Below are 41,712 nucleotides of genomic sequence, written 5' to 3' on the forward strand. Positions count from 1 at the left end.
GGGGGGGGGGGGGGGGGGGGGGGGGGGGGGGGGGGGGGGGGGGGGGGGGGTCGGGGCGGGGGGGGGGGGGGGGGGGGGGGGCGGCCGGCCCCCCCCGCTTTTCAATACAGCCCTCTTCCTCTACCTCTAAAGCACACCCGCACCGCGCAAGCGCTGCAGCTCACCAGCATCCAGTCCCAGCACTTCTGCCAATACCACCTCGGTATGCTCACCCAACAGTGGCGGCGCCCGCCGATACTCCACCGGCGTCTCCGACAACCTGATCGGACTGGCCACCTGTGGCACGCTACCCGCCAACGGATGCGGAATGCTCACCGCCAGCCCTCGAGCCAGCACCTGAGGGTCCTGGAACATCTGCGCCAGATCATTGATAGGCCCACAAGGCACCCCCGCGGCTTCCAGCTGGCTCACCCACTCGGCCGTGGTCTTGAACACCGTGGCCTGGCGAATCAATGGAATCAGCTCGGCCCGGTTGGCCACACGCAGCTTATTAGTAACAAAGCGCGGGTCGTCCGCCCACTGCGGCTGCCCGGCCACCTCAGCAAACTTGCGGAACTGGCTATCGTTGCCCACGGTAAGGATGAAGTCGCCATCCGCCGTCGGGAAGTCCTGGTACGGCACGATATTAGGATGGGCATTACCCAGCCGACGAGGCGCCACCCCCGTGGTCAGGTAGTTCATGGCCTGGTTAGCCAGGCAAGCCACCTGCACATCGAGCAAGGCCATATCGACGTGCTGGCCCACGCCTGTCTGATCCCGATGGGCGAGGGCAGCCAGCATGGCCACCGTGGAATAAAGGCCGGTAAGGATGTCGGTAAGCGCCACACCCACCTTCACCGGCCCCGCGCCATCTTCACCCTCCGGGCGACCGGTCAGGCTCATCAGCCCGCCCAGCCCCTGGATCATGAAATCGTAGCCAGCGCGCTTGGCATAGGGCCCGGTTTGGCCAAAGCCGGTAATGGAGCAATAGATAAGCCGTGGATTGGCCGCCTTCAGGCTCTGGTAGTCCAGGCCATAAGCGGCCAACCCACCCACCTTGAAGTTCTCGATGACGATATCGCACTTCGCCGCCAGCTCGCGCACCAGGCGCTGCCCTTCGGGCTGGGTGAAATCGATGGTCACCGAGCGCTTGTTGCGGTTGGCCGACAGGTAATAAGCCGCCTCGCTGGTGTTTTCACCCTCGACATCCTTAAGGAAGGGCGGCCCCCATGAGCGCGTATCGTCACCACTGCCAGGGCGCTCGACCTTGATAACGTCAGCCCCCAGGTCAGCGAGGATCTGGCCAGACCACGGGCCAGCCAGCACGCGCGAAAGGTCCAGCACCCGCAGATGTGATAGCGCGCCCATGAGCTGGCCCCTTATTAGTAGAAAGCCTGGATACCGGTTTGCGCACGCCCCAGGATCAGCGCATGCACGTCATGAGTACCTTCATAGGTGTTGACCACCTCGAGGTTGACCAGGTGGCGGGCCACGCCAAACTCGTCGGAAATACCGTTGCCGCCCAGCATGTCACGCGCCATGCGAGCGATATCCAGCGCCTTGCCGCAGGAGTTGCGCTTCATGATCGAGGTGATCTCCACCGCAGCCGTGCCTTCGTCTTTCATGCGCCCCAGGCGCAGGCACCCCTGCAGTGCCAAGGTGATTTCGGTTTGCATGTCGGCCAGCTTTTTCTGGATCAGCTGGTTGGCAGCCAGCGGGCGCCCGAACTGCTGACGGTCCAGGGTGTACTGGCGAGCGGTGTGCCAGCAGGCTTCGGCAGCGCCCAGTGCCCCCCAGGAGATGCCATAACGGGCCGAATTCAGGCAAGTGAACGGCCCCTTCAGGCCCCGCACGTCCGGGAAAATGTTCTCTTCCGGCACAAACACGTTGTCCATGACGATTTCGCCGGTGATCGAGGCGCGCAGGCCGACCTTGCCATGAATCGCCGGTGCACTCAGGCCCTGCCAGCCTTTCTCCAGGACAAAGCCACGGATATCACCGGCATCATCCTTGGCCCAAACCACGAACACATCGGCGATCGGGCTATTGGTGATCCACATCTTGCTGCCGCTCAGGCGATAGCCGCCATCAACCTTCTTGGCACGGGTAATCATCGAGCCCGGGTCGGAGCCATGGTTAGGCTCGGTCAGGCCGAAACAACCGATCCACTCGCCACTCGCCAGCTTGGGCAGGTACTTCTGCTTTTGCGCTTCGGTGCCGAATTCATTGATCGGCACCATCACCAGCGATGACTGCACGCTCATCATCGACCGGTAGCCCGAGTCGATGCGCTCCACCTCGCGAGCAATCAGGCCATAGCACACGTAGTTCAAGCCGCTGCCGCCGTATTGCTCGGGAATGGTTGCCCCCAGCAGGCCGACGTCGCCCATCTCGCGGAAGATCGCCGGGTCGGTCTGCTCGTGACGGAAGGCCTCGAGCACACGCGGGGCCAGCTTGTCCTGGGCGAACTGATAAGCGCTGTCACGCACCATGCGCTCTTCTTCAGTGAGCTGCTGATCCAGCAGCAGCGGGTCGATCCAGTTGAAGCTTGCTTTACCGGCCATGAGCGAAATCCTCGAAATAGGGGGCAGTTTCTTGTGCCTTTGAGCCTAGGCCTGATCGGCCGCGGGTACAAACGAGGATTGCGCACCAATTAGTGATAATTTGTCACTCCGTAAATTGGCGAATCGCCATATTGACAGCCTTACAAGTGAGGTTGACGTACATGCGCCGCAAGATCCCCAGTACCGCTGCCCTGGTTTGCTTTGAGGCGGCAGCGCGCAACGAGAGCTTTACCAAGGCTGCCCAGGAACTTGCCCTGACCCAGGGCGCCGTCTGTCGCCAGATCGGTGGCCTGGAGGCCTTCCTCAATGTGGAACTGTTCCGTCGCTCCCGCCGCGGCGTGAAGCTGACCGAGGCAGGCCTCTCATATAGCCGCCAGGTCGCCGCACAACTGGACGCGGTGGAGCGCGACACTTTGTCGGTAATGCGCCAGCAGGGCGCCAATGTGATCGAACTGGCGGTGGTGCCGACGTTCGGCACCCAATGGCTGCTACCTCGGCTCAAGAACTTCCAGCAGCACCATCCAGACGTCACGGTCAACCTCACCAACCGCACCCGGCCATTCCTGTTTGCCGATACCACCTTCGATGCCGCCATCTATTTTGGCGACGCCGACTGGTCCGGCACCCAGTCCCACCGGCTCATGGGAGAAAACCCGGTGCCCGTCTGCAGCCCGACACTGCTGGGCGGGCAGGGCACGCTTGAGGCCCAGCGCATCGCCCTGCTACCCCTGCTGCAGCAAAGCACGCGCCCTTACGCCTGGCGACAGTGGTTCGGCAGCATGGGCATGAATGTGGATCGCGACATGACAGGCCCGCGTTATGAACTATTCTCGATGCTCGCCCAGGCGGCCATGCACGAGATGGGCATAGCGCTGATACCGCCATTCCTGATCCAGCGCGAGTTGCAGGAGGGAAGGTTGGTAGTCGCTAACAGATACGCCCTGACAAGCGACAAGGCCTACTATCTGATGATTCCCGAGCGCAAGGTGGAGTCTGCTTCGCTGCGCGCCTTCCGCGACTGGCTGATAAGCCAGGCCCAGGCGTACACGGCAAAACCATAAACAAGTGCGACAAATTGACTCCGTAGTCAATTATTTTAAACACCTACAGATATAAGTATTTGTCGCATACAGGCAAACTGTTCCGCAAGCACCAAAATACCCTTTAACCCTGCTGACTGCGCGGCTTTGAGGGGTATTTTGCGACATTCAGCAAGTTGTGAGCGAATTGACCGCAATTATTTTTATTTTTTCTCCTAATCTGCCAATAGCCCATGTTTGACGGGCTACAGCCTTATAGCTGCGACAAGCGGTCACAGGGTGACTTGTAGTTTTAACTTGGTTTCGCTCCAGAACTGGTTGAAGGCCCCTGGGTTCGTCTGCAAAATGCTTCGCCCGCCCGGGATACGGCGGGTTGGCGCTCCACAGCCGCCCCAGCGCACCATCCGAAGTGTGCTGGCTTTTACAAAGACAAAAGGTCACCGCAGGAGAAATAGTCGTGCACATTGGTGTTCCTCTCGAGACGCAGACCGGTGAGACAAGGGTCGCTGCGACCCCGGAAACCATCAAGAAACTGATTGGCCAGGGCCATCAGGTCACCGTCCAACGGGGGGCAGGGCTTAACGCCGCCATTCCGGACAGTGCCTATGAAGCCGTGGGCGCTTCCCTGGGAAGCGCAGCCGATGCCTACGGCGCTCAATTGGTCCTCAAGGTGGTCGCTCCCAACGACCAGGAACTGGCGCTGATCAACAGCGGCAGCCTTCTGGTAGGCATGCTCAACCCGTTCAACAGCGAACTGATCGGCAAGATGGCCGAACGCGGCATCACCGCCTTCGCCCTGGAAGCCGCGCCGCGCACCTCACGGGCGCAAAGCCTCGACGTGCTGTCGTCGCAGGCCAATATCGCCGGCTACAAGGCCGTGTTGCTGGCCGCCCATCACTACCCACGCTTCATGCCCATGCTGATGACCGCCGCCGGTACCGTTAAGGCCGCGCGCGTGTTGATCCTGGGTGCAGGCGTTGCTGGCCTGCAGGCGATTGCCACGGCCAAGCGCCTGGGCGCGGTGATCGAGGCGTCCGATGTACGCCCGGCGGTGAAGGAGCAGATCGAGTCGCTGGGCGCCAAGTTCATCGACGTGCCCTACGAGACCGACGAAGAGCGCGAATGCGCCGAAGGCGTCGGCGGCTATGCACGTCCAATGCCGGCCAGCTGGATGCAGCGTCAGGCCCAGGCCGTGCACGAGCGCGCCAAGCAAGCGGATATCGTCATCACCACCGCGCTGATTCCCGGCCGCAAGGCGCCGACCCTGCTCAGCGCCGAAACCGTGGCGCAGATGAAGCCCGGCTCGGTGGTCATCGACCTCGCGGCCGCCCAGGGCGGCAACTGCCCGCTGACTGTTGCAGATCAGGTGGTGCAGGCGAACGGTGTGACCATCGTTGGCCCTACCAACCTGCCGGCCCAGGTGGGCGCTGATGCCTCTGCCCTGTATGCACGCAACCTGCTGGACTTCATGAAGCTGCTGTTCGACAAGGACGGCGCGCTGGTCATCAACCTCGAAGACGACATCGTCGCGGCCTGCCTGATGTGCCGCGATGGCCAGGTCGTCCGCAAGAACGGCTAAGGAGCACGACAATGGAAGACATGCTGATTTCCCACGGCATCTACAACCTGATCATCTTCGTGCTGGCCATCTATGTGGGCTACCACGTGGTGTGGAACGTCACCCCCGCGCTGCACACCCCACTGATGGCGGTCACCAACGCCATCTCGGCGATCGTCATCGTCGGTGCCATGCTGGCGGCAGCCCTGACCGTGACCCCGGCCGGCAAGCTGATGGGCACCCTGGCGGTGGCCCTGGCCGCGGTCAACGTGTTCGGTGGCTTCCTGGTCACCCGTCGCATGCTTGAGATGTTCAAGAAGAAAACCAAGAACGAGGCGCAGAAGTAAGCATGAGCATGAATCTGGTAACGCTCCTCTACCTCGTCGCCTCGGTGTGCTTCATCCAGGCGCTCAAAGGCCTGTCACACCCGACCACCTCGCGGCGCGGCAACCTGTTCGGCATGATCGGCATGGGCCTGGCGATCCTCACCACGGTTGGCCTCATCTATAAGCTGGGCGCTGAGCTTGCTACGGCTGGCATTGGCTACGTGATCGTCGGCTTGCTGGTCGGCGGTACCGCCGGTTCGATCATGGCCAAGCGCGTAGAGATGACCAAGATGCCTGAGCTGGTCGCCTTCATGCACAGCATGATCGGCCTGGCTGCAGTATTCATCGCCATCGCCGCCGTGCTCGAGCCGCAGTCGATGGGCATCGTTGCCGCCATCAGCGACCCGATCCCCACCGGTAACCGCCTGGAACTGTTCCTTGGCGCAGCCATTGGTGCCATCACCTTCTCCGGTTCGGTAATCGCCTTTGGCAAACTGTCGGGCAAGTACAAGTTCCGCCTGTTCCAGGGCGCACCGGTACAGTTCGCCGGCCAGCACAAGCTGAACCTGATCCTCGGCCTGACCACCATCGCCCTGGGCCTGCTGTTCACTTTCACTGGCCACTACAGTGCCTTCACCCTGATGCTGGTTCTGGCCTTCATCATGGGCGTGCTGATCATTATTCCGATCGGCGGCGCTGACATGCCGGTGGTGGTATCAATGCTCAACAGCTATTCGGGCTGGGCAGCGGCTGGCATCGGCTTCTCGCTGAACAACTCGATGCTGATCATCGCAGGCTCCCTGGTCGGCTCCTCCGGTGCCATCCTCTCGTACATCATGTGCAAGGCGATGAACCGTTCGTTCTTCAACGTGATCCTCGGCGGTTTCGGCGGCGATACCGATGCCGGTGCCGCGCAAGGTTCGCAAGAGCAGCGCCCGGTGAAGTCCGGCTCGGCCGACGATGCCACCTTCCTGCTGAGCAACGCCGACAGCGTGATCATCGTCCCGGGCTACGGCCTGGCGGTGGCCCGCGCCCAGCACGCGCTCAAGGAGCTGACCGAGAAGCTGACCCACAACGGTGTGACCGTGAAGTACGCGATCCACCCGGTGGCGGGGCGTATGCCCGGGCACATGAACGTGCTGCTGGCTGAGGCCGAAGTGCCGTACGACCAGGTGTTCGAGATGGAAGACATCAACGCCGAGTTCGGCCAGGCCGACGTGGTGCTGGTGCTGGGCGCCAACGACGTGGTCAACCCGGCGGCGAAAAACGATCCCAAGTCGCCTATCGCCGGCATGCCGATCCTCGAGGCGTTCAAGGCCAAGACCATCATCGTCAACAAGCGCTCGATGGCCAGCGGCTATGCCGGCCTGGACAATGAGTTGTTCTACCTCGACAAGACCATGATGGTATTCGGTGACGCCAAGAAGGTCATCGAAGACATGGTCAAGGCGGTGGAGTAAACCGTCGCTGCAAACCAGCTGATATAAAGGAAGCCCCGGTCAGAATCTGCCGGGGCTTTTCTTTTATTGATCCGGATCAACGGCTCTGCTTCGTAGCTTCTCATACGACCATGGTCGTGGGACGGCAAAGGGCGAAGTCTCTAGACTGCGCTGCAGTAGTTTCAGTAGCCCGAGATAACAATCCATGTACCGTGATCGTATCCGCTTGTCCTCCCTGCACAGCAAGGTAATGAGTGCGGCTGATGCCGCTGGTCTGATCGAGGACGGCATGACCGTCGGCATGAGCGGTTTCACCCGCGCCGGCGAAGCCAAGGCCGTACCGCATGCACTGGCCGAACGTGCCAAGCAGTCGCCACTGAAAATCAGCCTGATGACCGGCGCCAGCCTGGGCAACGACCTGGACAAGCAACTGACCGAGGCCGGCGTGCTGGCTCGCCGCATGCCGTTCCAGGTCGACAGCACCCTGCGCAAGGCCATCAACGACGGCCAGGTGATGTTCATCGACCAGCACCTGTCGGAAACCGTCGAGCAACTGCGCAACCAGCAGCTGAAGCTGCCGGACATCGCGGTTATCGAAGCCGTGGCCATCACCGAGCAGGGCCATATCGTGCCAACCACTTCGGTAGGCAACTCGGCCAGCTTCGCGATCTTCGCCAAGCAGGTGATTGTCGAGATCAACCTCTCGCACAACACCAACCTCGAAGGCCTGCACGACATCTATATCCCAACCTATCGCCCGACCCGCACGCCTATCCCGCTGGTCAAGGTCGACGACCGTATCGGCAGCACCGCCATCCCTATCGACCCGGCCAAGATCGTCGGTATCGTCATCAGCGACCAGCCGGACTCGCCGTCCACTGTACTGCCGCCGGATGACGAAACCCAGGGCATCGCCGACCACCTGATCAACTTCCTGAAGAAAGAAGTCGACGCTGGCCGCATGACCAACAAGCTCGGCCCGCTGCAAGCCGGCATTGGCAGCATTGCCAACGCGGTGATGTGCGGCCTGATCGAGTCGCCGTTCGAAGACCTGACCATGTACTCCGAAGTGCTGCAGGACTCCACCTTCGATCTGATCGACGCGGGCAAGCTGAGCTTTGCCTCGGGCAGCTCGATTACCCTGTCGACGCGCCGCAATGCCGACGTGTTCGGCAACCTGGAGCGCTACAAGGACAAGCTGGTACTGCGCCCACAGGAAATCTCCAACCACCCGGAAGTGGTACGCCGCTTAGGCATCATCGGTATCAACACCGCGCTGGAGTTCGATATCTACGGCAACGTCAACTCCACTCACGTGTGCGGCACCCGGATGATGAACGGTATCGGTGGCTCGGGTGACTTTGCCCGTAACGCCCACCTGGCCGTGTTCGTGACCAAGTCGATTGCCAAAGGCGGGGCGATTTCCAGCGTGGTGCCGATGGTCAGCCATGTCGACCATACCGAGCACGACGTGGACATCCTGGTCACCGAGCAAGGCCTGGCCGACCTGCGTGGCCTGGCGCCGCGCGAGCGGGCACGGGCGATCATCGACAACTGTGTGCACCCGGACTATCGCGCTGCGCTGAACGACTACTTCGATCGTGCCTGCCAGCGTGGCGGCCACACCCCGCACATTCTGCGTGAAGCGCTGAGCTGGCACGAAAACCTGGAAGAAACCGGGCGCATGCTGGCTGTCTGATCCAGCTGTGGTACGGAACGGCGGCCCTGCTTCTGCTGTTCCGGCCTCTTCGCGGGTGAACCCGCTCCTACAAGGCGTGCATAGATTCATAAGGTTGTGCAAATCCCCTGTAGGTGCGGGTTTACCCGCGAAGAGGCCATCTGCAAAACACCTCACCATCAAATATTAACTAAACTGTACTACTGTACCGGTTTATCAACCCCTTCCACCCCTAGCAATTCTCTTCTCGCCACCAAAACGCACCAATAAAGTGCAGACCAGTACAGTTACGCCTATTTCGAGTGCAACAGTAGGGTTACACAGTTAACTGAGCCATCGTCTTTCACTAGAACTGTATCTACTGTTATGGACAGCAGAGGAGGATCATTGGCATCAGTTAAATCACTACCTAATCCCGCCATAAGCGGAAGGATGAAGCATCATGGAACGTACCCTCAGTTCCGGTCTGGTTTTTGAAAGCAACGCCCAGCAATCCAACGCCTCGATGCCGCTGCGCGCACTGTCGACTCTGCTGCTGTGGCAGCGCCGCATGGCCAGCCGCCGTCAACTGGCTCGCCTGGACGCCCGCCTGCTGGCCGACGCCGGTATCAGCGAGTCGCAGCGTTACGAAGAGCTGAGCAAGCCTTTCTGGCGCTAAGCACCGGCTTGCCGGCTTCGGCCGGCACCGCGAATTCCTAAAACCCGTCGCAGGTAACTGCGACGGGTTTTTTATTGTCAGGCCGCATGCTAGAGCCTTTCGAGGGCATGCCGGTACAATTTACAAATTTGCATATTTATACCAGTACAGTTTGCCGGTGCGTTTTTCATTAACATCCAGAAACACCCACGCGTGATACGCTTCGCTTGGCAGTCTGGTAGAAACCACTGTTAAAAGTACCGCGACCAGCAATGCGAGCGTCCGATAAGCAGAACCACCCGACCCTAGTCCAGGAGTCCACGATCATGTCCCGTAAATATCTGATTGGCGCCGCTCTGATGCTGAGCCTGGCCGGCACCGCAAACGCCACCAGTTTTGTTGTCACCACTGACGCTGTAGTGGGTGCGGTAGCCGCGTCCACCGATGCCACCTCCGATGTGTCCTCTTCGTTCCGTGACGACAAGATCGTCCAGGCCGCCCGCGACGACGCCGCCAGCTTCGTGGGTAGCCAAGGCGATATCCGTGGCGCCAAGCTGGAAAGCGCGTTCCTGCACATTCGCTCGCAGATGCCGGCCCTGCAGGCCAGCGACGCGCAACTGGCCCAGGCCATCCTCGCGCTCTGAGCCCGGGTAAGCCCTGCAGCTGTGCTGGTCGCCACCGGCACAGCAGTACCCGCCATTGCCATCCAAGCCTTCAGTTGTTTTAGAGCCCATGCGTTATCTGTTGCCGCTGCTGTTTTCCGCCGCTGGCATGGCCAGCGCCCATGCCATGGACACCACCACGCAAGGCCTGGTCATCTCCGGCTATGCGACCAGCCAGGTCACCACTGCGCCTTTCGATCGCAAACTGGTCCGCCAGGCGCGCGACGATGCCGCCGCATTCGTTGCCACCGATGGCTTGATCCGCGGTGCGCGGCTGGAAGCCGCCCTGGAATCATTACGCCACAATTGCGCGCGGCAGGCCGTCGGCGACCTGGAACTGGCGCAGGCAATTCTCGTCCAATAACTACACCTGACTCCCTGTATTTTTCGGAGATGCTCCATGCGTAAACCGCTGATTGCCGCTACCCTCGGCATGCTGCTGCTGGCCGACCTGGCCCAGGCACATACTCTGGTGGCCACCAGCAACATCATCGTGCGGGCCTTTGGCCGTTCGATCGACTTCACCTCGGACACCACAACGTCGATCCGCGACTCCAAAGTGGTACGCGAAGCCCACGACGACGCCGCCAGCTTCGTCGCCAGCAAGGGTGACATCCGCGGCGCCCAGCTTGAGGCTGCCTTCAACACCCTGCGCGAGCGCGTACCGGAAGCACGCGGCGCCAGCGACCAGGTACTGGCCGAAGCCATCCTCGCACTGTGAAGCGCATACGCGCCTGGCTGTTCGGCGGCGCCCTGGCGCTGCTCGGCACGCCCGCCCTGGCCGACCTGCAGCTTGAGCTGCAGGCATCCGGCCTCGACCTACAACAGACCCAAGCCAGCCAGGCCCTGCTCGACGAGGCCATGGCCAAGCTGCCCCCACGCTTCAAGCAACAGCTCGACCGCCGTGTGCAGGTCAGCTGGAGCGACAACATGCCGGCCGACGCTTACGGCCAGGCATCGCTGGTCTCCACGCTTGAGCTCAACCGCCGCCTGCTGCCCGGCCTTACCGATGGCAGTGCCGCCCGCGAACGTACTAACCGCCCCCACGGCACGGTGCGGGAAGAGCTGCTGGCCACCGTGCTGCACGAACTCAGCCATATCTATGACCGTGCCCGACTATGGCCAAGCGCCGAGAAATCCCTGATTGCCCGCTGCAAGCGCCAGCAAGGCACGCTGGGCAAGGTCGGCCTGCCAGAAGAATGCCGTGGCCAGGCCGAGCGCCGCTTTACCCTCAGCGACGACCCGCGCCTGCTCGACCTCGCAGGCTGGCCACAATACGTGGGCCGGCGTGGCGAGCGCGAGCAGCACAACGGCCAGTTCGTACGCAGCCCCGACAGCTATGAACTGAGTAGCCCCAAGGAATACATCGCGGTCAACATGGAGTACTTCCTCCTCGACCCGAGCTACGGCTGCCGCCGCCCCGCGCTTAACCAGTACCTGCGCGAACACTTCGGCTGGGCACCGCAACAGGACACCTGCGCCAAGGGCCTGCCGTTCATCAACGCCGGCAGCGACTTCGCCCGCCAGCCATTAGGCGAAATCGACCCTGAGCGGGTCTATGAAGTGGACTACCTGCTGGCCGAAGCCAACCAGAACCTGGTCAGCCGCTGGGGCCACAGCATGCTGCGCCTGGTCATCTGCAAACCGGGCCGCCCACGCGGGCCGGACTGCCGGCTGGACCTCGACCAGAGCCTGGTGCTGTCGTATCGCGCCTTCGTCAACGACGTACAGTTGTCCAGCTGGGACGGCCTGGTCGGCGTCTACCCGTCGCGCCTGTTCGTGCTGCCGCTGGGCCAGGTGATCGACGAATACACCAAGACCGAGCTGCGCAGCCTGGCCTCGGTACCGTTGAAGCTGAACCGCGACGAAATCGAGAGCCTGGTGCGCCAGGCTGCCGAGATGCACTGGAGCTACGACGGCAACTATTGGTTCCTGTCCAACAACTGCGCGGTGGAGTCGTTGAAGCTGCTGCGCAGCGGCACCGCCAACCCACAGCTGAACGACCTCGACAGCATCATGCCCAACGGCTTGCTGGCCGTGCTCAAAGGCAGGGGCCTAGCCGACACCAGCGTGCTCGACAACCCGCGCGAGGCGCTACGCCTGGGTTACCGTTTCGACTCCTACCGTGACCGCTACCAGGCCATGTTCGAAGTACTGCGCAAGCAATTGCCGATCAAGCAGGCACAAGTGGAAGACTGGCTGGCCCTGGATGCCGAACAACGCCGCCTGTGGTTTGCCAAGGCCGACCTGCGCACCAGCGCTGCCTTGCTGTTGCTTGAGCAAGCCAGCTTGCGCCGGCAACTGCTGCTGGCCCAGGACGAGGTCAAGCAGCGTTACCTGAATGCCGCCGCGCTGAAGGATGGCAGCATCAACAAGGCCGACGCCACCCTCAAGCAGATGCTCGCCAACAGCGGCTTCCTCAGCCGCCCGGCCGAACTGCTCGATGCCAAGGGCTACGGGTTGCCGCAGCCGGAAGAGCGTAAGCACCTGGAGCAGGAGAGCAAAGAGCGACAGGCACAGCTGCTGCGCTTGAGCACCAGCCTGGACAAAGAGGTGAGGGCGCTGCTGGACCCTTCGCGGGCCAGGGAGATTGCCGCGGTCGAGGCCAATGTGAAGCAGATCGGTGAACATTTGCGGGCATTGCACAAGGCTGCGGGTGGTTTGCAGTTGTGATGTTTGCAGGGCTGGCCTCTTCGCGGGTGAACCCGCTCCTACACAGGAATGCGCAGGGGTTGTGATGTTTGCAGGCCAGGCCTCTTCGCGGGTAAACCCGCTCCTACACAGGAATGCGCAGGCAGTGTAGGAGCGGGTTCACCCGCGAAGAGGCCCGTACAGGCAGCACAACGCCTACAGGCTTTCCTCCACCTCCGAAGGCAAATGCTCATCGAGGTGCAGCCAAGGTAACCGGCTACCCACCCAGATATGCCGGTTGGCCCGCACCCGCTCCGGGTGATCGAAGGTGGCGACCGTCACATCGATGGTTTCAGGGCTGTGCGTGGTGTCCAGCGCCACATGCGCCCCGCACTGCCCACAGAAGTAGCGGCTGCAACTGGCCGGCGCCACATAGCAGTCCGGCTCACCCGCCAGCCACTGAAAACCGGCGCGGGGCAGGGTAAGCCAGGTGACCACCAGCCCGCCGCTAACCCGCCGGCATATCGAACAATGGCAGTGGGCGATGTCAGTCAGGTCGCCCTCCAGCCGATAACGCAAGGCGCCACAATGGCAGCCACCCTCTGTCACATCCTGCATCACCTACCTCTCGTCGCCTTTGCTTCAGCGAAAGCTGGCTGAAAGCTTGCCCTCATAGGATAGCGCCCACTACCGGCACAAGACCGGTCAGCCAGGGCACCCGGTAAATACCGCGCCCGGCCCAATCAACAACAACAATGGTGATTCTGATGTATTCCTGTGCCCGCCTTTCTGCAGTCCCCCTCCGCATGCTCCCCGCGCAGCGCCCAACGCGCTGATCCGCCCGAATCGACATTCCTTTCGTAGCGCCACGCCTGGAGTATTGCCATGCTGACCTTCCTCGGCTTTGCCATGGTCATCACCTTCATGTACCTGATCATGACCAAGCGCCTGTCGGCCTTGATCGCGCTGATCCTGGTACCGATCCTGTTCGCCCTGTTCGGCGGCTTTTCCGCCAAGATCGGCCCGATGATGCTCGAGGGCATCAGCAAGCTCGCGCCTACCGGCGTAATGCTGATGTTCGCCATTCTCTACTTCGCCCTGATGATCGACTCCGGCCTTTTCGACCCGGCCGTGCGCAAGATCCTCAAACTGGTCAAGGGCGACCCGCTGAAAGTTTCGGTCGGTACCGCCGTGTTGGCCCTGGTGGTCTCGCTCGACGGTGACGGCGCCACCACCTACATGATCTGCTGCGCCGCCATGCTGCCCATGTACAGCCGCCTGGGCATGAGCCCGCGGATCATGGCCGGCCTGATCATCCTCGCCGGCGGGGTAATGAACATGACGCCGTGGGGTGGCCCGACCGCCCGTGCCGCCAGCGCCCTGCATGTAGACCCCTCGGACATCTTCGTGCCGATGATTCCAGCCATGCTGTTCGGCGTACTGGCAATCCTGGCCATTGCCTACCTGTACGGCAAGCGCGAACGCGCCCGCCTGGGTGAACTGCACCTGCCGACCGACGACATCGACCACAGCGAAATCACAGTTTCGCAGTTCCCTGAAGCGCGCCGGCCCAAGCTGCTGTACTTCAACGGCGCGCTGACCGCAGCACTGATGGTCGCCCTGATCGCCGGTGTACTGCCGTTGCCGGTGCTGTTCATGATCGCCTTCAGCATCGCCATGATCGTCAACTACCCGTGCCTGCAGCAGCAGAAGGACCGCATTGCCGCCCACGCTGGCAGTGTGCTGGCCGTGACCGGGCTGATCTTCGCCGCCGGTATCTTCACCGGCATCCTGTCGGGTACCGGTATGGTTGATGCCATGTCCAAGAGCTTGCTGGCGGTCATCCCCGAAGCGCTGGGCCCATACCTGGCGGTGATCACTGCCATCGTGAGCATGCCGTTTACTTTCTTCATGTCCAACGACGCGTTCTACTACGGCGTGTTGCCAGTACTGGCCGAGGCCGCCAGCCACTACGGCATCACCCCGGTTGAGATGGCCCGTGCATCGATCGTCGGCCAGCCGGTACACCTGCTCAGCCCGCTGGTGCCTTCCACTTACCTGCTGGTGGCTCTGGCCGGTATCGAATTCGGCGATCATCAGCGCTTCACCCTCAAGTGGGCAGTGCTGGTGTGCCTGTGCATAATGTTCGCCGCGCTGCTGATGGGCATTTTCCCGCTGTTCAGTAGTCTTTAATAAATACGAATTACCCTACCGCGATGCGCCTCTGTTCAGGGGCGCGTCGCCTTTACCGTTTGAAGGAAATAACATGGAATGGCTGACCAGCCCGGAAATCTGGGTTGCCTTTTTTACCCTTACCGCGCTTGAGATCGTCCTCGGGATCGACAACATCATCATGATCTCGATCCTGGTCAGCCGCATGCCCAAGCACATGCAGCCACGCACCCGGATCTTCGGCCTGGCCCTGGCCATGGTCACCCGCATCATGCTGCTGCTGTCCATTACCTGGGTCATGCGCCTTACCGCTGACCTGTTCGTAGTGTTCGGCCAAGGTATTTCCGGGCGTGACCTGATCCTGTTCTTCGGTGGCCTGTTCCTGCTGTGGAAAAGCTCGCAAGAGATCTACCACGGCCTGGAAGGCGAGGACGAGAACGCCGACGAGCCGAAAGGCGCAGGCGGCAAGTTCTTCTACACCATCATCCAGATTGCCATCATCGACATCGTGTTCTCGCTGGACTCGGTGATCACCGCCGTAGGCATGGTTTCCCACGTACCGGTGATGATCGCCGCTATCGTCGTCGCCGTGCTGGTGATGATGCTGTGCGCCGGCGCGATCAGTAACTTCATCGACAAGCACCCGTCGCTGAAGATGCTCGCGCTGTCGTTCCTGATCGTGGTCGGGACCGTGCTGATCGCCGAAGCGTTCGATGTGCATGTGCCGAAGGGCTACGTGTACTTCGCCATGGCCTTCTCGCTGGCGGTGGAGGCCATCAACATTCGCATGCGCACTGCCTTGGCCCGCAAGGAAGGCAAAGAGCATGACCCGGTGAAACTGCGCAAGGACATTCCGGGTCAGTAAGATCAGGAAGTGCAGGACAGCAAGGGCCCTTCGGGGCCCTTTTTCATGCCCGCATGCCAACGCGCGTCCTCTGTGGGAGCGGGTTCACCCGCGAATAGGCCCGCACAGGCAACATTCATCTCCCATGTGTTTCAAATAAATGACCACCATGCGAAGCTGGCAACAGCAGCGCAAAACAACTAAAGCTTTGAGTGAGCACTGAAAATTATTCAAACGCTCACGTTTCTTCCTTTGGCCCGCTGGGCCTGTGCAACAGGGGGCCTTCGCCATGCTGACCCTGCTCAACCTGCTCTCGGCCGTGACGCTTCTGGTCTGGGGCACACATATCGTGCGTACCGGCATCCTTCGGGTATTCGGTTCCGACCTGCGGCGCATCATCAGCCAGAACATGAACAAGCGCCCGCTGGCGTTCATTGCCGGCATCCTTGTAACGGCCATGGTGCAAAGCAGCAACGCCACCGCCATGCTGGTCACCTCGTTCGTCGGCCAGGGCCTGATGGCCATGACCCCGGCCCTGGCGATCATGCTCGGTGCCGACGTGGGTACCGCGTTGATGGCCCGGGTACTGACCTTCGACCTGTCCTGGCTGTCGCCGCTGTTGATCTTCCTCGGCGTGATCTTCTTCCTCTCCCGCAAGCAAACCCGTGCCGGCCAGCTGGGCCGGGTAGGCATCGGGCTGGGCTTGATCATCCTGGCACTGGAGCTGATCGTGCAGGCTGCTGCGCCGATTACCCATGCGCAAGGGGTGAAAGTGCTGTTCGCCTCGCTGACCGGCGACATCATGCTCGATGCCCTGGTCGGGGCCATGTTCGCCATGATTTCCTATTCCAGCCTGGCCGCCGTGCTGCTCACCGCAACCCTGGCCGGGGCCGAAGTGATCAGCTTGCCGGTGGCCATCGGCCTGGTGGTCGGCGCCAACATCGGCAGCGGCCTGCTGGCCTTCATCAGCACCAGCATGCAGAACGCCGCCGGGCGCCGGGTGGCCTTGGGCAGCCTGCTTTACAAGCTGATCGGCCTGGTGCTGATCATTCCTGTGCTGCACCCGTTGGTAGCGTGGATGGACTCGCTGAGCTTCAGCCCGCAGGAACTGGTCATCGGCTTCCACTTGCTCTACAACACGCTGCGCTGCCTGATCATGCTGCCCACGGTCAAACCGATGGGCCGGCTGTGCAACGTCCTGCTGCCCGAGCGGGAAATCGGCAATGGCCAGGTGCGAGCGCGCCACCTCGATGCCTCGGCACTGGAAACCCCCAGCCTGGCCCTGGCCAACGCGGCCCGTGAAACCCTGCGCCTCGGAGACATCGTCGACAGCTTGCTCGAAGCCATGCTCGGTGCCCTGCGCGGCACCCAGACCGCCTTGCCGCAGCAGGTCCGCGCCTTGGGCGAGGACGCCGATGCCTTGTACAGTGCGATCAAGCTGTACCTGGCGCAGATGTCGCGCGAGGACCTCAGCGAGCAGGACAACCGCCGCTGGGCCGAAATCATCGAGCTGGCCATCAACCTCAAGCTCGCCTGCGACCTGGTCGAACGCATGCTGCGCAAGGTCCAGCAACAGAAAACCAGCCAGCGCCGGGAGTTTTCCCAGGTGGGCCTGGAGGAGCTGACCGGCCTGCAGGAGCAATTGCTGGCCAACCTGCGCCTGGGGCTGTCGGTGTTCCTCAGTGCCGACCCGGAAAGCGCCCGCTTGCTGTTGCGGGAAAAACGCCGGTTCCGCGCCCAGGAACGGCGCCTGGCCCACGCCCATGTCAGCCGCCTGCAACGCAAGGTCGTGCAAAGTATCGAGACCAGTTCGCTACACTTGGAACTGATTGCCGACATGAAGCGGTTGAACTCTTTGTTCTGTAGCAGTGCCTATGTGGTACTGGGCGGCTCGGACACCGGCGGGCTGATGCTCGACAGTGTGCCGGATGAAGCCCGCCAGCCGTGATTACGCCTAGCTGAGGATCCTTGCTCGCCCATGCGTTGCCTGATGTTCGTTTGCCTGCTGATCTGCAGCCTGCCCACCTTCGCCCTCGACCGCTCGCGGGTGGAAGGTTACCTGTTGCCCAATGGTCTGCAGGTAATCCTGAAAAACGGCTACGAGCGTGACCATGTAGCCATTCGCCTGGTGGTCGGGGTGGGTCTGGACGACTTCGATTGCGAGCAGAAAGAACTGCCGCACCTGCTCGAGCACTTGCTGTTCAGCGGTATCGACGAAACGGGCGAGGGCGGCCTGGAAGAACGCCTGCAAGCGCTTGGCGGCGAGTGGAACGCCTACACCAGCAGCGCGGATACCACCTTCGTCATCGAGGCCCCGGCGCGCAACCAGCGCAAGGTGCTCGACCTGCTGCTGGCGGTGGTGCGCGACACCCGCATCGACGCCAAGGCGCTGGCCACCGCCAAGCGCATCATCGAACGCGAGGATGGCGGCCATTATGGCCACCTGCAGCGCTGGCTCGACCGCCAGGACATCGGCCACCCGGCCAGCGACCAGCTCGCAACCGAACTGGGCCTGAAGTGCCCGGAACGTTCCAATATCGACGACATGACGCTGGAGCAGGTGCAGGCACTGCGTGACCACTGGTACGCGGCCAACAACATGAGCCTGATCATGGTCGGCGGCCTCGACCGCCTGCTGCCGGCCTATCTGGAACGCACCTTTGGCGAGTTGCCGGCCACTGAGCCGGGAGAGCGGCGCAACCTCGAGAGCATTACCCAGCAAGCCGAGCAACGCCGCGACCTGACCCGCGGCTGGCTGGGCGACGGCGTCAAACTGCACTGGCTGTTCATCGAGCCGGTGCTGGACAACGACCACCAGGCCACCCTGGACCTGCTGTCGCGCTACCTTGACTGGGCGCTGTACGACCAGCTACGCCTGCGCAACGGCTTGTCCTATGGCCCCTCGGTGCAACGCGAAAGCTTCGGTGACACCGGCCTGCTCAGCCTTAATGCCGACCTGGAGCGTGATGACATCGACAAGGCCGTATCGGTGATGCAGGCGTTGTTCGACCACCTGCGCAAGGAAGGCCTCGACCCGGACACGTTCGCCCGCATCAAGGACGCCAGCGTTGCCAAGGAAAGCTGGAGCACCCAGGGCAACAGTGCCTTGGCCGACTATTACTGGGGGGCGCTGAACGATTATACCGACGGGCGTTTTGCCAACCCGGTACGCAAGCTGCGCCAGGTGACGCTGGAGCAGGCCAACCAGGCGTTGAAGGAACTGCTGAAGGAAGACGGCTATGTACGGATCGAGAAGCCGCTGCTGGGTTATGACGAACTGTATGGGCTGCTGGCCTTGCTGGCGGGGCTGATGCTGGCGGCAGGGCTGCTGCGTTGGCGGCGGCATGGGCCGCAGCGGCCGAGTGGTGCTACACGGCAGCGGTGAATCGGCGGTATCCTTTTGCCAGTACCGGCCTCTTCGCGGGTGAACCCGCTCCCACAGGATCAGTGCAGTGCCTGAAGTCTGCGCTGTACCTGTGCTCTCACAGGATTAGTGCAATGGCTGAAGCCTGCACTGTACCTGTGGGAGCGGGTTCACCCGCGAAAGGGCCGGAACAGCCACCCCATCCCTCCCTGTTGTAGCCCCCAATGCCCCAAATCCCTCATATCGTCCTGCGCATCATCGAACTGCTCAAACGCTACCCCGGCATCATCGCGCTCGGCGGTTTCCTCTCCGGCATCGGCAGCTTCATCCTGGTCGACCGCCAGGCTGGCCTGGCCAGCTGGGTCGCCATCCTGATGCTGGTCAGCTGGGTCTGGCTGATGCTGGAAAACACCCTCACCGGCCTGTTCGCGCGCACCTTCAACCGCGAAATCCCGCAGCCGCTGTTGCGCTACGCCACACAGATGATCCACCAGGAAACACTGTTCTTCGTGTTGCCGTTCTTCTTCATCACCACCACCTGGAACAGCGGCCAACTGGTGTTCACCGGCCTGTTGGGCGCCGCCGGCCTGATCTCGATCACCGACCCGCTCTACTACAAATGGCTGGCCCCACGGCGCTGGCTGTTCCTGGCGCTGCACACGCTGACGCTGTTCGCCGCGCTGCTGACAGCGCTGCCGATCATCCTGCACCTGACCACCGCGCAAAGCTTCAAGCTGGCCCTGATCGCAGCCATGGCACTGTCGTTCCCCAGCCTGGCCAGCAGTTTCCCGATCAACACCTGGCGCCGCGGCGTGGCGCTGGTGCTGGTCACCCTGTCGGTCGGTGCCGGGGGCTGGTTGCTGCGCTCCTGGGTACCACCGGCAACCCTGTGGATGACCGAAGTGGCGGTGAGTACCGAGGTACTGAACCGCCAGCCGGGCGAGTCGCTGGACGAAATTGCCGCCAGCCGCATCCGCAGCAGCGGCCTGTATGCCTACACCGCCATCAACGCGCCACGCGGCCTGAACGAACGGATCTACCATGTGTGGCAAAAGGACGGCCAGGAAGTCGACCGCATTGCCCTGGACATTCACGGCGGGCGCAAGGAAGGCTACCGGGCCTGGACCCACAAGCAGAACTTCCCGCCCAACCCGGTGGGCAAGTGGCAGGTGCGGGTGTTGACCGAGGATGGCCAGGTGATTGGCGTGTTGCGCTTCAAGGTAATCGACGATAAGCCAGCCCAGTAATCAAAAGGGGCTGCTTCGCAACCCATCCGACCGGTCCGGCGCCCCGGCAAGGCCGCTCCTACAGGGGTACGCGATCGCCTGTAGGAGCGGCCTTGCGTCGCGATGGGCCGCAAAGCGCCCCCTAGGCCCTCACACACAGCACATAATCACCAAACAGCCCATGCCCGCTGCGCTATGATCAGCCCCTAAGCCTTAGCGCCGAGTCAATTGCATGGAGCCTATGACCACCCCCAGCGTCACCCTGGACACCAGCAGCCAACCGTCCTGCCTGCGCATAACCGGCGACTGGACCCTGGCGCACTACGCCAGCCTCAAGCGCGAGAGCGAAAAGCTGCGTGCGCAATACACTGCCGAAACTGTTGCCGACCTCAGTCAGTTGGGCCGCCTGGACACTGCCGGCGCCTCGCTGCTGGCCGAACTGCTTGGCGCCGAGCGCCTGTCGCGCTGCACCCATGACCTGCCCGAAGCCAGCCGTGCGTTGTTGAAGAACGTCTACCAGTCAGTCCAGGACTACTGCATCCCGGTCAAGGAACCCGAGCGCAACGTGCTGATGTTGCTGCTGGAGCGCATCGGCCGCGCTGTTGGCACCCTGTGGCAGGACAGCATGCAGTTGCTCGGCTTCGTCGGCGTCATCCTCGAAACCTTGCTACGGCGGGCGTTCCAGCCTCATCGCTGGCGCATCACCCCGGTCGTCGCACACATCGAGCAGACGGGCCTGGATGCCGCGCCAATTGTCGCCTTGCTCACCTTCCTGGTGGGCGCCGTGGTGGCCTTCCTCGGCGCCACGGTGCTGGCCGATTTCGGCGCGACCATCTTTACCGTCGACCTGGTGGCGTTTTCGTTCCTGCGCGAGTTTGCGGTACTGCTGACCGCCATCCTCATGGCCGGGCGCACCGCCAGTGCGTTCACAGCGCAAATCGGCTCGATGAAGGCCAACGAGGAAATCGACGCCATCCGCACCCTGGGCCTCAACCCCATGGAGTTGCTGGTCCTGCCACGGGTACTGGCGCTGCTCATTTCGCTGCCGTTGCTGACCTTTGTCGCAATGATTTGCGGCATTGTCGGCGGTGCGGTGGTGTGCGCCTTGTCGTTGGGCATCTCGCCGGCCATGTTCCTGTCGCTGCTGCAAAGCGACATCGGCGTGCAGCACTTCCTGGTCGGCCTGGCCAAGGCACCGTTTTTCGCCTTCCTGATTGCCGCTATCGGTTGCCTGGAAGGCTTCAAGGTCAGCGGCAGTGCCGAATCGGTAGGGGCACACACCACCTCGGCGGTGGTGCAGTCGATATTCGTGGTCATCGTGCTGGACGCGGTGGCCGCACTGTTCTTCATGGAGATGGGCTGGTGAGTAGTGAAGAACGCGTGATCGAAGCCCGCGGCATCTGCAACCGCTTCGGCCGCCAGGTGGTGCATCAAAACCTCGACCTGGACCTGTACCGCGGCGAGATCCTTGCCGTGGTTGGCGGTTCGGGCAGCGGCAAGTCGGTGCTGCTGCGCAGTATCATCGGCCTGCGCCGGCCCAACGAAGGGCAGATCCAGGTGTTCGGCCAGGACCTGGCCGGCTTGCGTGAAGAGCAACGCTCGCTGGTCGAGCGGCGCTTTGGCGTGCTGTTCCAGAAGGGCGCGCTGTTTTCTTCACTGACCGTGACCGAAAACGTGGCCTTGCCGCTGATCGAGCATGCCGGGCTGTCCCGCGCTGATGCCGAGCACCTGGCCGGGGTGAAACTGGCCCTCGCCGGGCTGCCGATTTCAGCCGCCGACAAATACCCGTCATCGCTGTCGGGTGGCATGATCAAGCGCGCAGCGCTGGCCCGCGCCCTGGCCCTGGACCCGGACATCCTGTTCCTCGACGAACCCACCGCAGGCCTGGACCCGATCGGCGCTGCCGCCTTCGACCAGTTGATCCTGACCCTGCGCGACGCCCTGGGCCTGTCCGTGTTCCTGATCACCCACGACCTCGACACCCTGTACACCATCACCGACCGCATTGCCGTGCTGTCGCAGAAAAAGGTCCTGGTGGCCGGCCCGCTGGCCGAGGTCGAGCAGACCCACGACGCCTGGATTCAAGAATACTTTCACGGCCCACGCGGGCGTGCTGCCGAGCAGGCCGCCAACCGTGCCGGGCAGGAGCGCTAAACCATGGAAACCCGAGCCCATCACGTCCTTATCGGCCTGGTCACCGTCCTGGTGGTCGCCGGCGCCATGCTGTTCGGCCTGTGGCTGACCAAGTCCAGCGTCGACGATGCCTTCAAGGATTACGAAGTCGTGTTCAATGAGGCGGTATCCGGCCTGTCGCGCGGCAGCCCGGTGCAGTACAACGGCATCAAAGTGGGCGACGTGTCCACCCTGCGCCTGGACCCGAAAGACCCGCGCCGGGTATTGGCGCGGGTGCGCCTGAGCGGCGATACCCCGGTGAAGGAAGACACCCAGGCCAAGCTGACCCTGGCCGGGGTGACCGGCAACTCCTTCATCCAGCTCAGCGGCGGTACCCCGCAAAGCCCCGAGCTGAAAGGCAAGGACGGCAAGCTGCCGGTCATCATCGCCTCGCCGTCGCCCATCTCGCGCCTGCTCAACGACAGCAGTGACCTGGTAACCAACATCAACCTGCTGCTGCACAACGCCAACCAGATGTTCTCCGAGGACAATATCGGCCACCTCAGCAACACCCTGGCCAACCTCGACAAGACCACCGGCGCCTTTGCCGGCCAGCACGGCAGCATTGCCCAGGCCATCGAACAATTGGTGCAGGTGGGCAAACAGGCCAGCGCCACCCTGGCCGAAACCCAGACCTTGATGCGCAATGCCAACGGCCTGCTCGGCACGCAGGGCAAGCAGGCCATTGGCAGCGCCGAACAGGCCATGCAGTCGCTGGCCGAAAGCACTGCCACCATCAACAGCCTGCTGAAAAACAACAGCGAAGCCATCGGCGACGGCGCCCAGGGCCTGAACCAGCTGACCCCGGCCATTCGCGAGCTGCGCGAAACCCTCAACGCCCTCAAAGGCATTTCCCGGCAACTGGAGGCCGACCCTAGCGGCTACCTGCTCGGCCGCGACAACAACAAGGAGTTCCAGCCATGAAACCGTCGCTGCGCCTGCTGGCCCTGGCGGCCGCGTTGAGCCTGGCCAGTGCCTGCTCGATACTGCCCAAGAGCGAACCCGTCGACCTGTATCGGCTGCCGGTCAACCAGGCCAGCCGTACGGCAGCGCCGCTGGACTGGTCGCTGCGCCTGAACAAGCCGCTGGCCAGTGAAGTGCTGGCAGGGCCGCGGATAGCCGTGATTCCCCAGGGCAATGTAATCAGCAGTTACAAGGGCGCACGCTGGAGCGATACCGTGCCGGTGCTGCTGCGCAACCGCCTGCTCGACGGTTTCCAGCGTGACGGCCAGGTGCAGCGCCTGAGCGCCGATGACAGCAACCTGCAGGCTGACTACGAGCTGGCTGGCGAGCTGCAGGCGTTCCAGACGGAGTACCGCGCAGACGGGGCAGTGGAGGTGCTGATCCGCTATGACGCGCGGCTGGTACAGGGTCGTACCCAGCGTATTCTGGCCAGCAAGCGCTTCGAGATCCGCCAGCCGCTGGCTGACAAGCAAGTGTCAGCGGTGGTGGCGGGGTTTGGCCAGGCGTGTGACCAGCTGAGCGGGCAGGTGGTGGGGTGGACGATTGCCCAGGCGGGGAAAACTATCGCTAACTGAGGCGCTTTTGTGGGGCCTTGTGTCGCGAAAGGGCCGCAAAGCGGCCCCGGCAATTTATGCATGAACGCTGAAACCTGGGGGCCGCTGCGCGCCCCAATAACGCAAGGCCGCTCCCACAGGTGGCAGCGTCAGGCGAAGAACCAGTAGCAGACGAAGATCGCCGCGACCACACCCGAGAGTTCGGCCAGCAGCGCACACCCCACCGCATGCCGCACACGCTGGATACCCACCGCACCAAAGTACACCGCCAGCACATAGAAGGTGGTCTCGGTACTGCCCTGGATGGTCGCCGCCACCAGCGCCGGGAAGCTGTCCACGCCTTGGGTCTGCATGGTCTCGATCAGCATCGCCCGTGCCGCACTGCCGGAAAACGGCTTGACCAACGCTGTCGGCAAGCCCTCGACAAAGCGCGTGTCCAGGCCCATCCAGTTCACCGCATGGCGGATACCGTCCAGTGCCAGCTCCAGCGCGCCCGAGGCGCGTAGCACTCCCACCGCCACCAGCATCGCCACCAGGTAGGGCAGCAGGTTCTTGGCCACGTCAAAGCCTTCCTTGGCGCCTTCGACAAAGGCTTCATACACCTTCACCCGCTTCAAGGCACCGATAACCAGGAACAGGATGATCACGCCAAACAACGTCAGGTTGCCCAGGATTGACGACAGGCTGGCCAGGGCCGCCGCCGACAAGGTGCCCAGGAAAGCCATGAAGCCCCCCAGCAGCAAGGCGCCTGGGATGAAGTAGGCAAGCACGACCGGATCCCACAGGCGCAGGCGCTGCATCACGGCCACCGACAACAGGCCGACCAGGGTCGACACGCTGGTCGCCAGCAGGATGGGCAGAAACACCATGGTCGGGTCGGGTGCGCCTTGCTGGGCCCGGTACATGAAGATGGTCACCGGCAACAGGGTCAACGACGAGGCATTGAGCACCAGGAACAGGATCTGCGCATTGCTCGCCGTGGTACTGCTGGGGTTCAGCTCCTGCAGTGCGCGCATGGCCTTAAGGCCAATCGGTGTGGCGGCGTTGTCCAGGCCCAGGCCGTTGGCGGCGAAGTTCATGGTGATCAGGCCCAGGGCCGGGTGGCCCGGCGGCACCTCCGGCATCAGGCGAGCGAACAGCGGGCCTAGCACCTTGGCCAGCCATTCGACGATGCCGGCCTTTTCCGCGATCTTGAGAAAGCCCAGCCACAGGGTCAGCGTGCCGAACAGCAGCACCATCACCTCGACCGACAGCTTGGCCATGGCGAAGATGCTTTCGACCATGGCCGCAAAGATGCCCGCGTTGCCGCCTACCAGCCATTGGGCCAGGGCGGACACTGCCGCCACCAGGAAAAAGCCGAGCCAAAGGCCGTTGAGCATCCGTGTGTTCCCCTTGAAAAATGCCCGAATGATAGCGTATAGGGCGGCCTGACTGCAGGCACTGAACAGCTCACTGTGGGAGCGGGTTTACCCGCGAATCTGACAACGCGGAGCATGGCACCGGCTTCGCCGGTGTTCGCGGGTGAACCCGCTCCTACAAAGGGCGCAACTCGGCCCCAAAACCTCACAGACAACAAAAAGCCCCGACAAGTCGGGGCTCTTTGGTCAATCAGGCATCAGGCTCAGCGCTTGGCAGCTTCGCCAACCACTGCGGCGCCCTGCTTGTCGGCCATCAGCGAGGCGTAGTACTTCTCGCCCTTGGCCGCATCGTACATGCCCTCCCAACGGGAGATGACCAGTGCCGCCAGGGCGTTACCAATCACGTTCAGTGCGGTACGGGCCATGTCCATGATGCGGTCGACACCGGCGATGAAGGCCAGGCCTTCCAGCGGAATACCGACACTGCCCAGGGTGGCCAGCAGCACCACGAACGATACGCCCGGCACGCCGGCAATACCTTTGGAGGTGACCATCAGGGTCAGCACCAGCAGCAACTGCTGGCTCCACGACAGGTCGATACCGTACAGCTGGGCGATGAAGATGGCCGCAATGCTCTGGTACAGGGTCGAGCCGTCGAGGTTGAACGAGTAGCCGGTCGGTACCACGAACGAGCAGATCGACTTCGGCGCACCGTACTTCTCCATCTTCTCGATCACGCGCGGCAGCACGGTTTCCGAGCTGGAGGTGGAGTAGGCCAGGATCAGCTCATCTTTCATGATGCGCATGATCTTGATCACCGAGAAGCCGAACAGGCGGGCAACCAGGCCCAGCACCATGAAGGCGAAGAAGGCGATGGCGAAGTACACCAGCAGCACCAGCTTGGCCAGCGGCAGCAGCGAGCTGAAGCCGAAGTTGGCCACGGTCACGGCGATCAGGGCGAACACGCCGATCGGGGCGTAGTTCATGATCATGTGGGTGACCTTGAACATGGTTTCCGATACGCCCTGGAAGGTGCGTACCAGCGGGTCGCGCAGGTCGGCCTGCAGGCTCGACAGGCCCAGGCCGAACAGTACCGAGAAGAAGATGATCGGCAGCATTTCGCCACGCATCAGCGCTGCGAAGATGTTCGACGGGATCAGGTTGAGCAGGGTTTCGATGAACGCGTGCTCATGCTGCACTTCGGCCGCAGTTGCCTGGTACTTGGAAATGTCCACGGTACCCAGGGTGCTCATGTCGATGCCGGCGCCCGGGTGGAACAGGTTGGCCAACACCAGGCCGACGACGATGGCGATGGTGGTCACCACTTCGAAGTAGATGATGGTCTTCAGACCGATGCTGCCCAGTTTCTTCGCATCGCCAACCCCGGCGATACCCACGATCAGCGACGAAATCACGATCGGGACAACGATCATCTTGATCAGGCGAATGAAGATGTCACCGGCGGGCTGGAGGACGTTGCTGATCCACCAGGCCTTTTCTGCGCTGAAGTGGTTCAGCAGCGCGCCGATTGCAACGCCCAGGACCAGACCGATCACGATCTGCCAGGCGAGGCTCAGTTTTGCCTTCTTCATGTCTTTACCCTTTGTTCTAGTGGTCATGGCAGCGGGTGGAAACAGGCGTGACAGAGCCTTTGGCAAGGTCACACGCACTAACGGTTTCCGTCCGGCGACGTCATGTAAGGACACCGCAGGCGAGCGACAGGGCGCTCTGGCCAGCGAAAAAGGCGGCAACTATTGCGATGGCAGGGGGGGAAATCTAATGCCGGAAACGCATACCCTATGCGTGATGTGCATAACGTTTTCGACCGAAAAGGTAGGTTTGTAAGTCATTGATTTATAACGTTCGGAATCCCGAACAAGACCAAACGGCCATATTTAGGCAGATCTGACGGTATGAAGAGGAAGCAGCGAATGGCTTGTTCGACAATCCGAATGGCAGAAATGCCACTTGTGAACGTGCCAGGTTGCTGGAAAAAAACTTGATGTACGGTCGAGACAAAATGTGTCCCGGAGGAAAAAACGCGCAAGAGAAGCGACGTTTCCTACATGGCTCCTCGGAAGTCAGGTCTGGCAAGGCATCCCTGTGACACCGCCGACCTGATACTTCCGATTCCGCCTTTCCTGACCCGGCCCAATGCTGGAGGCACTCCCTGTACCCCTAGGCCACTCCGATCCTGTAACAATCAGAACAGCCCGGCCCCTTGGTCATGAGCTGCCCCTCCTCGGGGCGGCGCATCATAGAAGGCTGAAATATAGAAAGGTTCAGCTTCTATTACGTGACAGTGGGTGACCTTTCATCGGCACTGGCAACCAAGGCTCAGTACCAGTTGGGGTCACGCTTTAGCTGCTCCTGCAGCATGGCTTTCATGCCGTCGTCCGGTTTGCCCAACCAGCGATATTGCGCATGCCGGGTAGGCGACTTGTCGCTCGGCAAACCTTCGGGCACCTCCACGAGCATCCCGTAGGCATCGTCCTTGTCCCAGCTGAACGCCACGATCAGGCGCTTGTAGGTGCAGTTGTCCTGGGCCTCGCACAGCGGGCCGACCAAGTACTTGTCACCGTCTTCGGTAACGGCAGACATCTGCTGCTGGGCACTGCCGGACAGATTGACCACCCAATCAGGCAGGCGTTCCTCGCCCTTGATCGTGTCCTGCCAGGTGTCTCGGTATTCCGGGTCCGAGCCGAGCAACTGGTCGACCCGGACCTGGCCGTCATTGGCCGCCATCGCCGCTGCACTGCCACCCAGTAACAGGGCGGCAGCCAGGGCTGAACAAAGCTTCCTGCTCATCTTCAACCTCGTCCACGTCCAAAGAAGAAGGAGGCTACGAACAGCACCAGGAAGACAATGAACAGGATCTTCGCGATACCCGTTGCAGCGCCCGCGATACCACCGAAGCCCAGTACGGCAGCGACAATGGCGATGATGAGGAAAGTGATAGCCCAGCTCAGCATGGTGGTTCTCCTTTCTTTTGCGGAATCGATCGGTCCGACGGGTCAGAACACCCAGCGGTCCTGGGGTACGACATTTTCCAAAGTGGCCGGTGAAGCAGTGGCGTGGTCGCCACGCAGAGGCTCTGCAGCCTTGACCAGGGTGTTGGCACGGGTTGCCTGAATCTGCGTCAGCAGGGCGGTCTGCGCCGCCACCTGCTCGCTCAGGCGCGCGGTCTGCCAGCTGTAATAGAACAGGCCAGCGGCCAAGGTCAGCAGCAGCGCCATGCCGAGTGACAGCAACTGGCGCAAGGGCAGTACGGCGTTCTGCGAGCGGTTGACGGATTGGCGGTTCATGCCGGCTTCTCCTGCTGTAATTTTTGTTCAAACCTGAACAGGTAATTGCAGCCTGCATGCCAGTCTTGGATTTATAATAAAAACCTTTAAAATCAATAGCTTATGTAGTTACTCAATAGCCGGGGAGGACGTATCCTGCACGATGCCACCCCTGCGGTCGTGCGAATTGCACGATCAGCCTTCAACCTTGGTCGCCACCTTCAGCAAGTCGGCATCCACCCCGCGCACGCCAATGATCTGCCGGGCGATCTCCACCGCGATGGTTTTCTGCTCGGCGCTGACCACCTCGCCCGACAACCGCACCATGCCTTCTTCGCTGGCGACTTTCAGGTTCAGCCCATCGAGGTTGCGGCTGAAGCGGTAGCTGTTCTGGATCTTGTCGATGATCCAGCTGTCGCTTGGCTGCGGGCCGGTGGGCACCCCCACCGGGGTTTCGCGCGCCTTGGCCATGGCGGCGGTATCGAGGCTGATCAGGTTGTTGACCAGGTGCACACCGTCGGTGGTACGCGCCACCACACCGGCCAGTTCCTTGGCTTCGGCACTGTCGACCCTTCCGCGCAGCGTCACCACGCCTTCGCTGCTTTGTACTTCTATAGGTGCCTTCTCGGTGGTGCGGCTCCACAACAGCCGGGCTCGGATCACTGCAGCCAGGGTGGCGTCCTCCAGGCGCTGGGCATAAGCACGCAGCTCAAGCGGGCGTTCCACCAACTGGGCATTGACCTGCAACTGGTTATCCACCTGCTCGATGCCCCGGGTAGCCAGGGCTACATCCTCGGCCAACTGCCGTTCGACAGCGTTCTCCACTTCGCCGGAAAGCCGCGCCTGCTTGCCTTGCACGTCGACCTTGATGCGGAACGGGTCGAGCATGCGGTTCAGGGACAATGCAGTTTGCAGGGCGCCTTCCAGGCGCGCGTCCTGCACCGGGTCGGCGAATGCCGGGGTAAAAACCGGCAACAAAGCGGCGGCCAATACAGCGCTGCGTAGGGGAAAGGTCATGGCAGAGCCTCCTTTTTGTAGGCAAAAGCTTAAAATCGTCGCAACCAATGTGCCATCGCGTGCCTCTAAGCAAAGCACCGGAAAAACGCGGCCTGCAGGCGTTGCTTGGCTATTGGCTAGCATGCAAAGGACAGAATCCTTCAGAATTGACCATGCAACTTGCCCGATTTTTCCCACACTAAATAAAGATCTATCCCTAAGGAGCGTAGGAAATGGAATCAGCCCAGGACAACCAAGGCCGCATTCTGCTGGTGGATGACGAGTCCGCGATCCTGCGCACTTTCCGCTACTGCCTGGAAGACGAAGGCTACAGCGTGGCCACTGCCAACAGCGCCGCCCAGGCCGAGACCCTTCTGCAGCGCCAGGTGTTCGACCTGTGTTTCCTCGATTTACGCCTGGGTGAAGACAACGGCCTCGATGTGCTGGCGCAGATGCGCATCCAGGCCCCCTGGATGCGTGTGGTAATCGTCACGGCGCATTCGGCGATCGACACGGCGGTAGACGCTATCCAGGCCGGCGCTGCTGACTACCTGGTAAAGCCGTGCAGCCCCGACCAGTTACGCCTGGCCACCGCCAAGCAACTGGAAGTGCGCCAGCTTTCTGCACGCCTGGAAGCGTTGGAAGGCGAAGTGCGCAAACCCAAGGACGGCCTCGACTCGCACAGCCCGGCGATGATGGCGGTGCTGGAAACCGCCCGCCAGGTTGCCACCACCGACGCCAACATCCTTATTCTTGGCGAATCCGGCACCGGTAAAGGCGAGCTGGCCCGGGCCATCCATGGCTGGAGCAAGCGTGCGCGCAAAGCCTGCGTGACCATCAACTGCCCGTCACTGAACGCCGAGCTGATGGAAAGCGAGCTGTTCGGCCATACCCGCGGCGCCTTCACCGGTGCCAGCGAAAGCACACTGGGGCGGGTCAGCCAGGCTGACGGCGGCACACTGTTCCTCGACGAGATCGGCGATTTCCCACTGACCTTGCAGCCCAAGCTGCTGCGCTTCATCCAGGACAAGGAATACGAGCGCGTCGGCGACCCGGTCACCCGCCGTGCCGATGTGCGGATCCTGGCGGCGACCAACCTCAACCTCGAAGAAATGGTGCGCGAAAGCCGCTTTCGCGAGGACCTGCTCTATCGCCTGAACGTCATCACCCTGCACCTGCCGCCGCTGCGCGAGCGCAGTGAGGACATCCTGACCCTGGCTGACCGTTTCCTCGCCCGCTTCGTCAAGGAATACTCCCGCCCCGCCCGCGGTTTCAGCGATGAAGCACGTGCCGCCCTGCTCAATTACCGCTGGCCCGGCAATATTCGCGAGCTGCGCAACGTGGTGGAACGGGCCAGTATCATCTGCCCGCAGGAGCGGGTGGAAATCAGCCACCTGGGCATGGGCGAACAGCCGGCTGGCAACGCCCCGCGGGTGGGGGCCGCACTTAGCCTGGATGAGCTGGAGCGTGCGCATATCGGTGCGGTACTGGCCGCCAGCGATACCCTCGACCAGGCGGCCAAGACCTTGGGCATCGATGCCTCCACCCTGTACCGCAAACGCAAGCAGTACAACCTATGAAGCGGCCGCCCATGAAGCTGCGCACGCGGCTTTTCCTTAGCATCTCGGCACTGGTCACCGTGGCCTTGCTCGGGCTGCTGCTGGGCCTGGTGAGCGTGCTGCAGATGGCCACGGTGCAACAACAACGGGTGCGTGATACTACCCATGCCCTGGAGGTGGGGCTGAAACTGCGGCAAAACCTGGGCGAACAGCTGACCTTGATCCTCGATGAGGACACTGCCCCGCAAAACCTGCGGCTGCTGCAAGAGAACTTTCAGGGTCTGCTCAACCAGGGTCTGGAGCAGGGCGGTGAACGCACCGGCTTCAGCAAGGCCAGCAGCAACTACCAGGCCTTTCTCCAGGCCTACCACAACAGCCCCGCACCTGCCCGCAGCATGGGCGTCGAGCAGCCACTGGGGGCCGCTTTCAACCAGGTGCGCACCGACCTGATCGACGCCCACAAGCAGGCGCTGGACCTGATCACCCGCAGCGAGGAACACAGCCGTGACCGCGCCTTGCTGGTCAGCGGTGTGCTGGGTTTGATGGGCCTGGTGGTACTGGTGCTAGGTTTCATTACCGCACACAACATTGCCCGGCGCTTCGGCCAACCGATCGAGGCCTTGGCCAAAGCGGCAGACCAGTTGGGCAAGGGCAACTTCGACGTCACCCTGCCGGTCACCCAGGCCACCGAACTGAATCAGCTGACCCGGCGCTTCGGCCTGATGGCCGATGCCTTGCGCAAGCACCAGGCCACCAACGTCGATGAACTGCTGGCCGGCCAGCAGCGTTTGCAAGCCGTGCTCGACAGCATCGACGACGGCTTGCTGATCATCGACCGCCAGGGCCGCCTGGAACACCTCAACCCGGTAGCACAGCGCCAGTTGGGCTGGAACGACAGCCGGGTCGGCAGCAGCCTGGCCGAGGCATTGCAACGACCGGAGCTGGAGCAGCAACTGCGCCAGGTACTGCGCGGCGGCAGCCTCGACCGCCCGCCAGACGACCTGAACATGGAAGTGGATGAGGAATCGCGCCTGCTCACCTACAGCCTGACCCCGGTCAGCCACCCGCAAGGGCCGATCCTTGGCGCGGTGATGGTGCTGCACGATGTGACCGAGCAACGGGCCTTCGAGCGCGTGCGCAGTGAATTCGTGCTGCGCGCTTCCCATGAACTGCGCACCCCTGTGACCGGCATGCACATGGCTTTCGGCCTGTTGCGCGAGCGGGTCAAGTTCCCGCCCGAGGCGCGCGAGAACGACTTGCTGGAAACCATCGGCGAAGAAATGCAGCGCCTGACCCAATTGATCAACGATCTGCTCAACTTCTCACGCTACCAAAGCGGGTTGCAGAAACTCGAATTGGCACCGTGCGTCCTCGACGAATTGTTGGAGCGAGCGCAACTGCGCTTTGCCGACCAGGCCGACCACAAGCAGATCGAGCTGATCAAGGAACTGGAACTGCCACTGCCGCGCATCCTGGCCGACGCTCCACAGCTCGACCGGGTGCTGGACAACCTGTTGCACAACGCCATCCGCCACACCGCCAGCGGCGGGCGTATACGCCTGCATGCGCGGCGGCACGCCGAGCGGGTGATCATCAGTGTCGAAGACAATGGCGAGGGTATCGCCTATGGCCAGCAAGGGCGCATTTTCGAGCCCTTCGTGCAGGTAGGGCGCAAGAAAGGTGGCGCCGGGCTAGGATTGGCGCTGTGCAAGGAGATCGTGCAGCTGCACGGCGGGCGCATGGGCGTGTTCTCCCGGCCGGGGCAGGGGACGCAGTTCTACATGGCCCTGCCGGTCTGAGGGCGTGGTGGCAGATGCCCTCGTGCCACCAGTTCGGCAAACTGCCGCGCATTCAACGGCCGGGCAAACAGCCAGCCCTGGCCATAATTGACACCCTCACTGTTCAACAACACCGCCTGGTCTTCACATTCGATACCTTCGGCAATCACCCGCAGGTGCAGGTCGTGGGCCATGCGAATGATATGCGGGGCAACGCCGCTGCTGGCAGCATCATGGCCCAGCGCATCGATGAACGCCTTGTCGATCTTCAGGCAGTCCACCGGCAAGGTCTGCAGGTAGGCCAGGCTGCAATAACCGGTACCAAAATCGTCGATCAGCACCTGGTGCCCGACGGCGCGCAGCGCCTGCAGGTTGTCACGGGCCACCACCACGTCGATCAGGCCGCGCTCGGTCACTTCAAAGGCAATCTGGCTGGGCGCCACCCGATGCAAGGCCAGCAGCCGTGCTGCCACCCGGCCAATCCGCGGCACCATCACATCGCAGGCCGCCAGGTTTATCGAGATGTACAGCTTGGGGTGCGAGCGCAGCAACTGCCCCAGCTGTTCGAGCACACGTTGCAGGACAAAGTCAGTGATCTGGCGGATCTGCCCGGTGTTTTCCGCCAGCGGAATGAACAGATCCGGGCTGGTCAGTGAGCCGTCCGGACGACGCCAGCGCACCAGCGCTTCAGCCCCCACGCAGCGCCGGCTGTCGAGCTCGATGATCGGCTGGTAGAGCACCTGCAGCTCGCCACGGCGCAAGGCATGCTGCAACTCCGAACTCATCGAGCGCCGCTGCAGGATCAGTTGCAGCACCAGCCAGCCAATGCAGCAAGCGGCCAGCACGCTCCCGGGGAACAGCAACCACAGCATGCCGTTCATGCGCAGCGGCAGGCTGGCGCGCGGAGCAATCAGCACCAACTGGTAATCAGGCGATTTGGTCGGCATGCGATAGATCAGCCGGTCGCTGAGTTCGAGCAGCGAGTTGTGGCTGTTCGTCCAGGCCGAGGGCGGGGGCCATACCTGTGGTGGGCCGAGCACCGGAATGGCGCGTGCACCGTTGTCGAGTACCACCACCAGGCTGCCGCCCGGGGGCAGGTCGACCACATCGGTCAGGTGCCCCCGGGAGGTGGAGACCAGAAACTTGCCCCGGCCCAGCATCAGTGCGGCCAGGTTCTCGTTCGGTTCGGTGGTGGTGTTGAGCCAGTAGCTGTACGTGGGGCCCTGGATGTCCGGTGCCCGCAGCGGCACGAACGCACGTTCATCACCCCGGTTGGAGCAGGCGACGTGACTATCCACATAAGCCGCTTCATAGATGAACCGCGAACTCAGGCCAACCTGCTGCAAGGCAGCCAGCATCGCCGGGCTGCAGCCGCGTAATGGCTGCGCTTGCAGCAGGTCGACCCCTTCGCGCAACTGGCCGAATACCTGCTCGAGGCGATCCAGAAAGCGCTCGCCCTGCGCGTTCATCTGTTCGCTCTCGCTTTGCTTCATCTGTTGCAGGGCAATGCCGATGCTGGCAGTCAGCAACAGCGCGGCGCTGGCCAACGCTGCCAAAGTGGCCAGCATCCAGGGACGGTAAAAAATTTGGCGCAGCAGGGCAATTAAAGATGACATCGACGGCATCCAGTTGATAACTAAGGTATAGCAACTGAATCAATAATCACCCGCGCCGTTTGGCGTTTCGCTGCAACCTTCACAATCCCATTGTGACCGCGGTGCCTGCTTCGCGGGCGCACCCGCTCCCACAGAGGCCGCATATCCTCAATGAAGCTCAACGCATGCGGTTAAGCACCTGCAGCATCGCCGCCGTCTGCGCATCCGGCATGCCATCAAAACGCTGTGGGCGGAAACGCATCTGGAACGCGGCGATTACATGGCGGGTGGCCACATCCAGTACGCCGGTCTGTTCGATCTGGTAGCCGAACCGTGCCAGCTCCTGCTGGTACCAGCCAATGCTGGGTGGGTTGACGCTGAAATAGGCCTGCTGCCGTGCCACTGCATTGGCCTCAGGCCAGATTCCCAGGCCGACCTCGGCCAGGCGCTTCCACGGGAACAATGGCCCCGGGTCAAGCTTGCGCAGCGGGGCAATATCGCTGTGACCGATAATATGGCGTGGCTCGATGTTGTTGCGTTTGACAATATCCTTGAGCAGGGCAATCAGCGCCTGGATCTGCGCTTCGCTGTAAGGGTGCCAGACCCGGCCGTTCGGCGTATCGGTAAAGCCTGGGTTGACGATCTCGATACCGATGGACGAGGAGTTCAGCCAGGTGCGCCCCTGCCACTGGCTGTCACCGGCATGCCAGGCGCGGCGGTTCTCATCCACCAGCTGATACACCGTCGCCGGGCCATCACCGATCAGGTAATGGCTGCTGACCTCACCATGGGTCAGCAACGCCAGGGAGCGCTCCAGCGACGCATTGGTGTAATGCAGGACAACGAACTGAATGCGGTTGTCCTGGTTGGCCGAAGGGTGGCTGCGGTCGATGCGCAGGCCCGTCGAGCAACCGGCGACAGACAACAGCAAAATGCAAATCAGGTTTTTTTTCAGCGTGGAAAGCACGTCGGTGGCCTCAGCGTATGAGCGCTACAGTATAACGTGCTCCCCGACGGCCGTGCTTGCCGCGAGTCAGCGGCTACACATCAGCATGAACTCCAGCGCGTTATCGCCGCTTGCGCCGGGCATATCCACCAACTGGGTCATTACGGTCACATGGCTGGCCCGCGGGGCACCGATCACTTTCGCCTGGCCATGCAGTTGTCGATCATAGCTACTGGCGTCGATAGGTGATGCCACGCAGAAACGCGGGTTGCCTTGCATCGCGGAAGGCTTGAGCAAGATCTTGTACTGGTTGAAGTAGTTGGGCTGCGCCTGCAGTTCGACGCTACTGATCCATTGAGGGGACTGCTGCAGCAGTGTGCCATCTGCAGCTACATGCGCTGTCAGTACGTTTTCCCTGGCGTGGGCGCCGGCCTGGAAGGCCAGCCCGATCATGAGCGCCACGCAGCCTGCTCGAATTTTCATGTTCCTGTTCCTTGTGTGGATCGACGCTGGCCAGCCACTTGCGGGCCAGGGTTGCAGTTTCGATCCACTCGGCAGCCGGAGCGCGGTAACTATCTACCCCTGCTCGACGCGATTGCGCCCGTGCTCCTTGGCCCGGTACAGCGCCGCATCGGCACGCTTGAGCACCTGGTCGCCGCGCTCGCCAGAACGGAAAGCCGCCAGGCCGATCGAGGTGGTGATCACCACCCGCTCGCCCTTGAAGTGGAACGGGCAGGCTTCTACTGTCGCCCGCAGCACCTCGGCCACCTGTGCCGCTGCCGCCGGCGGTGTCTGCGGGAGTAGCAGGACGAATTCCTCACCGCCAAAACGGGCAATGAAGTCACGGCCACGCAAGCGCTTGTGCAGTTGGTCGGCAACGATCTTCAGCACTTTGTCGCCGGCCAGGTGCCCATAGCTGTCGTTGATGCGCTTGAAATGGTCCAGGTCGAGGATCGCCATCGCCAGGTGACCGCCGTTTTCCTGCCATTCGAGCATTTCGCGCTCAACCCGCTCGCTCCAGGCCGCCCGGTTGGGCAGGCCGGTGAGCGGGTCGAGCAGGGCCTTCTGGCGCTGTTCTTCCAGGTGCTCGCGATAACCAAGCGCCTCGTGCTCCATGTTTGCCACGCGCTCCGATAACCCTTGCAGGCGGCCGGCCAGTTCCTGCTCGCGGCGATCACGCTCGTGCTTGTGCTCGTCCATGGTCACCAGCAAGCCTTCCAGGCGGTTCTCGAGGATGTGCTTGAGGCTGTCTACATCGGCGGCACCTTGCACACTGCTTTGCAGCCCGTCGACGTGCTCGCGCAACTGGGTATCCAGCGCACGGGCAGCGCTGCTGTTGTCGGCGTGGCCAGCGCTGGCCTCGTGCAGGTGGCTCTGGAAGCCTTCCAGGCGCTCGTTGAGCTGCTGCAGGTAAGTCTCGAATTCGTGCTGGCCGCTGTCGGTAATCGCCAGCATCAGCACCGCCAGGTCATCCAGCACCGGTATCAGCTCATACCAGTTCAGGCCGCGGGCAACCCGCGCGCGCATTTCCAGCGCCTGGGCCTTGTGCCGCTCGGGCAGGCTGAGGTCATCAAGCAGGCCGATCAGGGTTTGCTCGATGTGTGCGGCGACCTGGCTGTAAGGCGGCTCCACCGCGTAGGGCAGGGCATAGGGGCCGTCTTCGCCGAACGTTTCTTCCAGTGCCGGTAATGGCGCGGCATCAGGCAACGGCTCGCTGGCAGCGTCTTCAGGGGGGGGTGCTTCATTCTGCTGTGGCTGCAATACCGGCGGCATGTCGGTCGTTTCGATCGTTTCGATCAATGCCGGGCCTGATGCTTCCAGCTCTGGCTCGGGCGCTACGGCCACCTCGGCTACGGGCTCAGCGGAGGTTGGCAACGGCAGTAACGCATCGACATCATTGAGTAGCGGGGCCTCGGCACTGGCCGGCTCCGCTTGGGGCTGAGGCTCACCAGCAGGCGCAGCCACTGGCACAAGCACCGGCTCGTCCTGGGCATCGTCCTCACGGCTACCGAACAAGCGCTGCAGGAAGCCAGGGCGGGCGTCTTCACCCGGTTTGCCCAGGGCTGACAGCGCGCGCCCCTGCAAACCGCTCAGCTCACCCAGCAGCGGCGGCAGGTCGCGTGACTGCGCGACACCACCATCGAGCTTCTTCGCCAGCTTCTTCAAAGGCCGCGAAATATCGCTAGGTAGCGGCAAGCCTTGCAGTTGGCCAACCAGCGCAGTCAGCGCATCGCCCACCTGGTTCATGCGCGTTTCGCGACGCTGCTCGGAATCCAGCACGGCCTTTTCCAGGCGCGGGATCAACCCGGCGAGGCCGGCATCCATGTTGTCGCTACGGATGACCTCGCGCATCTCTTTCATGCACTCGTCCACTACCTTGTCACTGCCTTCGGCAGCCAGGGTGCTACGCACCAGGCCGCGGCGCAGCAGGTCGAGGCGGGCGTCCCAACGGCGTTCGAGCTTTTCCTGCTGCTCGATGCTTTTAAGGTATTTTTCTTTCCAGCGCTCGGCTTCTTCGGTCATGCCTGGATCCGCGAGGGGTGATACATCTGGGCTGTCTGATTACACACTGTCGGCGCGCGCCTGCAACTCTTGAGGGCGTGCGATGCTTTCGCTGCTTCAGCTCAAGACCGGCAGCGTATCCACAGTCAATGCATCAGGCAATCGGATCTCTACCGCGACCGGAAGATGGTCGGAGATGGGCTGCGCCAGCACCTCGACACGCTCCAGGGTGAGGCTTGGGCTGAGCAGGATATGGTCCAGGCAACGCTGTGGTCGCCAGCTGGGGAAGGTGGCCTCGACCTGCGGGGCAACCAGGCCCAGGTCGCGCAGCGGCGAATGCTCCAGCAGGTCGGTGGCATGGGTGTTCATGTCACCCATCAGCACCTGGTGGCGGTAACCGCCAATCAGTTCGCGGATGTAGCCCAGTTGCAGGGCACGGGTCTTGGCACCCAATGCCAGGTGCATCATCACCACGATCAGCGCATCGTCGCCTTCGCCAAAACGCACCAGTATCGCCCCACGCCCGGCAGGGCCTGGCAAGGGGTGATCTTCGAGCAGTTGCGGCTTCAGGCGGCTGAGCACGCCATTGCTGTGCTGGGCAAAGCGCCCAAGGTTGCGGTTGAGCTGCTGGTACCAGTAGGGGAAGGCCCCCAGGTGCGCCAGGTGTTCGACCTGATTGATGTAGCCCGAGCGCAGGCTACCGCCATCGGCTTCCTGCAGGGCCACCAGGTCGAAGTCGCCCAACAGCTTGCCGATCTTCTGCAGGTTTCCGGCACGCCCGTTATGCGGCAGCAAGTGCTGCCAGCTACGGGTCAGGTAATGCCGGTAGCGCTCGGTGCTGATGCCCACCTGGATATTGAAACTGAGCAGCCGCAGGCGACCATCCTCGGGCAGGCCAGTGGCCTGCAGGTGATGCTCGTTGACCTGCGGCTGGTGCAGGCCAATGCCACGCGTAGCTCTGAAGCGGGGCATGGGCTTCGCCGCTTACTTAGCGGCGCGCTCCTTGTCGATCAGCTGGTCGGCAACGTTCAGCACGCCTTCCGGCCCGCCAGCGGTACCCAGGTCGAAGCGGTACTTGCCATTGACCACCATGGCCGGTACGCCGGTAATTTCATACTTCTTCGCCAGTTCCTTGGCCTGGTTGACCTGGCCCTTGATGGCGAACGAGTTGAAGGTGGCGAGGAACTTGTCCTTGTCCACGCCCTGTGTGGCGAGGAAGTCGGCCATGTCCTGCGGGTCGGTCAGGCGCTTGCGCTGGTTCTGGATGGCATCGAACACTGCGGCGTGCACCTTGTGCTCGACGCCCATGGCTTCGAGGGTCAGGAACATCTGGCCGTGGGCGTCCCATGGGCCACCGAACATGGCTGGAACGCGCTTGAAGTTGACGTCCTTGGGCAGCTTGTCGACCCAAGGGTTGATGGTTGGCTCGAAGTGGTAGCAGTGTGGGCAGCCGTACCAGAACAGCTCGACCACTTCGATCTTGCCAGGCACGGAAACCGGAACAGGGTTGCTCAGCTCGATATATTCCTTGCCGGCAACAGGCTCGGCGGCCTGGACGGCAGTCATACCGAATACGCTGGCGGCGACCAGCGCAGCGCTGAGAATCAGTTTACGCATGCTTTACTCCTGAGCATTCATGGGTCGCCACGACGCGACCTGTACTGAGACAGGCCGGGAAGGGCTCGAGTTCTGTAGTGTAACGGCTGCAGGCTGAAAAAAGGGCGGCCCGGCCACCCTTTCATCATTGGCCTACAACATTAACTGAAAGTTAATACGCCATCTGACACGACCATGGCACTCGCTGTCGGAAGCCATCCTTGTGGGAGCGGGCGTGCCCGCGAAACAGGCAACGCAGTGGATGGCACCGGCTTTGCCGGTGTTCGCGGGCAAGCCCGCTCCCACAGGGATCGCGCTGGCTCTGCAAATTCAGAGCAAGACAGAATCACCCACAAGGACCCAGGTCGCCGGTCAGTGCAGGCCCTGAATGTAGCTGGCCAACGCTTCGATGTCGTGGTTGCTCAGCTTGCCGGCGATGGTACGCATGGTCATGGCGTCGCCATCGTTAGTGCGGTTGCCTTCGCGGAAGTCGGTCAGCTGCTTGGTCACGTACTGCGAGTGCTGCCCACTTAGATGCGGGAAGCCGGCCAGGGCAATGCCCGCGCCATTCGGTGAGTGGCAGCCGGTGCAGGCGGGCATGCCTTTCTCCAGGTCGCCACCGTTGAACAGCGCACGGCCACGCTCCACCAGCTGGGGATCGGCAGCACCCACGCTGCCTTTCTGGCTGGCGAAATAGGCAGCGATGTCGGCCAGGTCCTGATCGTTGAACGCGGCCAGCATGCCGGTCATTTCCAGCACGGTACGTTTGCCCGACTTGATGTCGTGCAGTTGTTTTTCCAGGTAGCGCTGGCCCTGGCCAGCCAGTTTCGGGAAGTTCGGTGCCAGGCTGTTGCCGTCAGGGTTGTGGCAGGCGCCACAGACAGCGGTTTTGGCCTGGCCAGCGGCGGCATCGCCTTTGATAGGTTGCGCAGCAGTGGCCGCACCTGCGACACCCAGGGTCAACAGCAGACTCACGACTAGTTTGTTCATCAGCTAATCCAACACGGCTAAGGGTGAAATGTTATGTATCGGGACTGCCGCTCATCCAAAGGATGACCAAACGGTAGTCCTCGGCACTGCAGTCCATGCACAATCCACGCGGCGGCATAGCCTTGAAACCCTGGGTCACGTGCTTTACCAGTACATCCATGCCTTGCGCCAGCCTTGGCTCCCAAGCTGCCCGGTCACCCTGCCTGGGTGCCTGTGGCAACTGCCCGGTGTGACACGCCGCACACGTGCGGTTGTACAACACCTCGGGATCCTGTGTAGCCTGTGCGCTGAAATACGGCAGGAACATACCGACAGCTAGCAGCCATTTCGCCGGGCGAAACGACCTGACAGGGTTGGGGGACGCGCTGCGTTCTGATGCGCAAGCTATAGTTCGGCACCCCATGCCCTTTCCCCTTCGCTGGGAGAATGGGCACACAAAAACTGGGGCATTATATACTTCTGTCAGCCAAACGGAAACGACACCGCTTGCCGGCCTAGGCTTTGGCAACACCCACATCGGATATCCCATGCAAGTCAAGAACCCCATCCTCGGCCTCTGCCAGAAAGCCAAATTCGCCCTCAGCGCAGCCAAGGTCGAACAATGCCCGGACGACCAGGGTTACGAGGTGGCCTTTGCCGGCCGTTCCAACGCCGGCAAATCCAGTGCCCTCAACACCCTGACTCATGCCAGCCTGGCGCGTACCTCGAAAACCCCGGGGCGCACCCAGCTGTTGAATTTCTTCAGTCTGGACGATGAACGGCGTTTGGTCGACCTGCCGGGCTACGGTTATGCAAAAGTGCCGATCCCGCTCAAGCAGCACTGGCAGAAACACCTGGAAGCCTACCTGGGCAGCCGTGAGTGCCTGCGCGGCATCATCCTGATGATGGACGTGCGCCACCCGATGACCGACTTCGACAAGATGATGCTCGACTGGGCCAAGGCCAGCGGCATGCCGATGCACATCCTGCTGACCAAGGCCGACAAGCTGACCCACGGCGCGGGCAAGAACACCCTGCTGAAGGTGCAGTCGGAAATCAGAAAGGGCTGGGGTGATGGCGTGACCATCCAGCTGTTCTCGGCGCCCAAGCGCCTGGGCGTGGAAGATGCCTACCGCGTGCTGGCGGGATGGATGGAGCTGGAAGACAAGCCCGTGGCCTGAGGCCCTGCACCGTTCTCTGTAGCAGCGGCCTTGTGTCGCGATGGGCTGCGCAGCAGCCCCAGAAATGGTGCAGCGCCGCTGAAATCCCGGGGCTGCTGCGCAGCCCATCGCGACACAAGGCCGCTCCTACAGGGTCCGC

The 41,712-nt window shown here is 62.3% G+C and carries 39 protein-coding genes; 22 read left to right on the forward strand and 17 right to left on the reverse strand.

Annotated features, from left to right (window positions below):
- Nucleotides 1-126 precede the first annotated feature (126 nt).
- The gene (locus IAE39_RS16280) at nt 127-1,347 is read right to left on the reverse strand and encodes a CaiB/BaiF CoA transferase family protein (protein WP_201204195.1); all 1,221 of its coding nucleotides are present in this window, start codon (nt 1,345-1,347) and stop codon (nt 127-129) included.
- Nucleotides 1,348-1,361: 14 nt separating this feature from the next.
- Nucleotides 1,362-2,543 carry an acyl-CoA dehydrogenase gene (locus IAE39_RS16285; protein ID WP_201204197.1) on the reverse strand — a complete coding sequence of 394 codons (1,182 nt, stop codon included), beginning with the start codon at nt 2,541-2,543 and terminating at the stop codon, nt 1,362-1,364.
- Between the two features lie 161 nt (nt 2,544-2,704).
- On the opposite strand from IAE39_RS16285, the gene IAE39_RS16290 reads away from it, so the two are divergent.
- The 10 genes from IAE39_RS16290 to IAE39_RS16335 all read left to right on the forward strand — a co-directional run bounded on the left by IAE39_RS16290 (nt 2,705) and on the right by IAE39_RS16335 (nt 12,556).
- On the forward strand, nt 2,705-3,604 hold the full coding sequence (locus tag IAE39_RS16290; RefSeq protein WP_201204199.1) for a LysR family transcriptional regulator: 900 nt from the start codon (nt 2,705-2,707) through the stop codon (nt 3,602-3,604).
- Between the two features lie 436 nt (nt 3,605-4,040).
- Nucleotides 4,041-5,162 (forward strand): Re/Si-specific NAD(P)(+) transhydrogenase subunit alpha, encoded by a 1,122-nt coding sequence (locus IAE39_RS16295; protein WP_201204200.1) that lies wholly within the window; start codon nt 4,041-4,043, stop codon nt 5,160-5,162.
- Between the two features lie 11 nt (nt 5,163-5,173).
- A complete protein-coding gene (locus IAE39_RS16300) occupies nt 5,174-5,488 on the forward strand; it encodes an NAD(P) transhydrogenase subunit alpha (RefSeq protein ID WP_003256966.1) in 315 nt (104 codons plus the stop codon).
- 2 nt (nt 5,489-5,490) lie between these two features.
- Entirely contained in the window at nt 5,491-6,927 is a 1,437-nt protein-coding gene (locus IAE39_RS16305; RefSeq protein WP_176683041.1) for an NAD(P)(+) transhydrogenase (Re/Si-specific) subunit beta, read from the forward strand.
- Between the two features lie 184 nt (nt 6,928-7,111).
- Nucleotides 7,112-8,605: an acetyl-CoA hydrolase/transferase family protein gene (locus IAE39_RS16310; RefSeq protein WP_201204202.1), complete on the forward strand. Its 1,494-nt coding sequence runs from the start codon at nt 7,112-7,114 to the stop codon at nt 8,603-8,605.
- A gap of 421 nt (nt 8,606-9,026) precedes the next feature.
- Complete coding sequence (locus IAE39_RS16315) at nt 9,027-9,242, forward strand: DUF1127 domain-containing protein (RefSeq protein WP_201204204.1); 216 nt, start codon at nt 9,027-9,029, stop codon at nt 9,240-9,242.
- A 305-nt stretch (nt 9,243-9,547) separates the two neighbouring features.
- Nucleotides 9,548-9,865 (forward strand): DUF2388 domain-containing protein, encoded by a 318-nt coding sequence (locus IAE39_RS16320; RefSeq protein WP_201204206.1) that lies wholly within the window; start codon nt 9,548-9,550, stop codon nt 9,863-9,865.
- Nucleotides 9,866-9,953: 88 nt separating this feature from the next.
- Nucleotides 9,954-10,247, forward strand: a complete 294-nt coding sequence (locus tag IAE39_RS16325; protein ID WP_201204214.1) for a DUF2388 domain-containing protein — start codon at nt 9,954-9,956, stop codon at nt 10,245-10,247.
- Nucleotides 10,248-10,283: 36 nt separating this feature from the next.
- Complete coding sequence (locus tag IAE39_RS16330) at nt 10,284-10,604, forward strand: DUF2388 domain-containing protein (RefSeq protein ID WP_201204216.1); 321 nt, start codon at nt 10,284-10,286, stop codon at nt 10,602-10,604.
- Nucleotides 10,601-12,556: a DUF7844 domain-containing protein gene (locus tag IAE39_RS16335; protein ID WP_201204218.1), complete on the forward strand. Its 1,956-nt coding sequence runs from the start codon at nt 10,601-10,603 to the stop codon at nt 12,554-12,556. The genes IAE39_RS16330 and IAE39_RS16335 overlap by 4 nt, the downstream gene beginning before the upstream one ends.
- Nucleotides 12,557-12,730: 174 nt before the next feature.
- Here the strand turns inward: IAE39_RS16335 and IAE39_RS16340 are convergent, their stop codons facing one another.
- Nucleotides 12,731-13,132, reverse strand: coding sequence for a GFA family protein (locus tag IAE39_RS16340; RefSeq protein WP_201204221.1), 402 nt, complete (start codon nt 13,130-13,132; stop codon nt 12,731-12,733).
- A 267-nt stretch (nt 13,133-13,399) separates the two neighbouring features.
- Here IAE39_RS16340 and IAE39_RS16345 point away from each other — a divergent pair, with 267 nt between their 5' ends.
- The 9 genes from IAE39_RS16345 to IAE39_RS16385 all read left to right on the forward strand — a co-directional run bounded on the left by IAE39_RS16345 (nt 13,400) and on the right by IAE39_RS16385 (nt 23,830).
- On the forward strand, nt 13,400-14,707 hold the full coding sequence (locus tag IAE39_RS16345) for a CitMHS family transporter (protein WP_201204222.1): 1,308 nt from the start codon (nt 13,400-13,402) through the stop codon (nt 14,705-14,707).
- A 73-nt stretch (nt 14,708-14,780) separates the two neighbouring features.
- Nucleotides 14,781-15,551 (forward strand): TerC family protein, encoded by a 771-nt coding sequence (locus IAE39_RS16350; RefSeq protein WP_201204224.1) that lies wholly within the window; start codon nt 14,781-14,783, stop codon nt 15,549-15,551.
- Between the two features lie 268 nt (nt 15,552-15,819).
- Entirely contained in the window at nt 15,820-17,478 is a 1,659-nt protein-coding gene (locus IAE39_RS16355) for a Na/Pi cotransporter family protein (RefSeq protein WP_201204226.1), read from the forward strand.
- A 30-nt stretch (nt 17,479-17,508) separates the two neighbouring features.
- Nucleotides 17,509-18,915, forward strand: coding sequence for a M16 family metallopeptidase (locus IAE39_RS16360; protein WP_201204228.1), 1,407 nt, complete (start codon nt 17,509-17,511; stop codon nt 18,913-18,915).
- Nucleotides 18,916-19,118: 203 nt separating this feature from the next.
- The gene (locus tag IAE39_RS16365) at nt 19,119-20,141 is read left to right on the forward strand and encodes a DUF5924 family protein (protein WP_201204230.1); all 1,023 of its coding nucleotides are present in this window, start codon (nt 19,119-19,121) and stop codon (nt 20,139-20,141) included.
- A 211-nt stretch (nt 20,142-20,352) separates the two neighbouring features.
- Nucleotides 20,353-21,486 carry an ABC transporter permease gene (locus tag IAE39_RS16370; RefSeq protein ID WP_201204238.1) on the forward strand — a complete coding sequence of 378 codons (1,134 nt, stop codon included), beginning with the start codon at nt 20,353-20,355 and terminating at the stop codon, nt 21,484-21,486.
- A complete protein-coding gene (locus IAE39_RS16375) occupies nt 21,483-22,274 on the forward strand; it encodes an ABC transporter ATP-binding protein (RefSeq protein WP_201204253.1) in 792 nt (263 codons plus the stop codon). Before IAE39_RS16370 ends, IAE39_RS16375 begins: the two co-directional genes overlap by 4 nt.
- 3 nt (nt 22,275-22,277) lie before the next feature.
- Nucleotides 22,278-23,216 (forward strand): MlaD family protein, encoded by a 939-nt coding sequence (locus IAE39_RS16380; protein WP_201204266.1) that lies wholly within the window; start codon nt 22,278-22,280, stop codon nt 23,214-23,216.
- Nucleotides 23,213-23,830, forward strand: coding sequence for an ABC-type transport auxiliary lipoprotein family protein (locus tag IAE39_RS16385; RefSeq protein WP_201204275.1), 618 nt, complete (start codon nt 23,213-23,215; stop codon nt 23,828-23,830). The genes IAE39_RS16380 and IAE39_RS16385 overlap by 4 nt, the downstream gene beginning before the upstream one ends.
- A gap of 128 nt (nt 23,831-23,958) precedes the next feature.
- On the opposite strand, the gene IAE39_RS16390 is transcribed toward IAE39_RS16385, so the two are convergent.
- The 6 genes from IAE39_RS16390 to IAE39_RS16415 form a co-directional block, all read right to left on the reverse strand.
- Nucleotides 23,959-25,188: a nucleoside recognition domain-containing protein gene (locus tag IAE39_RS16390; protein ID WP_201204277.1), complete on the reverse strand. Its 1,230-nt coding sequence runs from the start codon at nt 25,186-25,188 to the stop codon at nt 23,959-23,961.
- Between the two features lie 242 nt (nt 25,189-25,430).
- On the reverse strand, nt 25,431-26,759 hold the full coding sequence (gene gltP / locus IAE39_RS16395; protein WP_201204279.1) for a glutamate/aspartate:proton symporter GltP: 1,329 nt from the start codon (nt 26,757-26,759) through the stop codon (nt 25,431-25,433).
- Nucleotides 26,760-27,504: 745 nt separating this feature from the next.
- Entirely contained in the window at nt 27,505-27,975 is a 471-nt protein-coding gene (locus IAE39_RS16400; RefSeq protein WP_201204281.1) for an inhibitor of vertebrate lysozyme family protein, read from the reverse strand.
- Between the two features lie 2 nt (nt 27,976-27,977).
- Complete coding sequence (locus IAE39_RS16405) at nt 27,978-28,139, reverse strand: DUF1328 domain-containing protein (RefSeq protein WP_003252966.1); 162 nt, start codon at nt 28,137-28,139, stop codon at nt 27,978-27,980.
- Nucleotides 28,140-28,181: 42 nt separating this feature from the next.
- Nucleotides 28,182-28,472, reverse strand: coding sequence for a hypothetical protein (locus IAE39_RS16410; RefSeq protein ID WP_201204283.1), 291 nt, complete (start codon nt 28,470-28,472; stop codon nt 28,182-28,184).
- Between the two features lie 174 nt (nt 28,473-28,646).
- Nucleotides 28,647-29,468 carry a BON domain-containing protein gene (locus tag IAE39_RS16415; RefSeq protein ID WP_201204296.1) on the reverse strand — a complete coding sequence of 274 codons (822 nt, stop codon included), beginning with the start codon at nt 29,466-29,468 and terminating at the stop codon, nt 28,647-28,649.
- Nucleotides 29,469-29,680: 212 nt separating this feature from the next.
- On the opposite strand from IAE39_RS16415, the gene algB reads away from it, so the two are divergent.
- Nucleotides 29,681-31,027: a sigma-54-dependent response regulator transcription factor AlgB gene (gene algB, locus IAE39_RS16420; protein WP_201204309.1), complete on the forward strand. Its 1,347-nt coding sequence runs from the start codon at nt 29,681-29,683 to the stop codon at nt 31,025-31,027.
- Complete coding sequence (locus IAE39_RS16425; RefSeq protein ID WP_201204316.1) at nt 31,024-32,805, forward strand: KinB sensor domain-containing domain; 1,782 nt, start codon at nt 31,024-31,026, stop codon at nt 32,803-32,805. The genes algB and IAE39_RS16425 overlap by 4 nt, the downstream gene beginning before the upstream one ends.
- Here the strand turns inward: IAE39_RS16425 and IAE39_RS16430 are convergent.
- The 8 genes from IAE39_RS16430 to IAE39_RS16465 form a co-directional block, all read right to left on the reverse strand.
- A complete protein-coding gene (locus IAE39_RS16430; protein ID WP_201204318.1) occupies nt 32,784-34,400 on the reverse strand; it encodes an EAL domain-containing protein in 1,617 nt (538 codons plus the stop codon). The genes IAE39_RS16425 and IAE39_RS16430 overlap by 22 nt on opposite strands.
- Nucleotides 34,401-34,557: 157 nt before the next feature.
- Complete coding sequence (locus IAE39_RS16435; RefSeq protein ID WP_201204320.1) at nt 34,558-35,346, reverse strand: N-acetylmuramoyl-L-alanine amidase; 789 nt, start codon at nt 35,344-35,346, stop codon at nt 34,558-34,560.
- Between the two features lie 66 nt (nt 35,347-35,412).
- Complete coding sequence (locus tag IAE39_RS16440) at nt 35,413-35,808, reverse strand: hypothetical protein (RefSeq protein WP_201204322.1); 396 nt, start codon at nt 35,806-35,808, stop codon at nt 35,413-35,415.
- A gap of 93 nt (nt 35,809-35,901) precedes the next feature.
- Nucleotides 35,902-37,848, reverse strand: coding sequence for a diguanylate cyclase (locus IAE39_RS16445; protein ID WP_201204331.1), 1,947 nt, complete (start codon nt 37,846-37,848; stop codon nt 35,902-35,904).
- A gap of 96 nt (nt 37,849-37,944) precedes the next feature.
- Complete coding sequence (locus tag IAE39_RS16450; RefSeq protein WP_201204338.1) at nt 37,945-38,799, reverse strand: endonuclease/exonuclease/phosphatase family protein; 855 nt, start codon at nt 38,797-38,799, stop codon at nt 37,945-37,947.
- A gap of 12 nt (nt 38,800-38,811) precedes the next feature.
- Entirely contained in the window at nt 38,812-39,444 is a 633-nt protein-coding gene (dsbA, locus tag IAE39_RS16455) for a thiol:disulfide interchange protein DsbA (RefSeq protein WP_201204339.1), read from the reverse strand.
- A 351-nt stretch (nt 39,445-39,795) separates the two neighbouring features.
- Nucleotides 39,796-40,413 carry a c-type cytochrome gene (locus tag IAE39_RS16460; protein ID WP_201204340.1) on the reverse strand — a complete coding sequence of 206 codons (618 nt, stop codon included), beginning with the start codon at nt 40,411-40,413 and terminating at the stop codon, nt 39,796-39,798.
- 31 nt (nt 40,414-40,444) lie between these two features.
- Entirely contained in the window at nt 40,445-40,720 is a 276-nt protein-coding gene (locus tag IAE39_RS16465) for a c-type cytochrome (protein WP_201204341.1), read from the reverse strand.
- A 220-nt stretch (nt 40,721-40,940) separates the two neighbouring features.
- On the opposite strand from IAE39_RS16465, the gene yihA reads away from it, so the two are divergent.
- A complete protein-coding gene (gene yihA / locus IAE39_RS16470) occupies nt 40,941-41,573 on the forward strand; it encodes a ribosome biogenesis GTP-binding protein YihA/YsxC (protein WP_201204342.1) in 633 nt (210 codons plus the stop codon).
- Nucleotides 41,574-41,712 lie beyond the last annotated feature (139 nt).

The organism is Pseudomonas sp. S37, from assembly GCF_016658545.1.
Taxonomy (GTDB): domain Bacteria; phylum Pseudomonadota; class Gammaproteobacteria; order Pseudomonadales; family Pseudomonadaceae; genus Aquipseudomonas.

Excerpts from the sequence above, each read along its gene's own strand:
- IAE39_RS16355 (WP_201204226.1), top strand. The coding sequence starts at position 15,820 with ATGCTGACCCTGCTCAACCTGCTCTCGGCCGTGACGCTTCTGGTCTGG.
- yihA (WP_201204342.1), top strand. The coding sequence starts at position 40,941 with ATGCAAGTCAAGAACCCCATCCTCGGCCTCTGCCAGAAAGCCAAATTC.
- IAE39_RS16400 (WP_201204281.1), bottom strand. The coding sequence starts at position 27,975 with ATGAGCAGGAAGCTTTGTTCAGCCCTGGCTGCCGCCCTGTTACTGGGT.
- IAE39_RS16325 (WP_201204214.1), top strand. The coding sequence starts at position 9,954 with ATGCGTTATCTGTTGCCGCTGCTGTTTTCCGCCGCTGGCATGGCCAGC.
- IAE39_RS16405 (WP_003252966.1), bottom strand. The coding sequence starts at position 28,139 with ATGCTGAGCTGGGCTATCACTTTCCTCATCATCGCCATTGTCGCTGCC.
- IAE39_RS16445 (WP_201204331.1), bottom strand. The coding sequence starts at position 37,848 with ATGACCGAAGAAGCCGAGCGCTGGAAAGAAAAATACCTTAAAAGCATC.
- IAE39_RS16300 (WP_003256966.1), top strand. The coding sequence starts at position 5,174 with ATGGAAGACATGCTGATTTCCCACGGCATCTACAACCTGATCATCTTC.
- IAE39_RS16450 (WP_201204338.1), bottom strand. The coding sequence starts at position 38,799 with ATGCCCCGCTTCAGAGCTACGCGTGGCATTGGCCTGCACCAGCCGCAG.
- IAE39_RS16365 (WP_201204230.1), top strand. The coding sequence starts at position 19,119 with ATGCCCCAAATCCCTCATATCGTCCTGCGCATCATCGAACTGCTCAAA.
- IAE39_RS16460 (WP_201204340.1), bottom strand. The coding sequence starts at position 40,413 with ATGAACAAACTAGTCGTGAGTCTGCTGTTGACCCTGGGTGTCGCAGGT.
- algB (WP_201204309.1), top strand. The coding sequence starts at position 29,681 with ATGGAATCAGCCCAGGACAACCAAGGCCGCATTCTGCTGGTGGATGAC.
- gltP (WP_201204279.1), bottom strand. The coding sequence starts at position 26,759 with ATGAAGAAGGCAAAACTGAGCCTCGCCTGGCAGATCGTGATCGGTCTG.
- IAE39_RS16360 (WP_201204228.1), top strand. The coding sequence starts at position 17,509 with ATGCGTTGCCTGATGTTCGTTTGCCTGCTGATCTGCAGCCTGCCCACC.
- IAE39_RS16430 (WP_201204318.1), bottom strand. The coding sequence starts at position 34,400 with ATGTCATCTTTAATTGCCCTGCTGCGCCAAATTTTTTACCGTCCCTGG.
- IAE39_RS16345 (WP_201204222.1), top strand. The coding sequence starts at position 13,400 with ATGCTGACCTTCCTCGGCTTTGCCATGGTCATCACCTTCATGTACCTG.
- IAE39_RS16340 (WP_201204221.1), bottom strand. The coding sequence starts at position 13,132 with ATGCAGGATGTGACAGAGGGTGGCTGCCATTGTGGCGCCTTGCGTTAT.
- IAE39_RS16330 (WP_201204216.1), top strand. The coding sequence starts at position 10,284 with ATGCGTAAACCGCTGATTGCCGCTACCCTCGGCATGCTGCTGCTGGCC.
- IAE39_RS16285 (WP_201204197.1), bottom strand. The coding sequence starts at position 2,543 with ATGGCCGGTAAAGCAAGCTTCAACTGGATCGACCCGCTGCTGCTGGAT.
- IAE39_RS16385 (WP_201204275.1), top strand. The coding sequence starts at position 23,213 with ATGAAACCGTCGCTGCGCCTGCTGGCCCTGGCGGCCGCGTTGAGCCTG.
- IAE39_RS16305 (WP_176683041.1), top strand. The coding sequence starts at position 5,491 with ATGAGCATGAATCTGGTAACGCTCCTCTACCTCGTCGCCTCGGTGTGC.
- IAE39_RS16465 (WP_201204341.1), bottom strand. The coding sequence starts at position 40,720 with ATGTTCCTGCCGTATTTCAGCGCACAGGCTACACAGGATCCCGAGGTG.
- IAE39_RS16380 (WP_201204266.1), top strand. The coding sequence starts at position 22,278 with ATGGAAACCCGAGCCCATCACGTCCTTATCGGCCTGGTCACCGTCCTG.
- dsbA (WP_201204339.1), bottom strand. The coding sequence starts at position 39,444 with ATGCGTAAACTGATTCTCAGCGCTGCGCTGGTCGCCGCCAGCGTATTC.
- IAE39_RS16280 (WP_201204195.1), bottom strand. The coding sequence starts at position 1,347 with ATGGGCGCGCTATCACATCTGCGGGTGCTGGACCTTTCGCGCGTGCTG.
- IAE39_RS16410 (WP_201204283.1), bottom strand. The coding sequence starts at position 28,472 with ATGAACCGCCAATCCGTCAACCGCTCGCAGAACGCCGTACTGCCCTTG.
- IAE39_RS16440 (WP_201204322.1), bottom strand. The coding sequence starts at position 35,808 with ATGAAAATTCGAGCAGGCTGCGTGGCGCTCATGATCGGGCTGGCCTTC.
- IAE39_RS16315 (WP_201204204.1), top strand. The coding sequence starts at position 9,027 with ATGGAACGTACCCTCAGTTCCGGTCTGGTTTTTGAAAGCAACGCCCAG.
- IAE39_RS16350 (WP_201204224.1), top strand. The coding sequence starts at position 14,781 with ATGGAATGGCTGACCAGCCCGGAAATCTGGGTTGCCTTTTTTACCCTT.
- IAE39_RS16425 (WP_201204316.1), top strand. The coding sequence starts at position 31,024 with ATGAAGCGGCCGCCCATGAAGCTGCGCACGCGGCTTTTCCTTAGCATC.
- IAE39_RS16320 (WP_201204206.1), top strand. The coding sequence starts at position 9,548 with ATGTCCCGTAAATATCTGATTGGCGCCGCTCTGATGCTGAGCCTGGCC.
- IAE39_RS16310 (WP_201204202.1), top strand. The coding sequence starts at position 7,112 with ATGTACCGTGATCGTATCCGCTTGTCCTCCCTGCACAGCAAGGTAATG.
- IAE39_RS16370 (WP_201204238.1), top strand. The coding sequence starts at position 20,353 with ATGGAGCCTATGACCACCCCCAGCGTCACCCTGGACACCAGCAGCCAA.
- IAE39_RS16415 (WP_201204296.1), bottom strand. The coding sequence starts at position 29,468 with ATGACCTTTCCCCTACGCAGCGCTGTATTGGCCGCCGCTTTGTTGCCG.
- IAE39_RS16290 (WP_201204199.1), top strand. The coding sequence starts at position 2,705 with ATGCGCCGCAAGATCCCCAGTACCGCTGCCCTGGTTTGCTTTGAGGCG.
- IAE39_RS16390 (WP_201204277.1), bottom strand. The coding sequence starts at position 25,188 with ATGCTCAACGGCCTTTGGCTCGGCTTTTTCCTGGTGGCGGCAGTGTCC.